This window comes from Pedobacter endophyticus (assembly GCF_015679185.1).
GTDB lineage: Bacteria > Bacteroidota > Bacteroidia > Sphingobacteriales > Sphingobacteriaceae > Pedobacter > Pedobacter endophyticus.
The window spans coordinates 5363136-5420806 of sequence record NZ_CP064939.1 but is presented as its reverse complement, the minus strand read 5'-3'; the positions used below and the strand labels follow the sequence as shown (position 1 = coordinate 5420806).

Below are 57671 nucleotides of genomic sequence, written 5' to 3'. Positions count from 1 at the left end.
TTCTTCACTTACCACTTTCATCGAGCTATTGCTATTGGTAATTAGCGTGGGTTCGTATAAATTGTGTTCGTTACTTTTTATTGAGCCACCAACGAGCACTTTGGCACCTTTGTTTTTTGCCTCGGTTACCCATTCGTGAATCCTGTTTAAATGGCCTTTATCGATTATGGGGCCTACAGATACCTCGCCATCCTGAGCATCACCCACTTTTAACTTCTTAATTGATTGAATTAAAGCCGATTGAAAGCGATCGAATACCTTTTCGTGTACAAAAATTCTTTGTGTTGAGATACAAATCTGGCCGGCATACAAATAAGCGCCCTTTGCAATGCTATCGCTAATACTTTCAACGTCTACATCTTCATCAACAATTACCGAGGCATTGCCGCCAAGTTCCAACGTCACTTTTTTCTTTCCGCATATACTTTTCAAGTGCCATCCAACTTTATCGCTGCCGGTAAAAGAAAGTTTAGCCACGCGGTCATCTTTCACCAGTTTTTCGGCCACCGGAATATCGCAAACCAGTACATTGATTACGCCTGCTGGATAGCCCACTTCTTCCATCAGTTCGGCAAATGCAAGGCAGGTCAACGGCGCTTGTGGAGCGGGTTTTATCACGGTAGTACACCCTACGGCCAATGCCGGAGCAACTTTGTGCATCACCAGATTTAACGGAAAATTAAAGGGCGTTATACAAGCGACAACACCAACGGGAAACCGCTTGGTAAAGGCCGTTTTGCCTTCGCCAGCTCCCCAATCCATCGGAACCACCTCTCCGCCAAAGCGGGTTGCTTCTTCTGCTGCCAACCGCAAGGTGGTCAAACTCCTGTCTACTTCGTTAATAGCATATGAGCGTGGCTTTCCACCTTCGTTGATGATCAAGTTGATAAAGTCCTCTTTCTTTTCCTCTAATTTAAGGTACAGACTGTTCATCATAGCTGCACGCTTTCCTGCAGACCACTTCTTTGTAATTTCAAATGCTTCAAGGGCAGAAACAATGGCCGTTTCCATCTGAGTTTCTGTTGCATTCGGCAATTTTCCAATTTCCGTTCCTAAATATTTATCCAACACAATCTGGAAGGCTCCGTTTCCTGTTGTCTCCCATTTTCCGGCTATAAAATTATTGGATTGGTATTTTTTCATTGTATAATTTGATTTTGTTATGGAAAATTGCTTTAGTTTGGGGTTGGTGCTTTCGACCCAACGGCCGCGATCATTACAAAGCTATTGAGCGCTGCTTTTATCTAAACCCATCGAATTCGACGGATTTAGAATTGAGATTAGCCCTTCCCAAACTCGCCTTTGTTTAAATTGTTGATATTAATGTACAGCCGCTCTTCGGTAAAGATCTCAAAACTTTGTTTCATACTTTTAAACGGCCAAAAATAAGTGGCAGACCGTTCGCCAATATCATATTGAACGCCGTATAACGTGGCAAAGTTCCGATATCGCTCTTGGTTGTACAAGGGAGGATAAAGGAACCTGTTCTTTACCTGATCCCTTGTAATGCCCGGCACGGCAACCAGTTCATCTAAAAACTGTTTGCGTTCTCTGGTCAGGGTCAATTCTTCGTAAGCCGACCACTCTACCTTTTGCTGATGATTGCTGGCCACGTTTTCAAAATCGACAACAGGTGTATTCCCCGGAAAGAGATATACCGTTCGGTATTCGCCATGCTTATCAATAATGGTGATATTGTAACTCATGTGCGATGGAATCCTAAGTAAACAATCCACGGCCTCGGCCGTGGTTGTACAGGTTTCTAAAATGTAGCGCATAATCAGCGGTATTCCGAATCCGTTCGCACTTCGGTTCTTTCCGCCAAACGTTAACGAGATTGCCAGTCCATCGCCATTCATACCATCAAGCAGCCCCCAATTACAATCTGATGTTCCGATTACAGGTTTAAGCCAATTCGTTTTAAACACATTGCCCTCAAACCATTTCGGATTGTAATCGTAATTTCGAATAAGAGAGAACGGCGGTTTATTCCATGCCACCTGCGTACAACCGCTCATAAATGGGGGCGGGTTGTACATACTCAGGTAACGGGCAACTAAATCGCCGCCGCCTGCCAATCGAACTACCTCTTCGTAAATGGGCAATAATTCTGGCATGTATTTTTCCAACTGCTCTACACAGGTCAAATAACCAGAACGCGCCACCAGACTCTCTTGTAAATACCAGCTTTTATAATACGGCCAGGATTTATTGAAACACTTTTGCCACTTCTCTCCTACCTGATCTTCGTTTACACTTTGAAGTGAAATAAGCATATTTACATCATTTTAAAGCCAGCAGTTTCAGCTATTTCAGCTTCAACTACTTCCAATTGTGCAGCACTGGGGTCAATTGATGCGTATTTTCCTTTCATCGCGTCAATCCAAACCTTTGCCCTGTCTTTAAGTTCAAAATCGTCAGTCATTAACCTTCCTCTAAGCACAAGTATTCCCATGTCGGCACCTTCGTACAGGTAATCACCTTTACGGGTAATCCTTAAAAAGAACGCCTCATTCTCATCTTCAATTGCACGTCTGTGTGTGTCCATACGGTCATAAATAAACCCGCCATCGGCTGTCAACCTCCAAATACCCGATTTTGGTGCATCTGTTACCAGTTTAATGTTGTCTTCGGTATATTTAATTACCAATTGGCACCAATCATCAATGTTTTCCTTTTTTGCCCAACGAGCGTTAATGGCATTGACATCAATTTTGTAAGGCTGGTCCATCCATTCCAATAAGTGGAACATAAACAATGGCATATCGGCCAGCGCAAAAACGGCATGATTGGTAATTGAGCTAGCTCCTGTTATCCTTGGGTTCAATTCGCCCAAATAAATTTCGTCGTTATCCTGATCTATCAAAAAGTCTAACTCAAAATATCCCTTGTAGCCTTCTTTTTTTAACTGATCGCCAAATAACTGTGTATATTTTCTTGCTTTATCACGAATGGCTTTGGTAAATGCATCGGCATAAATTTCGTTTCCGCACCAACCGCCTTTATATGGCGTTAGTTCTTTAAAACCTACAAGCTCCGTCATTAGTGGAGCAACAATTGTTCCATGTTGCGTAACGCAGGCCTCAATAGCGGAGCCTCTGCAATTAATGCGTTTCATTACTTTAACCTCAACTTCTTTTTCAATCTCGTCGGCATATTTTTTATAGCTTCCCTCATCATTAATAAAGAATGTTGTATGCCCCGAATCGCCAAACGGCAATTGAATAACCAGGTCCGTTCCTAGCGCCTCTGCTTTTTTACCCAAGTCTGCATACGACGAAATTTTTGTCAACACGTAAGGAACACAAGGCACACCTGCTTTTTCGGCAATGCGGTTGGTGTTCACTTTGTTATCCATAAAATTCCGCATTTTTGCGGATGGAAAACAAACTTCGAGGTTGTTCTTTTTGGCTAGTTCTTCAGTGCGCTCATCAAACATTAAGAACAGTGCTTTTCCTCCATCGCCCCTGCTTTTTATATAATCTACAACCTCTTTGTGCTCCAAAAGGTAGTTATTAATATCTTCAATACTGGTAAATTCTTCGTGTGCCAACTCCTCTTGGGGAGAAAATACGTTCGGATGATCGCCATCGAAGCATTCTATGTAACAGATGAACTTAAATTTTCTAACCCATTCATCGGCGCCCAAAAGGTTAAAATTTGTGGCACTGATAAAATAAATCGGCTTTTCGTTCCTGTAAAAAAACCTGCGGATTTCGGGCAATCCTTGTAAAACTTCCTTTTTCTCTGTTTTTGTTACTGTATTTGTTTTGGTTATTGACATTGTTGGTGTTTTATGGTATTATATTAGTTAAATTTAGTTGCCGTTCTGTTCATAGCGCCTGCGCCCATCATGGCAGTAGCGGTCTTTTTCCTGTTGAGGGCCTTTTTGGTAAAAATTCTCAGCCCCAGTTCATCTCTATATCCATGAATTTCTTTTACATCGAGATTGATAAAAAACTCGAGTATTTCGTTGCTGAGTACTTGCCCGGGAACGAGGATTGGAAATCCGGGGGGATATGGAATTACAAAAGATGCGGACACAATCTCGCGGCCGCTTTCCAAGGCCTCTCTGCAATCTTCTCGTTTGATAAACTCACACTTCGTTTCGTCGTACGATAAGAAATAGGCTTCGCGGATGTTACCACCGGGTACACCGGGTACGGCCTGAAAAGAACTGTGGAAATGACTAAAATCGGGCAGTGGCGGCAGGTCTTCGGTTAAGGATTTAATATTTTTATTTACGATCTTCAACTGTACTTCGCTCATGGCTTCTCTTTCTTCATCTAGCTGATTGGCTATTTTTAACAACACGCTGATGAGGTAGGCGACCGAACTTCGGGTTGTTCCGATATTTGTCATAAAGAGTACCGAGTTTCTGGAAGTTTTATTGATCTGAATACCAAACTGATCCATCAGAAACTTATTTTTAAAGGTATCGCCATCAACACCAGTGCGGCCAATGTACAGGTTGATTTTTGTGGGATCTAACACAAACTCATCATTCGCCCAGGCTTCCTCCATTCGCGTCCATCCATCTTTGGCGTTGTAATATTCAAATATTCCCGACGTTCGGTACTCCTCAGGAATATTATTTTCAACCGTAAGCACGTCGAAATACTTTTTCAATCGCGGGTGCGTAACTATTTTCGAGCGCAGCACCATCGCCATTTCGATACTTTTCTCTACCATTTCATATCCTTCAAACATCACTTGTCTGCGGCCTGCGTCTAACGAAGCCAGAATTTGGTACGAAGGTGATGTTGAGGTATGGGTTTTATAGGCTTCGTGAAAGGAATCTTCTACTTTGCGCTTGAAAAGTTCATCGTAAATATGGATCATAGAACCCTGGCGAAGCGAGCTTAACGTTTTGTGTGTAGATTGGGTGGCGTAAACCCGTATTTTTACCAGATCGGGATCGGGCATTGGCACCGGATTTTCGGATTTTTTGTTTTCCTCAAACTCTTTGCGATAAGCTTCACTTTTGTATCTCTTTTGCAGCATCCGGGCCGAATACATGGCTGTGCGCTGTTTATATATGGGTGTAAAACCTGCAAATGCGAACCAAGCTTCATCCCAAAGAAAAATCATATCGGGTTTGATGGCTAAAATCTCGTGCATAACCTTCTGTACGTTGTACACGATTCCGTCGAAAGTGCAATTGGTAAGCAGCAGCATTTTTACGTTGCTTAATCGCCCTGCATTTTGCAATTTCAGCAGCCTGTGTTTAATCTCACTCAAAGGAACGGCACCATACATACTGTATTCTTCAACCGGATAAGAATCTAAGTACACGGGCAGCGAGCCCGAAAGCACCATACCGTAGTGATGCGACTTATGGCAATCGCGGTCAATCAAAACCAAATCCTCGGGCCTAACCAGTGCCTGGAGCACAATTTTATTGGCCGTTGATGTTCCATTGGTTACGAAAAAAGTATTGAGTGAGCCATAGGCTTTCGATGCCAGTTCTTGCGCCTTCTTTAACGGGCCCGTTGGCTGCAATAGCGAATCCAGCCCGCCGGTGGTTGCCGAGGTTTCGGCCAAAAAGATGTTCTTTCCGTAGAAATTTCCGAAGTCTTCAAGCCACGAGGATCTGAAAATAGAATTTCCCCTCGAAATGGGCATGGCGTGGAATACACCGGTTGGTTTTTTACTGTAATCTACCAATGCCGAGAAGAAAGGCGTTTTGTACCGCTCTTTAACGGCATGCAACACGCTCAAATGAATTTCCTGCAAATCTTCTGTTCGGTAAAAAACACGATTGAAACAGTCTAAAGTGCTATCGCTCAATTGCGACACCGAGATATCGGAAATGTAAAACAAATCGATTTCGGGACGCAGCAGTTTAATAATTTTCCCGAGGTTTAAACCCAGGTCGAGATTATCTGTTTCTTCAAGTTTTATCCCTTCGAGGCCAACGATAAACGACTGTATTGAGGTTAAATCGAGCGGTGATTTTTTATTGATGCCAGAACGGATAATGGCCGTTTGTATATTTGGATTAAACAATAAAGCGATGAGCGCATCTTCCAAATTGGAAAAAAAGATCACATCGTAGGTAAACTGGTCATTATCGGCTTTGAGCTGCTCAAACTTCGAGCGCACTTTCTCACGCTCCCCGTCGCTCAGGTCGTCAACAACGATTACCTCAAAGTAATTTTGCTTTTTGGGCTTCAGCAATTTGGCATCGCCCAGCATTTTCTTCCTTTTTTCGTCAGTTTCAGTAGCACCCCTGTTCGTTCTGTAGCTTTCGCTAATCAGCGACCGCACTACCTCCGAAATGGAATGCGTAAAGGCCGCATATTGGCCCTTTTTGTACATTTCTTCTAACGATTCGATGTATTTTACACCCGGATAGGCAAAGTAGTGCTCTATTGTTTTCAGCGCTACAAAGGAACTTGCAATCCGCTCGGTAAATGTATCCGGTGCTGAAAGCTCGAAATTATTTTTAGAGAAATGATTGGCTACCAGCTTCAGGTTGTTCCATGAGTCGCTGCGATATTGGGCAATATTAAAATAGTCTTTGGCTTTATACTTTTTGTTGTATGTTACTTCTTCGATCATCTACTAGTTGTTAGAATGAAGTGCCATTTTATTTCCTTCGCTATCGATAAATAGGGCGAAATATCCGGCAGTTTCATTAATTATTTGTTTGGGCATGAGCACTCTTCCTCCAGCGGGCTCTATTCTGTTTAAAACAAGATCGAGGTCATTGCCTCCGTTTAAATAAATTAGCAGTCCTTTATCGCTTGGCACCGAGCCCTCGCCAAAAATGATGGCCCCGCTTATTTCACTTTCGCCGGGAAAAAACGCCATAGAATAGCCGTTCATGAAATTGGTTTCCATGGTAATTTGATAGATGTAATTGTAAAAGTTTACTGCTCTTTCAAAGTTTAGTGCCGGTATTTCGAACCAGCTGATAAAGCTTCCGCTTATTTTTATTTCGTTTGTTTGTGGTCGCCTCGGCGGTGATTTCATATTGTGTCTTCATTTTTTAAGGTCAAAAAAAAATACGCATTGAAACCACTTTCAAATTAATTAATCATAAAACGCTAGGAGTTAGTTAGGCATGAACATGCGAAACCATAGAATTTTAAATTTGAAAGCGTGTAGTTCAATGATTGCATATCATAATGCAAACAATAGGGAGGGATTGGAATGAATATACGATTTTTTTTCGAAAAAACCGTATAAATTCTCAAAAATCGTCAATTAGCAACGCGATTTTTGAGATTTAGGCCGTTAACTAGCTGCAATACTACTATTACTGCGTTACCTTTTAAACTACTTCAAGCTGCTGAGCAATGTGGCCAGTTCAGCGGTTAGAATAATATCATTAAAACCTTTAGCCCTTAACCCGCGACAAAGTTGCATATCACCTGTCCATAGTTTGCCTTTCAATTGCTTTGTCAATGCGACAAATACCGCATCACTGGGATCAATTGTTTTCAGCTGGGCTTCGGTTTCGATTAACGTATTCTTTAGGATAAGGCGTTCGTCGATGAATTTGATTTTGTGAGTAAAGAGCTCTTCAAGTTCAAATAACTCACTATTTGTTAACTTTGTAATTTTTAGAAGTTTATGACGATGTCTTTGAATTTCAATTTTCAAGTAATTGCATGTAAAAAATTGAAAATGATGTTTAGAGTTTAAAATAATTTTTCCGATGAGACTATTAGAATTGAGAATTGCACTAAAAACAATATTTGTATCAACGATTATTTTCATTTAATCAGTTTGCCTCTATTTTCAGCCCACCATTTAGCATTGATATCATTCGCAATTTCATCTACTTCTTTTTGATCTGTGTTAAAATTTGATGTTAATTCTTTATATCGTGCATAATTCAAAATGTCTTGCAAATCTTCGGTATCCACAGAGGCCGCTATTCTTATAATTACCTCTTTATCTGTTCTTTCAACTAACATTGGCCTAAATATTTATTTTAATATTCTAAGTTACGATTATTTATGCTGATAATTAACACCATTTCTGTTGTAAAAATTGGCCTGGTCACAAAATTGCAGCGTGTATTAGGCATGCGTCTCAAAGCTCAGAGATTTAGTAAGGAGCCGCAAAGCTAACCCAACAATTGTTTTTGGCTATCTCTTAGCTTACTTGCGACAATTCAATTGACTTCGGCTGCTAATGCTTAAATACCAGGTTGCTGCATGTTATTGCCCGGATATTGACTAGCAAGTGCTTCCTCAATCTCTTTTAATCTGGTTGGCTTTGCCAATGGGCCAAGCTTATCCAGTTCTGGGTAAGTTCGTCCTTTTTCGTAGATATCAAACGCCACTTGCCTGTCTCTGAAACTTTTAAGTGGCTGACCCAATCTCAACAATCCATCTTCCCGGCTCTTTTTAACTCTTTCTAAATCGAGTTCGATCGGGATTAACTCGGGGCCTGTACTTGCTTTATATAAAACCCTTCCATCGGGACCACAAATAATCGAACGGCCTGTGCCGCCTTCTGCCAATCCGTTAATGTCAAAAACATAGCACTGGTTTGTGGCTGCAGTTGCCTGAACCAAGGCCAACTCAATATCCCTGTCAATCGTTCCGGTTAATGTTGGGTGAATAATCACTTCAACGCCGTTAACGGCCAATGTTCGGGAAGTTTCCGGGAACCACATGTCGTAACAAATAGAAAGACCAAACTTGCCGATTCCGGGAACATCCCACATTAAGAATTGATCGCCTCCGGTTACGCCAACCTCATAAGGATAGAAAGGAAACATCTTATCGTATCGGCCTACAATTTCGCCGAGGGGATTAATTACAATTGCAGTGTTAAATATTTTTCCGTCTCGCTTGTAAAACATGCTGCCGGGGATGAGCCAGATGCCGTAACGTTTGGCAATTTCCTGAAATTCGAGCTCATCGTTATTAGGATATTCTTGTGCGTAGTAAGTGAGTGGGCCGTATGCGCTAAGTTCGCTAAATACCACCATTTGTACCCAGGGGTAAACGGAGCACATTACGTCGATTTTATGTTTCATCAACGGGATATTTCGCTCGTTAGCTGATACGTGCATTTGGATGCCTCCTATTGAAAATGGTTTCATTGTTGTTGTTTAAGTTTTTAATTGTTTCGTTTGGGCGTGTTATGCCGACTTGTACTTAGGCTGCTGGCAGCCTGTTTTCGATAACGGTAAACCGCTTGCCAATACTTTAAGCATTTGCAGGGTTATGCGGTTAGTTTGGTTAATTCGCCTTCAATAATGTCTAATCCCTTATTTAAAAGCTCTTCGGAAATAACCAAGGGAACGAGAATCCTCAAAACATTTTTGTAAAGGCCGGCCGAGATTACTATTAGTCCTTTTTCGGCACAGGCTTCAACCAATTTGGTACAAAGCTCGGTATCGGGTTGTTGAGGGTTGTTGTTTTTAACAAATTCCATCGCTAACATAGCGCCAAGCCCCCTAACTTCGCCAATTTGAGGGTATTGGGATTTTAATTTATCGAACCGCTTGCTAACAATGTTGCCCACATTTTTTGCCTTTTCGTTGAGGTTAATCTCTTCCATGTATTTTATAGTGGCCAACGATGCAGCACAGGCCAAGGGGTTGCCGATGTATGTTCCGCCGACGGTACCGGGAGCGGCCGCATCCATCACTTCTTGTCTTCCGATTACAGCGCCAATGGGCAAGCCCGATCCCATCGATTTTGCCCAGGTGGAGATATCTGGCTGAACATCGAAATGTTCTACGGCTCCCCATGCAGCTGTTCTTCCAAATCCGGTTTGCACTTCATCAAATATTAACACAATACCGTATTTATCGCAAATTTTGCGCAAACCTGTTATGTACGCTTTTGGCGCTACGGTGAAGCCACCCTCGCCTTGCACCAATTCGATAATTATGGCTGCAACATCCTGATGACTAACGTTTGTTTTGAAAAATTCCTCGAGCTTTTGCAGTTCATTGACTACAAATTCGCTTTCGGCCTTTCCGGCTCCGTTTTTGTAAAAATCGGGATAATCGATGCGGTATACTTCCGGGGCGAACGGTCCGCAACCATTAGCATACGATGTTTTGGAGGTCAGCGTCATAGCCATTAAGGTGCGGCCATGAAAAGCGCCGGTGTAACAAATAACAGCGCTACGCTTTGTTGCTTGTTTGGCAATTTTGATGGCGTTTTCTACCGCCTCTGCACCTGTACTTACCAACATGGTTTTGCCCTTTCCGCCATGCGGGAAAATGCTGTTCAGTTTTTCGCATAACGCAATGTACGGTTCGTAAGTAACCACATTAAAACTGGTATGAATATATTTTTGCGCCTGTTGAGTAATAGCGTCAATTACAGGCTGAGGGCAATGGCCTGCATTAATTACGCCGATTCCCCCGGTAAAATCGATGAGTTCGTTTCCATCTACATCAATAATAATTGCCCCTTTTGCCGATTGTACAGTGGCGGTATTAAAAACCCCTACTCCATTGGCCACCGCATTTCTTCTGCGTGCCAAAAGCGCTTCGCTTTTTGCTTTATTCATAAAATGAAATAAATTACTTTATCGTTTCGTTAGGTTCTGCATCAGTAAATTGAGCAGATAGTAGTGTAAAAAACTACTTTTATAAAGGGAAGTGCCCAAATATAACACATCTATTTTAAATAGTTAAGTTATGAGCTTCTTTTTGTATCACTTCAAGCAAAAATGATTTGAAGGGTTTGGAAAGGGGTAAAATAGCAGGACCACCTTAGCGGCCGCTAATCGAGTTAGAAAAGAAATTTCGACTGAACGATTTTATTTAATAAGCGATTTGCAGATCGATTTGATCAATCCCGGGCCTTCGTAAATAAAACCTGTGTAAAGCTGAATCAAACTGGCCCCGGCGTCGAGTTTCTGTTGTGCATCCTTTGCCGAGTGGATTCCGCCCACGCCAATAATGGGAAATGCCTTGTTTGATTTTTCTGAAAGATACCTGATTACTTCGGTTGAGCGTTCTTTTACGGGCTTGCCACTTAAACCGCCCAATTCTCCGGCCAAACTTTTATCGGTTGCAAGGTTTTCTCTGCTGATGGTTGTATTTGTGGCTATAATTCCTGCAATATTGGTTTCGGCAACAATTTCTATAATGTCATCGAGTTGCGCATCGGTTAAATCAGGAGCAATCTTTAGTAAGATCGGTCGCGAAATGTCGTTTTTTCCGTTGCGTTGCTGCAGTGTGTTCAGTATTTTTTTCAGTGGTTCTTTTTCCTGCAATTCTCGCAACCCCGGGGTATTGGGCGAGCTTACGTTTACTACAAAGTAATCTACAACATCAAATAACCTGTCGAAACATTTAATATAATCGCTAACGGCATCTTCGTTTGGGGTGGCCTTGTTTTTGCCAATATTGCCGCCAACCACAATTTCGGGGTGCTTATCTTTAAGCAAGCGCAGGCGTTCTGCCATCACATCAACACCTTTATTGTTAAAGCCCATCCGGTTAATTAGTGCCTGATCGCTCGGTAAGCGGAACATACGTGGCTTATCGTTTCCGGGTTGCGGCATCGGCGTAACGGTACCGACTTCGATAAAGCCAAATCCCAAATTACTAAGTGCCTCTACATATTCGCCATTTTTATCAAAGCCCGCGGCCAAACCAACGGGATTGCGAAACTTAATGCCAAAAACCTCTTTTTCGAGCCCTTTAATATGTACATCGAAGCTACTGCGAATGATGGTTTTTCCGAGCGGAAACTTGTCATTAAACCACTTCAGACGCTTCACTACGAAATAATGTACATTTTCGGGGTCAAACTTGAAAAATATTGGTTTAATAAGGCGATACATGGCAACGAAGATAAATAAAATATGGAAAATGTAAAGGTGGAAAATGTTTAAGCGTATTTACCGCAAGATGCTTTCACATTTTCCACCATTTTGCCGCATTTACTTTCTAGTACGCTGCTGTAAACTGCTCTTGGTGGTGGGCATTGTTTTCGAGCTCATCGGCCAATACGATTGCCAAATCTTCTACAGATAAGATCGACCGGCCTTCGTCGTTAAAAACCGGTGAAGTTTTACCTAAACGATAGTTTCCGGTGCGGCCAATGGTAATGCCCTGGTGCATTTCAATCGCCGGGCTAAAAAACAACCAGTCTAGTTCTTTCTCCTGCTTTAACGTGTTGAAATAATCTCTCACTGCGGATGCGCCAGGATAGATTTCTTTGGGAAACTGAGGCCCATCGACCAACTGGTTCCCATCGATTTGTAATGTACCGGCTCCGCCGATAAAAATGTAACGTTTTACGCCTGATGCCTTAACCGCTTTTTGAATGGCCTCCGCTCCTGCAATTGTATCATTGTACAGATTTGGATTTGTCCAGCCGGCGTTAAATGCGCTGATCACGGCATCAGCACCTTTTAAAGTTTGGGCTAATTTTTCAATATCCAGAACATCAACCGCTGCTTTGGTTACTTTTTCGTTTGTGCTTTCGATTTTTTCTGTATCGCGGGCAATGGCGATTACTTCATTTCCACGATTTACCAATTCGTTCAAAAGGGCTTTGCCTACGAATCCGGAGGCGCCAATTAATGCTACTTTCATATTCTTTTGTTTTAATTTTAATTCCCTTTGGGAGTGATTATACTGATATTTTATTAGTTCATTGGTAATTAAGTCATCCGATGAATATAGGCAACACGCAGATATTCATCGGATGACTTCAGATGATTTATCACTAAATTGTAACATATTTTATTACAGTTAATTTTAAAAAAATTTATTTAAACTTCTCAGCAAAATCCGCTAAAGTTTGCGTTGATAAGTTGTCTATTAAGGCGTTTTCTGCGTCGTTGTACAACGAATTTAAGTGCTGACTGATTTGCTTTCCAATTGGACACTTCGGGTTGGGCTCATTTTTGCTTCGCCCTAAAACGTTGTTGTTTTTTACTGCCTTGTAAACGTCGCCCAGGTTGATGTCTGCAACTTTTTTTGCCAAAAATGAACCTCCCCCCTTTCCCTCCTTGCTATCGACGAAACCATGCTTGCGCAAGTTCATAATTTCCTTGCGTACTAAAACGGGGTTTATATTAATACTGCCAGCCAAATATTCCGAACTTACCAAGGCACCTTTTGCATCATCGAGCAAGGTTAATATGTGTAAGGAAATTGGAAATCGACTGTTGTTCATTCTGTAATTATTTTTATTACAGTACAAATGTAAGGAGATTTTTATGAAATGCAAATTTATTTTAATGGGAGGCTTGTCTGTCCGTTGACTGAAGTCAACGGCAATGAATGGATGGCGCCTAACTTTCATGGCGGCCAGACAGGTAAGTTGCTTTAAATCCATACCATTGACTGAAGCCAACGGCAATAAAATCGACGGCAATGAAAGTGACTATTTTTGCTTCTCAAATCCTTTAAAAATCCAGTTACATCAAGGTTATTTCCTATTTGAACTTCAAGCGAAAAAAAGCCTTTAAAATTCGTACTTTTGCAGCCGAAATGATTTCAATAAATAATTTAACATTCCTAATAGGCTCGAGGGCCTTATACGACGAAGCGAACTGGCACATTAAACCTGGCGATCGTGCCGGACTAATTGGGGCCAACGGAACGGGAAAATCGACACTTTTAAAGTTAATTGTTGGAGACTACGCACCGAGTTCGGGCACGATTTCAATGTCGAAAGATTTAAAAATCGGCTATCTGAATCAGGATTTGCTTTCATACGATTCTCACCATAGCATTTTGCATGTGGCCATGGAGGCTTTTGAGCGCCAAAACCAGTTGCATGATGAAATTGAAGAGTTGCTTAAAAAAATCGAAACCGACTACAGCGAGGAGGTTTTGTACAAGTTAAGCGACAAGCAACAGGAATTTGAGGCTTTGGATGGTTACAACATCGAGTACAGGGCAAACGAAATTTTGGCCGGACTTGGTTTTAGCACCGCTGATCAGCAGCGTCCGCTAAACACCTTTTCAGGAGGCTGGCGTATGCGTGTGATGCTTGCGAAAATCCTTTTGCAAGATCCTGACATTTTGCTACTGGATGAGCCGACCAACCACATGGATTTACCATCGATTAAGTGGTTGGAGACTTATTTAATGGGTTTTGAAGGGGCAATTGTTATTGTATCTCACGATAGGTATTTTCTGGATAAAATCGTAAACCGTACGGTAGAATCGCGTAAAGGAAAGTTAACCGTCTATGCGGGCAATTACAGCTTCTATGTTGAGGAAAAAGCTTTGCGTGGCGAGATACAGAAAGGCGAGTTTAAAAACCAACAGGCCAAAATAAAGCAGGAGGAACGCTTAATTGAACGTTTCAAGGCCAAAGCATCGAAAGCGAAAATGGCGCAATCGCGTATGAAGGCTTTAGATAAAATGGAGCGTGTTGAGGATGTTGATGATGATAACCCAACGGTTAACTTCAGCTTTAAATTTACCAAGCCATCTGGCCGGCACGTAGTACGTTTGGAGCATGTAACCAAACATTATCCAAACGTTCATATTTTGGAAGATGCGGAGGCTGTGATTGAAAAAGGCGATAAAATTGCCTTAATCGGTGCCAATGGTAAAGGTAAATCTACCTTGCTTAGAATTATCGCGGGCACGGAAAAATTCGATGGTATGTGCGAAACCGGGCACAATGTTACGACAACCTTTTTCGCTCAACACCAGTTGGAATCGTTGCACCTTGGTAATTCGATATTGGAAGAATTACAGGCCTTTGCGCCGAAGCACTCTGATACGGAATTGCGCAGCATTTTGGGCTGTTTCTTATTTACCGGAGACGATGTGTTTAAGAAGATCAAAGTACTTTCCGGAGGCGAAAAATCGCGTGTGGCATTGGCCAAATCGTTAACAACAGATTCTAATTTCTTGATTCTGGATGAGCCCACCAACCACTTGGATATTCAATCGGTTAATATATTAATTCAGGCTTTACAGCAGTTTGAGGGAACTTTTATTGCGGTTTCTCACGATAGGTACTTCCTTGATAATGTGGCTAACAAGATCTGGTTCATTGAAAATGAAAAAATAAAACAATATCCTGGTACGTATGCAGAATACGAAGAATGGAACAGTAAACGGGTAATTCCTGCTTCGAAGCCCATTCCGGTTAAGATGCCCGAAAAAGTAAAGGAGGAGCCAAAGCCGGCAGCCCCAAATACGGCCAACCAGCTAAAAAAGCTGAACGACGAATTGAAAAAGACGGAAACACTAATTTCCGATCTGGAGGCAGCTGTAAAAAACATCGAAGCGGAACTTGCAGATGAAAATGTATATGGTAAAGCCGATAAACTGGCCGAAACAAACAAACGTTACCTTGCCACAAAGCAAGATTTAGATAACAACCAGGCAAAATGGGAAACCCTGGCCGCTGAAATTATGGAATTGGAAGGTTAAGGTATTTTGAAAACCCCATCCAATTAAAGTTGGTTTTAAGGCAAAACCTATAGCCGCCCTCTCCAAAAGAGAGGGCGCTAAGGCCAATGCTTTAAACCCATTCTGTATGCAAGCGGATTTAAACCATTTCCTATGTTTCCCTCCTTTTGGAGAGGGACCTGCAGAAAAGAACAAAACCCACAACCTTTGATAGGGAGAGGCTTAAACTTTAACAAAGAGCGTCTTTTATCTGTGGTTAATTCGCTGTATTTTTAGCCATGCAAAAAATAATCGCAATCCTTTTATTTTTCTCGTCTACCCAAATATTTGCTCAAAGCGACAAAACTTTTGTAAACGAGAATAAAATTTACCTGCCAAATATCAAAACCGTTTTATGCTACAACAGCAGCAAAGAACAAAGTTTACCCGTTATTCAGCTTAACGCGACCGAAAAAATCTTCTTTTCTTTTGATGATTTATTGGGTGGCACAAAAAACTATTGGTACACGATTGAACATTGCACGGCCGATTGGCAAACTTCTCGAATATCGACAGCCGACTATCTGCAGGGATTTGATAGCGACAGAATAATCGATTATCGCTATTCGACCAACACCGCCAGAAAGTACACACATTATGAGTTGAGCTTGCCAAATAGCCAGGTACAGCCCAAAATTGGTGGCAACTATATTTTAAAGGTTTATCTAGATGGCGATAAAAGTCAACCAGTGATTTCTCAACAGTTTTATGTTGTTGATAATCAGGTAGCCATTGCTGCCGAGATTACTAATTCTCTTCAAGTTGCCGATCGCAATGCGAAGCAGAAGATAAACTTTACCATTAACCATTCAATAGCCATCGCAAACCTGTATCAGGATTTAAAGGCGGTGGTTCTTCAAAACTTTAATCAGAAAACTGCTCAGATTAACACCAAACCGGCCTTTGTTCGACCCAACCAACTGGTTTACAACGACCTAAAAACAAATGATTTCTGGGGCAACAACGAATTTAGAAAGTTCGATACCAGGAGCCTCCGGTTTAAGGGCGATAATGTGAAGAATATTTATCGGGATAACGAGTCGGTTAATGTTGCACTTTTTCAAGATGCGCCACGGAATGCCGAGGCTTTCGCCAATCAGTACGATGAAAATGGCAACTTCTACATTCGCAATACCGACGGCAGGGATGATCAGACGGAAGCAGAATACATGGGCGTTCTTTTTACCTTAAATGCCCCGGCGCCGAATGCGAATGGCGAAGCTTACATTGTTGGCCGTTTTAACAACTTTACGCTAAGTAAAGAGAACAAAATGCTTTACGATGCCGGCCTGAAACAGTTTTATGCAAACGTAATGCTGAAGCAGGGCTTATACGATTATGAGTACGCCTGGTTTGATAATGAGACAAAAACACTGGAAAGCCTACCGTTCGAAGGTTCGTTTTTCCAAACCGAAAACAGCTATCAGATTTTTGTTTACTACCGCCGTCCGGGTGCACGATGGGAAACGCTAATCGGTTATACCAATTTGAGCAACAGACCAACCGATAGGAGATAAATCCTTTTAGTTGCTAACAAAAGCAACAAACACAACTTTATTGTTACATAATTCTTCTTTGATTTAGCGGCGGTTACTTACTTTAGTAATCAGATTACTGAGTAAACCACAAATGCTTTCTGCAAGCATGCTAACCAACTATTATGTTAAAGAAAATTTTTGCTCTTGCATTAATTACCGTTTTACATGGGCAAATGATTCACGCCCAAAGCTTAAAATCATACACTCAAACTATTAATGGAACCAACCTGGCTTTCGATATGCAAGCCATTCCCGCGGGCAGTTTTAAGATGGGCACCAAAAACGGCAAGCCCGACGAGCAACCCGTTCACGATGTAAAGCTTGATGCCTTCTGGATCGGAAAATATGAAGTGACCTGGGATATCTTTGAGCCTTTTCTGTACCGCGATTACGAAAAACAGGCGAGCACCTCTCCCATTTCGGCTGAAGTAGATGCAGTTACCCGACCTACCAAACCTTATTTGGATATGACTTTTGGCATGGGGAAAGAACACCAGCCGGCCGTTGCAATGACACAGTACAATGCCATTCAATTTTGCAAATGGCTCTACGTTCGTACAGGCGTTTTTTATCGCCTCCCAACCGAAGCCGAATGGGAATATGCCTGCAAGGCAGGGACCAACACCGCTTATTCATTCGGAAATGATGTTGCAAACTTGAAAGATTATGCCTGGTACAAGGAAAACAGCGCAAACAAAACGCATCAGGTTGGGCAAAAGAAACCGAACGCATGGGGTTTATTTGATATGCACGGAAACGTGAGCGAATGGACCTACGACCAATACATTGCCGATTTTTACAGCCAGGGTAAAGATAAAACTTTGGAAAACCCCGTAGCAATTCCCGATAAATTGTATCCGAATGTTGTTCGGGGAGGCTCTTATGATGAAACACCGAACAATTTGACTTCTACGGTAAGGCTGGCTTCTGATCCGGCCTGGAAACAGCTCGATCCACAAATTCCAAAAAGCAACTGGTGGTTTCCGGAGGCACCTTTTGTGGGCATGCGACTTGTGCGCCCCGCTAAAACGCCATCGAAAACAGAAATTGACGCTTATTATAATAAACAACCCATCAAAGATTTTTAATACAACAACCTGTATAAACCTCGAAATGAAAAAAGAACCAAACACACAAGAAAGAAGAGATTTCCTTAAAACCTCGGCGCTACTGGCGGGAGGTGCACTATTAAGTAGTATTCCACTTGCTGGCGCCTATGCATCGGGCAGCGACACGATTAAAATTGCCTTGATTGGCTGTGGCGACAGAGGCACGGGGGCCGCGTTTCAAGCATTAAGCACTAAGTTTAACTTAAAACTGGTGGCCATGGCCGATGCTTTTCAAGATCGACTGGATAGCAGCTATCAATCGCTGAGCTCGAAGTTTGCAGCTAAAATGGATGTGCCAAAAGAGCGTCAGTTTGTTGGCTTCGACGCCTATTTAAAGGCAATTCCGCTGGCTGATGTAGTTTTATTAGTAACGCCGCCGGGCTTCAGGCCCATTCACTTTGAAGAGGCTGTTAAGCAAGGCAAGCACGTTTTTATGGAAAAGCCCGTTGCGGTTGATGCGCCGGGAATTAGAAAGGTACTGGCCGCGGCAGAAGAAGCCAAAAAGAAAAAACTAAATGTGGTTGTGGGCTTGCAACGCCGTTACCAAAGCAATTATCGTGAAGCAATGAAACGCATTCAGGATGGTGCCATTGGCGATATTGTTTCTGGGCAGGTGTATTGGAATAGTGGCGGCGTTTGGGTTCGTCCGCGTACGGCCAACCAAACGGAAATGGAATATCAAATGCGCAACTGGTACTATTTCAACTGGTTATGCGGCGACCACATTGTAGAGCAGCATGTTCACAATATTGATATTGCCAATTGGATTACCGGTCAGCACCCTGCATCGGTACAAGGAACGGGTAGCAGAGCCTGGCGCACCGGGAAAGATTACGGAGAGATTTATGATAACCATGCCAACGAGTTTACTTACCCAAACGGAGTTGTAGTGTATAGCCAGTGCAGGCATTTCGAAGGAACGAGTAACCGGGTCGACGAAAGCTTTCAGGGCACAAAGGGTAAGGTTTACTTATCGGGTGGAAACCAGGCCATTCTTTGGGATGCCAATGGAAAAGAAATTTATAACCACAACACCAAAGGCAATGCCAACCCTTACCAAACTGAGCACGATGAACTTTTTGAGGCCATATCGAAAGGTGAATATAAATTTACCAATGCCGATTATGGGGCAACAACAACTTTTTCGGGTATAATGGGTCGTTATGCAACCTATTCTGGGCAAACCATTAAATGGGATGAAGCATTGGCGGCAAATAACAGTCTGCTGCCCGAACGTTTTGCATGGGATGCAAATCCTCCGTTAATGCCCGATGCCAACGGATTGTATCCTGTGCCAATGCCGGGAAAAACTAAAGTTTTATAAGCCAATATGTATCGTTTTCTGTTCCTTTGCTTACCCCTGTTTTTAACCTTTGTTAATGCTGACGAAATCAGGCAATATAAAATCAGCGGTTTGGCACAAGGAACGGATTACAATATCATGTATTATGCCAGCGATAGTGTTGCCACGAAGAAAGGAATTGATAGCCTATTGGCCGAAATAGACCAATCCATGTCGTTATACAAGCCGGGCACCTTAATTAACCAATTCAATGCTGCCCAAAAGGATATTAAAACAGATCGCTATTTAAATGACGTGTTGAAGCGGAGTTTTGAAATTAACCGCGATACGAAAGGAATTTTCGACATTACAGTTGCACCGTTGGTACAAGCCTGGGGCTTCGGCCCAAAATCGACTTCGAAAGAACCGAGTGCCGCCGAAATTAAGTCGATTTTAAACTGTGTGGGGATGAAAAATATCTCCTTAAAGAATGGAATTTTAAGCAAGATGAAACCCTGCATCCACATCGATTTGAATGGAATTGCACAAGGTTATAGTGTCGATTTACTGGCCAATTACCTGATATCAAAAGGCGTTAAGCGCTTTGTGGTAGAGTTGGGCGGAGAAATTAGGATCGCAGGGCCAAAACCGGATGGCTCACCAATGAAAATTGGCATTGAGGGACCCGATAGAAACGATGAACCAACCATTAGGCATATTGCAGCTTTAAACAGTGGTGCTATTACTACTTCGGGTAACTATCGCAAATTTCATCAAAGCGGCAAGAAAAAGATTTCGCATTTGATAAATGCACAAACGGGCTACCCTTTGGCCAATGAAATGATTAGCGTAACGGTTTATGCGAAAGATGCTATTACGGCCGATGGATATGATAATGCACTCATGAGCATGCACTTAACCGAGGCGCTTAAGTTTGTAGAAGAAAGAAAGGATCTGGAAGCCTATTTTGTGTATCACGGCAAAGATGGGTCGATTGCCGACACCCTATCTACAGGGTTTAAGAAAATGTTGAAGGATTAACGCAAAGTGGCAACAGGCAGCTAACTTCATCTTAAACAGATACGAAAACATGAATAAAGATTAACTAAATTAGTTTTTAAGCAATAAACACCAGCAAATGAAAAGAAGTGAATTTATAAGAAACAGCTTGTTAACCGCAGGCGCCATTACTACGGGCACAGGTATTGGCAGCGCCTTTGCTGCCGGAAGTAAAGACGATAAAGCGTTGGCCGACAAAGTTTTTAATTTAGACTACGCTCCTCATCAGGGCATGTTTGAAAGTCATGCCGGCAAGAATTTTCTCGATCAGATTCAGTTTATGTACGATAAAGGCTTTAGATCGATAGAAGATAATGGCTACCTGAATCGATCTATTGAGGAACAGGAAAAAATCGGCAACTTGCTTTCGAAGCTCGGAATGAGAATGGGTGTTTTTGTTGTAGACGGTGGCGACAACTGGAAAACTTCGTTGACAACAGGCAAAAAAGAATTTAAGGACAAATTTGTTGAAACCTGTAAAAAATCGGTCGAAGCGGCTAAACGTTGCCATGCCAAATGGCTAACGGTTGTGCCCGGTTTTTACGAACGCAAGCTCCCCTATGGCAACCAGTTTGCAAACGTAATTGATGCGATGCGTGCAGGCGCAGAAATTTTTGAGCCACATGGCTTGATTATGGTATTAGAAACGCTGAGCGATACACCAGAATTATTTCTTCAGCAAACGAACGAGACGTATGCCGTTTGTAAGGCTGTAAACAGTCCTTCCTGCAAAATTCTGTACGATATTTACCATATGCAACGAACTGAAGGAGATTTAATTAAAACGATGGATCGATGCTGGGATGAGATTGCTTACATTCAAATTGGTGATAACCCCGGCAGAAAGGAACCTACCACCGGCGAAATAAACTACAAAAACTTATTTAAGCACCTGTACCAAAAGGGCTACAAAGGCGTAATGGGCATGGAGCACGGAAATTCGAAAGGTGGCAAAGAGGGTGAATTGGCAGTCATTGCCGCTTACCGACAAGAGGACAATTTCTTGTAGGCGACCATTTCTGATCGAGATTTCTAATCTCGACCTAACTAGTACTGGATTTAAATCCAGAGCTAAAAACTAATATATAGTCATCGGATGAATATAATATGTTGCCTATTATTCATCCGATGACTATTGAAAGCTGCCGCCGCTGGTCGAGATTTCTAATCTCGTCCCACCAAATACTGGATTTAAAATCCAGAGCTAAAAACTAATATATAGTCATCGGATGAATATAATACGTTGCCTATTATTCAACCGATGACTATTGAAAGCTGCCGCCGCTGGTCGAGATTTCTAATCTCGGCCCACCTAATGCTGGATTTAAAATCCAGAGCAAAAAACTAATATATAGTCATCGGATGAATATAGTACGTTGCCTATTATTCATCCGATGACTATTGAAAGGTGCCGCCGCTGATCGAGATTTCTAATTTCGACCTAACTAGTACTGGATTTGTAATCCAGACCTAAAAAAGTTGTTAATCGAAATTAGCTTTTCAACACCCAAACCGATACACTTCCTGCGTCGCACTGAAACTCCGCCCATCCGTTTTCATCAATGATTACCTCTTGTTCTCTATGGCCTAAAGCATCAACAAAAGTTTTTCCGGCGAAACGCTGGCCCATTTCCATTTGTTTAAAGCCTTCCTCGCCGGTGCTTAGCAATACCGCAAGGCCGCTGTTCTCGTATTCATCATTCCCGGCCCTTGTCCATCCTACGCAGTTATTATGATCGAAATAATCGCGTTGTTCGCCGTAAGCTAAGCTCGCCCTCATCTTACTCATCACCTCTACCTCGGGCAAAATTGCCAGTTGGACGTGACAATCTTCTCCCTGATTATCTTTATCGTCATAAATTCCACCATATAAGTCGGGGAAAAACAAACAAGGAATTCCTTGCTCGCGAAGCAGGATAATGGCATAAGCAATTGGCCTAAACCAGAATTCTACATAACTTTCGAGTGCCTGAAGTGGCTGCGAATCGTGATTATCGACAAAAGTTACGGCTAACTCAGGCGAAATTGCCAGTAACGTGTTATCAAAAATGGTACGCATATCAAAACCATTTCCGTCTTTACTCGCCAGAAAGAAATTATGGTGCAGCAAGGAATCGAAAATTTGAACCTTCCCCTCCATCAACCTGATGTATTCTTCTTGCGATTCCGTATTCTCCACGTTCCAGTCTTCAGCAACAACAAAAAATTTGCGCTGGTACTTTTCTTCCAGATGGTCAATCCACTCTTTTATGAAATCAGGATTGATGTGTTTTACGGCATCTAACCTAAAACCGTCAATATTGGTGGTATCAACAAGCCACTCGCCCCAATATTTCAATTCCTCAACAACCGATCTGTTTCTGTAATCAATATCATTAAACATTAAATAGTCGTAGTTTCCCAGTTCCGTCGATGGAACCTTTTCGAAGCCCTCGTCACCGAAGTTTTGAATTACATAAATGGCAGTTTCTTTACGGTCTTCGGCCCAATCTACACCGCTAAAGCATTGCTTATCCCAGATAAACTCCGAATACTTGCCTGCACGGTTTGGAAAGGTGAATTTTGTCCAGGCTTCAATTTCAAAAACATCGCTGGTAAATTCATTTCTATCGTTTGGGTTTACCGTTCTCACCTGAATTTTCTCCAGTTCATCGCCACCAGCCTTGTGATTAAAAACGATATCGGCAATAGCGTTGATGCCTTGATCTTGCAGCGCCTTAATGGCCTTCAGGTAATCTGCTTTCGATCCGTAACGGGTATTTACACTTCCTTTTTGATCAAACTCGCCAAGGTCGAATAAGTCATAAACATCGTAACCCACCGAATATCCACCCGTGCTGGCCTTATATGCAGGCGGGAGCCATACGCCCGTTACACCAATCTCTTTTAAATGAGCTGCCTCGTTTGCAACTTTTGTCCATAAATTTTGATCTTCGTTATAGTACCAATGAAAATATTGGATAATAGTTAGGTTTTGCATTAATTCGATTTTAAGATTAGATAACAGGAGAAGGTATCAATTGTTTGAGTTGAACATAGCCTAAAGTAGATGAGCGGCTTAGCTAACCGACAACATTGGGGCCAAATTATATTTCCGATGGCATTTTGACTTACAATTTATGTACTTTTGCGCTATAATATGAGCTTGAAAAAGAAATTTGCCAGAGAGAGTTTTACCATTATGAATGAGCTGGTGTTACCAAACGATACCAATACGCTGAACAACTTAATGGGTGGGCGTTTGCTTCATTGGATGGATATTGCAGCCGCAATTTCGGCCCAAAAACACTGTAACCGCATCGTTGTAACTGCTTCGGTAGATAACGTTTCTTTTAAACATCCGATAAAACTTGGCGATGTAATTACGATTGAAGCGAAGGTAACCCGTGCTTTTAATACCTCGGTTGAGGTGAGGCTCGATGTTTGGGCCGAAAACATTCCGAGTGGAGCCCGCCAAAAAAGCAACGAAGCCTATTACACCTTTGTTGCCCTTGATCAAAGTGCCCGAACCATCCCCGTTCCAGAACTGGTACCCGAAACGCCCGAAGAGATTGAATTTTTTCAGGGTGCTTTGCGCCGCAGGCAACTGCGTTTGGTGCTAGGTGGAAAGATGCATCCTGACGAAGCCAGTGAACTTAAGGCCCTATTTTTTAAAGCATAATTTGTTAGAAACATTCGCTTTATAAATTGATTATTCTATTTTAGTAGCTTACCAATCGCTGAAAATATGACCACATACACCATACTTATTATTTTAAGCGGGCTAGTAATTTTTTCGTATCTGTTTGATTTAGTAGCAAGTAAAACCAAAATCCCTTCGGTTTTGCTGCTGTTATTGCTGGGTATAGGCTTAAGGTTTCTTGTCGATTACCTGCAAGTACAAACGTTCGATTTCTTGTCGATTTTGCCAACACTGGGTACCGTCGGACTAATTTTAATCGTGTTCGAAGGGTCGTTGGAATTAAAATACGACAGCAACAAGAACAGGGTAATCAGAACAGCATTCTTTTCTGCCTTTATCATTCTTATAGCAACAGCTGCTGTTATAACGCTCATCATTTATCAGATTACCCACAAAGATTTATACACCTGTATTGCAAACGCCATCCCTTTCAGCGTAATCAGTTCTGCCATTGCAATACCCTCGGCCGGGGCGTTAAATAACACAGATAAAGAGTTTGTAATTTACGAGTCGTCGTTTTCGGACATTTTGGGGATCATCATCTTTAATTTTGCCATTACCAACCATTCGCTTACCACTTCTGCCTTTATAGGTTTGGGCCTGAGCACGTTTTTGATCATTTTGCTATCGGCAATTGCATGTGTGGTGCTCTTATACATTATGGGAAGACTAGTACACCACATCAAATTCTTTTTGATTATTTCGATTTTGGTGTTGGTTTACGCCATTGGTCAATCCTATCACCTGTCGTCGCTTGTTTTAATTTTAAGTACCGGTTTGTTTCTGAACAATGCCGATACCATCCAAAATGCCTGGTTTCGAGGTGTATTTATATATAAGAACTTAACTGCCGACTTATCGCAATTGTACCAACTTTCGGCAGAAAGCGCATTCATTCTTCGTACTTTCTTTTTTGTTATTTTTGGCTTCACCATGAATATCCACGAGCTAAACGATCAGGTTGTGCTCGCCAACGGCATCATTATCTTAGCTACAATTTACGTTGTCCGATACCTGCTGTTAAAGGTTTTAAAGCAAGGAACTGCAATGCCTATTTTATATATTGCACCACGCGGATTGATCAGCATTTTGCTGTATTTTAGCTTACCGGAGCAATTGAAGATTGCAGAAGTTGGAACATCTTTCTTGTTTCTGGTTGTTCTCGGATCGAGCATTGTAATGACGCTGGGCATTACTTTGAGCAAAAAGAAAACAGAGGAAGTTACGGCTTAAACTGATTAGAAATTTCTTTTATCTGCTTTAGTTCTGCTAAAATATTGGGATTGGCCTGATAATAAATAGAATAATAGCTTAATTTTTCGAGCTTAATTTTATTGGATAACACGTCGCCATCAAACTTAAATTTGGCCAGGTTAGGATTTATAGCATGAATTGGAGCAGCCAGCCCGTTGGCGATGGCGGTAGCTATAATCGAAAAGAATGTTACACCCAATTCTTCTTCAGGGCTCGGCGCTTCTTTGCCCCATTTGTCAACCCGCTCGCCTCTCGAATTGATGGTGTACTCTTCTTCTGAACCAATTTTTATCAAGTCTACTCCTTCAAAGTTCTTCTTTAACGGCCGGATTTGGACTTTCTCAATGGTCGGAATGGCCACCGCGACGAGTCCGTCGCTACTTTGCAGAAAGACATTGGCTGAATCGACCTTGTGCAAAACGCCTTTTTTCTTGCCTTCAGCAGTTTTAACCACTGCAATAAAAGCCCTTACCTGCGCTTCAAGATTTACGACAGCCAGGCAAAATGCAAAAAAAAGATAAATCGCTTTCATTTTGATCGAGTGATAAATGGAGTTTAATGAACATTTGTCGAGACCTTACCTAAAGACATTAAGGCTTAAAGTTCTTCGTCAGCGCCTTAATTTTTTGTGCTTCGGCGATATAATCGGGGTTGATTTGATAGTTGGTAGAAAAGTATCTTAGCTCCAAAATCTTTTCGGGAGTTAGCGGGTTTTCTCTGGTGTTTTTAAAGGTCGCCAAGCTGGGGTTGATTTCATGGAAAGGCCTTAGTAATCCATTTGCGGCCAAATTAACAACGCTCGTCATTAACATGTTTACGAATGGTTCGGCAATAGATTCACCCAAAGATGGTGCTTCTTTACCTGGCTTTAGCACCTGTTGGCCATTGGGCAAGGTTTCATACCGATCTTCTACCCAATTTGTAGTATAAGGAACGAGCTCCTTGTATTCGAAATCCTTTTTTTGAACCCTTAACCTTATCGATTTAATTTTACTGTAAGGAATATAAACGTATTTCTTATCAACTCTTAAAATCAACTGGTCAGAATCGACGAAGCTTAAAATCCCTTTTTGTTTTCCGTTGAAAGTTTTAACTATGGCGAGATATGGCCTGACGTTTTGCGCATTAGAAAAAAGGTAAGCGCAGCAAATTAAGTACAGCGTTAAAATAATCTTCATGTTTGAAAGCGGTTTTAAATGGTACGCAAAAAGCGAGCCATTTCTAGCTAAGCCGCAGATTTACAGTCTCATTCAATCAAATGTAAACCTGCGGACCAAGGCTAGCTTCCCATTTCCAGAATTTTATCAAACTCTGATGCTTTCAATGGCATTACGGATAATCGGCCCTGACGAACGAGCGAAATATCGACCAAACTAGGCTCTGCCTTAATCTGCTCGAGCGAAACCGGGTTTTTTAACGCTTCTACCGGCGATAAATCTACCACAACCCAATTCTTATCATCGGTGGTTGGGTCTTGATACGATTCTTTAACAACTTTGGCAATACCAACTACGTTTTTACCTTCATTACTGTGATAAAACAAAACCAAATCACCCTCTTTCATGTCTCTCAGGTTATTTCTCGCCTGATAATTTCGAACACCATCCCAAAAGGTACGTCCATCCTCATTAAATTTATCCCAACTGTACTTAAATGGCTCACTTTTTACTAACCAATAATTCATTTTACCTAATTTAAAAATTCGAATTTACGATTTACACACTAAAACGAAAGCAACTAAGATAATAAACATTAAAAATTGGCTATATTGGGTTTGTTATTTAAATCGAGCACTCTATCTATGAAAAAATTACTTTTTACGATACTTATTTCTTTGCCGGCTATTTGTGTTCACAGTCAGATTAAAAATGAATCTTTTGAAATAAAGCATGAGAAATCTGCCGATTTACCTGCCAACTGGGGAATGCGATTGGTTGAGGGCTATCAGGTAAGCTTAGATAGCGGAACAAAGCATTCAGGTAAATCGTCTCTAAAGCTGGTGGGTACGGATAAAATTAAGTCTGGCGGTTTCCAAAACGTTTCTCAGACGGTGAATTATGCGCCCAACGCAATAAAAAGCGTGCGAATTTCTGGATTTGTAAAGCTAGATAGCGTTAAGGGCAGTGTTGCGTTTTGGTGTCAGATCTGGAGCAAGGATAAAATGATTGGATTTCAGAACATACAATCGCAACAAGAAACACTAGCCGGTACTAAAGACTGGAAGCAATACAGCTTGAATTTAACTGTGCCTAGCGAGACTGAAAGACTCTTGTTTGGGGTTTATTTGGCGGGAACTGGAACTGCTTGGCTTGATGACTTTAAACTCGGTGAGATAGAAACATCTAAAATACCGCCGGCCAGTGAAGTGGTAAAATACGTAGATGAGTTTAGGAATATCGTAAAAGTAAGTTCCATCTTTAAGGATTCTCTGGATTGGCCATCTATCGACCGCGATATGAAGAACCTATCGATGGGGCTTAAAACAGTTGATGAAGCAAAAGCAGTTACGGCGTATCTGCTTCAAAAGCTAAAGGAGGCTGGAGATGATCACTCAGTTTTGATGCTAAAATCGGCAGCGCAGGAATATGCCAGCAGAAATACCAACCCAGATCAGGTTGAATCAAAGCTATTGCAAAATAACATTGGCTATATCTCGGTGCCAGGGTTCCGCTCCTTAAATAAAAAGACAATGGACAGTTTCGCTAACAACATTCAGCAACGGATAAAGCGGTTGGACGTTGCGCATGATATTAAAGGTTGGATTGTTGATTTGAGAGACAATACGGGTGGAAATATGTACCCCATGATTGCGGGCCTCGGTCCTTTGCTTGGGTCGGGAAATCTCGGTTACTTTGTGTCTCCAAATGGAAATAAGAAAAAACTGACACCATGGTCTTATTCTGCAACTCCAAAAAAGCCAACCACCATGGGAATTCAATTAGACAGCCTTTATGAATTAGAAGGTAAGAACGCTAAGATTGCGGTATTGATCGGCCCACACACTGGCAGTAGTGGAGAAATGACTGCCATATCGTTTATCGGTGCGCCAAACACGAAACTATTTGGCGAGCCAACTGCTGGTTATACCTCCGCGAATTCGGGCTTTAAATTATCTAATGGAGACTATTTATATTTAGCGGTTAGCTATACCGCCGATCGAAACAAGAAAGAATATCGCAGCAAAATACAACCCGATGTTTTTTTAAAAGCTAAAAAGGGCGAAGATACTGCGATCGAATCAGCCTTACAGTGGATTAACGAAACGAGCAACTAACCGTGTTTGTAGTATGTAGACAGCCCTACCCATTTAGTGCTCAAATAGCTAGTGGCTTTGCTTAGGCATGCCAGTTTTCCCTAAACTTGTTAATGTACAATCTTAAATACCAGCTCTTTCAACAGTTCACCATCATTTACGTTGCCCGAACTGTCTAGCCCCTTTGTTTTCAAATCATATTCTCGCAGTAAACTGATTACATAAAAAACCTTGCCGGTGTTATAATTTCTGGCCGCCATTTCATAGTCTTTAATAAAAAACGGTGGAACACCGAGGGCCGAAGCCGCATCGGCTTTATTTGGAACGTAGTGGTACTTTAACAGTTTTGTAAAATAGCCACCGAGATTTGCTAAAACCATTACCGTAGGGTTTGCTTTCGGGTTGCTCGCAAAATAGTTGATAATTTTGTTGCACTTTAAAACATCGCGAATGGCCAGCGCTTTTTGCAATTCAAAAACGTTGTATTCTTTACTTATCCCGATGTTTTTCTGAACCAGATCAGTGTTGATAACGGTCTCTTTTGGCACATTGAGCATCAGTTTCTCAATCTCATTGGCAATTTTAGAGAGATCTGTGCCTAAATACTCAGCCATTAATACAGAAGCCTGCTGATCGATTTTATAGCCCTTCGATTTTATAAAATCTTCGATCCATGCCACAATCTTGTAATCGCGAACCACATCCGATTGAAAGACCAATCCGCTTTTACTAATGGCCTTGTAAATTTTTTTCCGCTTATCAAAATTGGCGTATTTATAAGCCAGCACCAAGATTGTGCTTGCCAGCGGTTTTTCGAAATAATTTAGTACAAATTCGGCTTCTTTGCTGCCAGCATCTTCCTTTCCCCATTTTAAATCCTGCGCTTCTTTAACAATTACCACCTGATATTCTGACATCATTGGAAATCGCTTTGCGGCATTCAAAATTGTCGCCATATCAGTATCCTTGCCGTATAATACCATCTGGTTAAAGCCCTTCTCTGCCTCGTTCAATAGTTTCTCTTCAATATAATCTGTTACTTCATCAATGTAGTAAGATTCTTCGCCGTGCAGCAAGTACACAGGCTTAAAGTTTCGGGCTTTAATATCTTTAATAATTTCGGCAGCAGTCATTGCCGTAAAATTACAATTTAGCTTTTAGGAATTTAGTAAATGTTTATAAACAATATTAACTTTGATTCCTTTTCGCATCGCTACCAATTTAGAACATGCTGCAACAATCTGATTTATTGAATATAGAAATGGTAGAAGTACCTAAAGGAGAAATCTTGTTGAGGGATGACCGGATAAAAGCCCAATGGTTGGTTAAAATAGAACCATTTTTATTGGGAAAATGGCTGGTTACGCAAAAAGTTTACCAAGCAGTAACGGGCGAAAGCCCCAGCAGTTTTAGAGGAGACCAATTGCCGGTTGAAACGGTTTCGTGGCGAGATGCAGTAGCATTTTGTAATGCGCTTTCTGCCCGGTATGGATTGCAAAAATGCTACGCTTTTGATGATCAGATTGATGATTTTATCTTCGATCATGAAGCAAATGGTTACCGGCTTCCTACGGAGGCCGAATGGGAATATGCGTGTAAAGCGGGAGACAAAAGCAATAGATACGGCGAATTGAACGAAATTGCGTGGTACAAGGATAATGCAGGTAAAACTCCGCACGATGTTGGTTTAAAAAAACCGAATGCCTTGGGCTTGTACGATATGTTGGGAAACGTTTGGGAATGGTGTACCGACGTTTACGACGGAACTGTGTATGGATCGTATCGGATTATTCGTGGTGGTGGCTGGTGCGATGAGGAACGGAGTTGCCTGGCAACAAATCGACGGAGAAGTCATCCACGCTCGTTTAAAATCGACGACCTTGGCTTTCGTATTGCAAGAAACTTATAAGAACCCACCCGACTCAAAAACTGAAAACTGGCAACTGAAAACTGCTATTGAAAAACGAGATAATGTTTAAGCCTACTCCACTCAACCTTCCACCCTATCCATTTAAAATTACGAAAAAGGATGATGTGGTTTTTATTTTCGACGAGCTAAGGAAAAAGCACCTGGTGTTAACTCCGGAGGAATGGGTTCGCCAGCATTTTATTCAAGATTTGATTGCCAGCAAGAAATTTCCCAAAACGCTGATTCAGATTGAGGGCGGATTGGTTTTGAACCAACTACAAAAACGAAGCGACATATTGGTTTACAACACCACAGGAGAAAAAGTGATGTTGATTGAGTGTAAAGCGCCAAAGATAAAGATTACGCCATCTGTTTTTGAACAAGCTTCGAGATATAACTCCATTCATCAGGCCAAATGGATTGTTTTAACCAATGGGTTGCAGCACGTTTACGCAAACATGGATTTAGAAAAAGGCAGTTTTACATTTGTTAAGGAAATGCCCGATTATTTGGATTTATAGACCGTCAGTTAAAACTGACGGCAATGAAACTGACGGCAATGAAACTGACGGCAATGAAACTCATGGAAATAATCCCATGGCAACATTTATTGCCGTTGACTTCAGTCAACGGTTAACGGCAATAAAACCGACGGCAATGAAACTCATGGAAATAATCGCATGGCAACATTTATTGCCGTTGAGTTCAGTCAACGGTTAACAGGCAGAATCCTAGTTGTAAGAGAACAGACAACTTGCAATTCGCCGCTGACTTTAGTCAACGCTAAAGACAACATAAAACAACGATGCAGTGCATTTAGCAACTACACACTATATTCTTCCTTCCAAACCTGTTTGGTGCCCGAGTATATGGCCTCATTACACATAGCCACACAAATTGCAGCCTGCGTTCCGGTGTTGATATTTGAAACGGGTAAGATTTTTTTCGTTATCGATTTATAAAATTCTTCGAGCGCATAATTGGTTCCATCCTTTGTAGGCTGATCTAAAATCGGGATGCCGCCATCGGTATTAACCACAATTTTTGTCGCACCTGTAACGCCATCAACAATGCCGAGCTCTTTTTTTGTACTCGCCTCCGGATAAAAAATACCCGTATTGGTAAGTAATGAAACCGAACCCTTTGTTCCTTTAATTTTAAACAGATAGCCATCGTGCGCATTGCCGCAGGTAGCACCAAAATTACCGATCATGCCTTTGTCGTTATACCTTAAAATGGCCTGAATATTGTCGTAGGTTTCTCTGCCGTCGTTAAAAATATCAATCCCTCCCGAGCCCATAATCTCATTAGGTTGAGTTTCGAAGGCCCAGTTGATAAAGTCGATTTGATGCGATAAAAGCTCGGCAGCCAATCCGCCAGAATACTCTTTGTACATCCGCCAATTGATTTTCCGCTCGAGCTCAGGACTTGGAACATGTCTGCGCCAATTGCCATTTCTATCCCAGCGGCAGTCGATTTGAGAAACCTTGCCCAAATACCCGCTTTGAATCATGTCTTTCACCTTAAAATACAGCGGCGAGTAACGGTATTGGTAACCGACCTGAAAAATTTGTCCCGAATGCTGGCTTACCAATTTTTTGAGCGCCAATGCCTCCGAAATATTGTAAGTCATTGTTTTCTCGAGGTAAACGTGCTTTCCGGCAAGTACCGCATCTTTAGCAATCTTGAAATGCTCGCTCAGTGGTGTAGCGATAAAAACCGCATCGATGGTCTTATCATCTAAAGTTTTGCGGTAATCTTTAATCGGTCTGGCATCTGCAGGCACGTGTTTTTCGGCTTCCTTAAGCCTAAAATCCAGCACATCACAATAAGCCACCGTTTTGTATTTGGTGGGCATCGACTTAATTACCGATAACACACCTTTCCCCCGATCGCCGCAACCAATCATGGCTACTTTTATGATTTGATCGGCGTATAAACCTGCAAAAACCTCATTACCAACAAACAAACTCGAACTCAACAAAGCTGATTTTTTCACAAATGAACGACGTAACATTATAATTTTTTGATTTTAATGGTTCTGAAATCTACCTTATTGCCGTGATCCTGAAGCAGAATATGCCCCTTTGGAGCCACGCCAAAGTTCTTCCAATCTTTATATTTACTCATGGCAACCAACTTTTCAAATTCTGCCGACCCTCTAACGTATTCCAGCACTTTTACACCGTTTAAGTAGTGTTCAACCTTGTTATTTGGGTACACCACTAAGCGAGCGTTATTCCAGCTGCCGATTGGGCGAAGGAACCTGGCTTCTTTTTTAGCGGTCATTAAATCGTATAACGATGCCAGGGTACGGTTCCCATCTGTGCCCAACTTCGCGTCAGGATGCAACACATCATCCAGAACCTGATATTCGAGGCCAATGGCAGAGCCTGTATTCTTTTCGCTTAGCGTTACAAAATACTTTACTCCGCTGTTTGCGCCGGGCGTAAGCTTAAATTCGAAAGACATATCAAACGCGGCAAATTCTTCTGTGGTTACAATGTCGCCACCATTTGTAGATTCGGCCCCGCCGGATGGCTCAACGCTGATCACGCCGTTTTCGATCTTCCACCCTTTTGAAGGAAAGGCACTTTTATAGGCACCAATCCATCCGGCATTGCTTTTTCCATCGAAAAGAAGTTTATATCCATCCGATTTCTCATAAGCCGATAACGAATTTGGAGTAAGATTTACAGCATAAATCCCTTTTGGAAAGGATTTAGATTTTAATCCTCCTGTTTGGATATTGATATTTTTGAAATAAACTTTTTTACCGTCGTTTTCCAAATTATTACCAATTCCATGAACTTGCAAGCCGATAAATCCCGATTTATCAAGGGTATCGATAACAAAAGCAACGGGAGTTCCGTTTACCCAGGTTTTAAGCTCATTACCAATACATTCTATTTTATAGTGATTAAATTCATTTTTCTTGTACAATGGTTTCGCCGATGGATTGAGCTCCAACGGATATAGCCATAATCGCCGGGCTTCATCGTAAATACCGCCCGTCCACGCTCGCGGTGTCGGGTCAATTTCCATTTGTCGGCCGTAAACCAAGCCTTTGCCATTATTTCCCTCTGGTTTGATGTGGCTACGGGTTTGAATGCCAGAGTTGGTGTTTTCTCCCTCCAATTTTACATCCAACTCAAGGATAAAATCGCCATATTCCTTATCGGTAATCAAGAACGAGTTTGGCGTTCCCTTAGTCATCGTTCCTACAATCATTCCATCTTCGACTTTGTAGGGTGCTGCGCCTGCAACCGCTTTCCATCCGTTTAGGGTTTTACCATCGAAAAGGGGCTTCGATTTCTGCGCCGCAGCCGAAAGGCTGATTAGCGACAGGGCTAAAACGCTATATTTTTTAATGTTATACATATTGGTTGTTTGAATTAAAGTTGTTATTTCGAGTTACTAATATTTAAAAACTTTACCGTTTGCCATTACTTCTTGTCTGTTTTCATCAAAAGTAGCTTTGGCACCCGTATGAACCGCTGCATTGGTCATGATGTTTGCCACCGAATGCGAGTAACCAGCTTCTACAGGCGCATTGGGGGTTTTGCGACTGCGTACACATTCCATCCAGTTCCGCATGTGGCCCGAAGTTAGTTCATCGCCACCCATGTTTGCGTCAGTTGCCGTTTTAACCTCTTTTTTACTCAGATCAAATTCGGGCAATAAATTCGGTTTCATATCCATCGCCGCTGCTTCGTCTTTTCTTAAGCCGCCCTTTGGCGATACTTTGTTAGTAATCAAATTTAATTCTCCACCATTTGAATAGTACACCTCGCCCACGCCGCCAACACTGTTCTGCATTCGTGATGTAAACGTAACCTGAAAACCATCTTCGGTATTCGGAAGGCCATAATCAAAAACGGCTACCATGCTATCCCAATTTCTACGCCCATCTTTCCAGGTGTAAATACCTCCGTTTGCGACCACGCTTCGCGGATGTTTTAAATTGGTAAACCAATGAACGGTATCAATTTGGTGCGACATCCACTGGCCCGGCATGCCCGATGAGTAAGGCCAGAACAAGCGGTATTCTAAATACTTTCTTGGGTCGAACGCCTCAAATGGCCTGTTCAACAAAAATCGCTTCCAATCGATATCCTGCTCTTTAAGCTTTGCAACCAGATCGGGCCTGCGCCAGCGTCCGGGCTGATTGACGTTCCAAACTAGATCTACCGCAGTAATGGGCCCAAACTTGCCGTCTTGAATATATTTGGCTGCGTTCGCATAATTTTCTCCGCTTCGGCGCTGAGAACCAATCTGAACGATTCTGTCGGTTGCTTTTACCGCTTTCAAAGCCGCTTTTGCATCGTCCATGGTTTCGGCAAAAGGTTTTTCAATATATGCGTCGCAGTTGGCTTTAACGGCCTCAATGGTATGTAACGCATGTTGAAAATCGGCAGTACTGATAATTACGGCATCAAGATCTTTGGTGGCGTAAAGTTCATCATTGTTTCTGCAAGCTTTAATATCATGACCAAACTTTTCTTTCAAATGCGCTATTCCCAAATCTCTGCGGTAGCTCCATAAATCGGAAAGCCCAACAATATCAAAATTTAATTCTTTATTGTGATTTAAGAAACAAGGCAAAAGGGTACTCTTAAAACGATCAGAAAATCCAACAACACCAACCCGCACTCTGTCGTTTGCTCCGATAATTCGACCATAACTTTTGGCGCTCATACCCATTGTACCGGCATAAGTTGCGGCAGCGAAGATTGTTGATTGCTTGATAAATTTTCTTCTTGAATTTTCCATTTTTGTTTGGTTAGATTAAAAGATGGTATTAAATGTATTAGCAACACAAAATAGTATTTAAATATGATACACTAAATCTCATTGCGTAATTTTTTTGAAACCCACTGTTTTTTCAATAAAGTACGGTACGGCTATAAACTTGGCAGGCAGTTGATTTAACCGCGTTTTTCGAGTAAATTATAGTCCAGATGATTATTTAGGAAAACGTTTGAAATATAGATGGCCTACAGAGCGTCATTAACGCCCAAAAGTAAGTGAAGGAGGCTTCGACTTCGCTCAGCCTGACAAAGCGTCCCCAAAAATCAGTTGTAGAAAAACTGAGGAGGAAGATAAAGCTTAGCATTAGGATTCCCGCCTGCGCGGGAAAGACGGCAAGAATCTAAACGGCACTCGTATTGATTTTTTTGCTAAAAATTATTCCCACCATAAAGCAAACGGCCCTTTGGAACTTAATTTCCAAAGGGCCGTTTTAAACCTGCGAGCTTTTGAAAGCCCTAAAGATCTCTATCAGTTTATCCTAACATGGCCAAACTTTCCTCAATAATCTTGATCTTCGCTTCTGCATCGGCCTTTTTGTTCTGCTCATTGGCTACCACTTCGGGCTTTGCATTTTGCACGAAACGCTCGTTACTCAGTTTGGCATCAACAGATTTTAAGAAACCCTGCAAATACACCAGGTCTGCGTTTAAACGGATTCGTTCTGCCTCCACATCAACATTTTCAGTTAAACGAATAAAAAATTCGTCCTTTCCGGCCATAAAAGCAGCTGCACCGGCAATTTTATCGACAACTATTTCGGCACCAGAAACATTGCCGAGTTTGTAGATGATGTTCATCCACTTTTCGTAGTCGATGCCGGAGTTAATTTTTAAGCTTAATGGTAAAGACTCTTTCGGCGAAATCTGCTTTTGATTACGAATGTTTCTGATTTCGGCAACAACTGTTTTTACTACCTCAGCATCTTTCAATAGTTGTTCGTCAATTGCGCCACCTTTCGGAAACTGCGCCACAATACAACAGTCCATTTCATCGCGGGTACCAAACAAATCGTCGTGCCATAATTCTTCCGTCAGGAAAGGCATATTTGGATGCAACAATCTGATAATCTGCTCAAAAAACCCAATTGTAGCTTTGTACGTTTCAGCATCAATTGGCTGTTGGTAAGCTGGCTTCACCATTTCTAGATACCAGGCACAGAAATCGTCCCAAACCAGCTTGTAAATGGTCATTAAAGCCTCCGACAAACGATATTGTTTGAAGTCATTTTCAATTTCTACTAAAGTTTGGTTAAAGCGATTTTCAAACCACGAAATGGCCTGTAAATTTGGGTTCTCCAAATTCGCGTCAACTTCCCAACCTTTCACCAGGCGAAAGGCATTCCATATTTTTGATGCAAAATTACGTCCCTGTTCACAGTAGCTTTCATCGAACATTAAATCGTTGCCTGCAGGCGACGACATGAGCATACCAACACGAACCGCATCGGCGCCATATTTTTCGATCAAACCAATTGGATCTGGCGAATTACCTAACGATTTAGACATTTTACGTCCCAGTTTATCACGAACAATACCAGTGAGGTAAACATTGGTAAATGGCTTTTTGCCCATAAACTCTCGTCCGGCCATAATCATTCGGGCCACCCAAAAGAACAAAATCTCTGGCGCCGTAACCAAATCGTTGGTTGGATAATAGTAGTTAATATCTTTGTTATCGGGGTTTTTAAATCCATCGAAAACGGAAATCGGCCACAACCACGATGAAAACCATGTGTCCATCACATCATCGTCTTGCTTTAAAAAAGGCTCTAATTGATGCTTGAATCCAGCTTTTTCAGTTTCCGAGCAGCTTTCGTCTAAATGCTTTTTCTTCCAGAACTCTTCCAACGCTTCATCTTTGGTTTTTGCAACAACCCAGTTTCCTTTGTCGTCGTACCAAGCCGGGATGCGCTGTCCCCACCAAAGCTGTCGAGAAATGTTCCAATCGCGAACGTTCTCCATCCAATGGCGGTATGTATTTTCAAATTTATTCGGAATCAGGTTAACCTCTCCTTTTACAACATCTTCCAAAGCAGGCTGCGCCAATTCTTTCATTTTCACAAACCATTGCATCGAAAGTTTGGGTTCAATTGCCGCATCGGTACGTTCAGAAAAACCAACCTGCGATTTATAATCCTCCACTTTATCTAAATGCCCGGCTTCCTCCAACATTTTGGCGATTTTTTTACGGGCCACAAACCGGTCTTCGCCCACCAAAATAACGGCAAGTTCGTTTAAGGTTCCATCGTCGTTTAAAATGTCGGTTACCGGCAAATTGTGCTTTACGCCCAGTTCATAATCATTCAGATCGTGTGCTGGCGTAACCTTTAAACAACCGGTACCGAATTCAATATCAACATATTCATCCTCAATAACCGGAATTTCGTGGTTAACGAGTGGCACAAACACTTTTTTACCCTTTAAGTGCGCAAAGCGCTCATCGTTCGGGTTGATACAAATTGCAGCATCGGCCATTATCGTTTCCGGGCGGGTGGTGGCAACAACAAGGTAGTTCGGAGTTTGGAGTTCGGAGTTTGGCGCTCCCGCATCCGCAATAGTATAGCGGATATAATACAGCTTCTGGTTAACTTCCTTACGGATAACTTCTTCGTCAGAAACGGCAGTTTTTCCGGCCGGATCCCAGTTTACCATACGAATGCCGCGATAAATCCATCCTTTTTTATACAAATGGATAAACGAATCGATCACAGCTTCAGAAAGGTCTTCTTCCATCGTAAATCGCGTACGGTCCCAATCGCAACTTGCGCCAAGTTTCTTTAACTGCTCTAAAATAATGCCGCCATATTTTTCTTTCCATTCCCAGGCATACTTTAAAAACTCCTCACGCGAAAGATCTTTTTTGTTAATGCCCTGTTCTTTCAACATGGCCACAACCTTTGCTTCGGTAGCAATTGATGCGTGATCGGTTCCGGGAACCCAGCAAGCATTTTTGCCTTCCATACGTGCCTTACGGATCAAAACATCCTGTATGGTATTGTTTAACATATGGCCCATGTGCAACACTCCGGTAACGTTGGGCGGCGGAATTACAATGGTGTAAGGCTCACGCTCATCGGGCTCTGAGTGAAAAAATTTTTTCGATAGCCAGTAGCTATACCATTTATCTTCGGTTTCTGCAGGATTGTACTTGGTGGAAATGCTCATGAATTATATTAAAAACCCAAAAATAGCTAATTAAGCTGAAAGACTAAAGCGCAGACAGCTAAAAGACAGAAGCCCGAAGCGAAAAGCTGAATTAAAGTGATTAAGCAAAAGGCTTTTCACCGGAATCAGGTTTAAAAGGTAAATGCAGCGCTCTTTTTATTAATTTACCGTATAGTTCAAATTTGGCTAAAGCCAAGGTTTGAATCTCTTAAACAACCGGCAGCTGAAGCAGCCGGCAAAAGAGAAATTTTTAAATACAAAGATGAGCGAAAACAGCTTCACCTTTGGCTAAAGCCAAGGTTTGAACCCACAACAACCGGCAGCTGAAGCAGCCGGCAATAATAATTTAAATACAAAAATGATGAAAGACAGCTTCACATTTGGCTAAAGCCAAGGTTTGAACTCACAACAACAGGCAGCTGGAGCAGCCGGCAATAATAGATTTAAATACAAAAATGAGGAAAGACAGCTTCACATTTGGCTTAAGCCAAGGTTTGAAACCCACAACAACAGGCAGCTGGAGCAGCCGGCAATAATAGATTTAAATACAAAAATGAGCGAAAATAGCTTCACATTTGGTTAAAGCCAAGGTTTGAAACCACAACAACAGGCAGCTGAAGCAGCCGGCCATAGAGAAGTAAGTATTGGGTTATGGAGGTTGAATTACCTACTCTAAATCTTTAAAAACGTCATCCAAAGCCAACTCAAAACCGGGTAGAACAGACGAAGTTATTTTTTCACTTGAAGTAAATATTTTCGAAGGTTGAAACCTGCCCATATCGTTCAGTGTGTAAATCAGAATGCTTTGGTCGCTTTGGCTAACCACCCAATATTCTTTAACGCCAAATTCTTCGTAAACCCTGTATTTGTGCAACAGCTCTTTCTTGTTGTTTCCGGGAGATAAAATTTCGACAACAAGGTCGGGAGCGCCGATGCAACCACGATCGTCTAACTTGCTTTTATCGCAAATTACACAAATATCGGGCTGTAAAACGGTAAAAACAGCGGAATCTTCCTTGCTTTCTTTCGGAAAACGAACATCAAAAGGCGCCGTGTAAACTTTGGATGGCGACTTTTCAATAAAAGTCTTCATACTTACAAAAATGTTTCCGCAAATCTCCTGATGCACTCGCGACGGCGCCGGACTCATCTTAAAAACTTTCCCCTTAATCAGTTCTACCCGATCATCGAAAAGCCAGTTCAAATAATTGGAATAGCTGTAGGTTAACGACGCATCGATATCATTGAACTGCCAAACAGGCTCATCTTCCCGTATCGGATATGGTTTCGGCTCTGGTCTCGGCTTTTCCATCATTCTAAATCTTTAAAAACGTCATCCAAAGCCAACTCAAAGCCAGGCAAAACAGATGAAGTTATCGTTTCGCTCAAGGTAAAAATTTTTGAAGGTTGGAATCTGCCCATCTCATTCAAAGTGTAAATTAAAATACTTTGATCGCTCTGGCTTACCACCCAATATTCTTTAACGCCGAATTCTTCGTAAACCCTGTATTTGTGCAACAGCTCTTTCTTGTTGTTTCCGGGAGATAGAATTTCTACAACAAGGTCGGGAGCACCAATGCAGCCACGATCATCTAACTTGCTTTTATCGCAAACTACACAAATATCGGGCTGTAAAACAGTAAAAACAGCGGAATCTTCCTTGCTTTCTTTTGGGAAACGAACATCAAAAGGGGCTGCGTAAACTTCGCATGGTTTGCCGTCCAAAAAATTGATAAAGTGCTTTAACAAAGCGATGGAAATTTTTTGATGCACTCGCGACGGCGCCGGACACATCTTAAATACTTTTCCTTTGATCAGTTCAACCCGATCATCGAAAAGCCAGTTCAAATAATTGGAATAGCTGTAGGTTAACGACGCATCGATGTCGTTGAACTGCAAGATAGGTTCATCTTCCCGTATTGGATATGGTTTTGGCTTAGGCTTTTGCATGTTAATTCAGGTCTTCAAAAACATCATCCAAAGCCAGCTCAAAACCGGGCAAAACAGATGAAGTTATCGTTTCGCTCAAAGTAAATATTTTTGATGGCTGAAACCTTCCCATCTCATTCAAAGTGTAAATTAAAATACTTTGATCGCTCTGGCTTACCACCCAATATTCTTTGACGCCGAATTCTTCGTAAACCCTGTATTTGTGCAACAGCTCTTTCTTGTTGTTTCCGGGTGATAAAATCTCGACGACAAGGTCGGGAGCACCAATGCAGCCACGATCGTCTAACTTGCTTTTATCGCAAACTACACAAATATCGGGCTGTAAAACAGTAAAAACAGCGGAATCTTCCTTGCTTTCTTTTGGGAAACGAACATCAAAAGGGGCAGCGTAAACTTCGCATGGTTTGCCTTTCAAATAGTTGGCCAATGGGTTAATTATATTGATGGATATTTTTTGATGTATTCTCGACGGCGCCGGACTCATCTTAAAAACTTTCCCCTTAATCAGTTCAACCCGATCATCGAAAAGCCAGTTCAAATAATTCGAATAGCTGTAGGTTAACGACGCATCGATATCATTGAACTGCAAGATAGGTTCATCTTCTAATATTGGATATGGTTTTGGCTTAGGCTTTTGCATGTTAGTTCAGGTCTTCAAAAACATCATCCAAAGCCAGCTCAAAGCCTGGCAAAACAGATGAAATTATCGTTTCGCTCAAGGTAAAAATTTTCGAAGGTTGGAATCTTCCCATCTCGTTCAGGGTGTAAATCAGAATACTTTGATCACTCTGGCTTACCACCCAATATTCTTTAACGCCAAATTCTTCGTAAACCCTGTATTTGTGCAACAGCTCTTTTTTGTTGTTTCCGGGAGATAAAATTTCTACAACAAGGTCGGGAGCACCGATGCAGCCACGATCGTCTAACTTGCTTTTATCGCAAACTACACAAATATCGGGCTGTAAAACGGTAAAAACCGCAGAATCTTCCTTGCTTTCTTTTGGGAACCGAACATCAAAAGGGGCTGAGTATGCTTTGCACTTTTCTTTATTAAGAAAATTAACCAACGGATTAAAAATATTTCTCGAAATCTCCTGATGCACTCTCGAAGGTGCGGGGCTCATTTTGAAAACTTTTCCCTTAATCAGTTCAACCCGATCATCAAAAAGCCAGTTCAAATAATTCGAATAACTGTAGGTTAACGACGCATCGATGTCGTTGAACTGCAAGATAGGCTCGTCTTCCCGAGTTGGATATGGTTTTGGCTCTGGTTGTGACATAATCAAATATACTAAAATTAATAGTATTTAAAGCGAATTTTCACTTAATAACCTACATAAAACCACTTTATCATTCCAACCAGCAGGCCCCTAAAATTTCATCTTCTGAATTCTTACCGCATTTAAAATCGCCAATAACGCTACACCGACATCAGCAAATACGGCTTCCCACATGGTGGCTAAACCACCCGCACCTAAAATGAGTACTAATGCTTTTACTGCAAAGGCAAGCACAATATTTTGAATGACCACTTTCTTTGTGGCCTTGCCGATTTTAATGGCGGTTGCTATTTTAGATGGCTGATCGGTTTGAATAACTACATCGGCAGTTTCGATGGCGGCATCACTGCCCATTGCACCCATAGCCATACCAATATCGCTGGCTGCCAACACAGGGGTATCGTTTATTCCATCGCCCACAAAGGCAACCACCCTGGTACTGTCTCTTTTAATTTCGTCGAGCTTGGCCACCTTATCTTCGGGCAATAAATCGCCAAAGTAAGAATCGATGCCTAAGCGCCCGGCAACCACTTTAACAATTGAGCTTTTATCGCCACTCAACATCACCACCTGCTGCACACCATTGGCGTGTAGCTGTTTTATTGCTGCTGCAGCATCTTCTTTTTCTTCGTCGGCCACCAACACGTAACCTGCATAGCTTCCACCGATTGCTACTACAACAATGCTCTCCTCTATTTCTGTTATTTTTTTGTCGAAATCGATATTAAATTTTTGCAGGAGCTTAACGTTGCCTGCTAAAACCTCCTGGCCGTTAACTTTTCCTTTAAGGCCCATGCCGGCAATTTCTTCGATATCCTCGGCAGGGTGGATTTTGCTTACCCTGATGTATTCTACAACGGCCTTGGCAATTGGGTGTGTAGATTTTGATTCAACAGCGCCCAAAAACTTCAAAAATTCGTTTTCATCGATAACGCTTTCCACTTTCTGAACACTGAAAACACCTTTGGTAAGCGTACCCGTTTTATCCATCACTACGGTATTAAGTTTAGTGATCAGATCTAAAAAGTTGGAGCCTTTAAACAGGATTCCGTTTGCAGATGCTGCCCCTATTCCGCCGAAATAGCCTAACGGAATGGAAATAACCAGGGCGCAAGGGCACGAGATTACCAAAAAAACCAGCGAACGGTACAGCCAGGTCTGAAAGTTGTAATCGTTTCCCAAAACAAAAAACGGAATGATAACCAGCGCCACTGCCAAACCGAAAACTATCGGCGTGTAAACCTTGGCAAATTTCCTGATAAATAACTCGGTTTTTGCTTTGCGCAAGGTGGCGTTTTGCACCATGTCTAAAATCCTCGCTAACGAACTATCAGAAAATATTTTCGTCGTGCGCACTTCGATAACTTTATCCAGGTTTAACATTCCTGCTAACACGCTTTCGCCTTTTTTAATACTTTTCGGTTTACTCTCTCCGGTAAGGGCGGCGGTGTTGAAACTGCTTTTTTCTGATAACATTTCGCCGTCTAAAGGTACCTTCTCGCCTACTTTAATCTGAATGGTTTCGCCAACTTCAACCTTTTCGGGGGCTACATCGCTGTATTTGTCATTCTTTAATACGTGAGCGATATCTGAACGTACATCGAGCAAGGCCGAAATACTTCTTTTTGCCCGGTTTACGGCTGCCATTTGGAAAAGCTCGCCAATGGTATAAAACAGCATCACGGCTACGCCTTCGGGGTATTCGCCGATGACAAAGGCACCAATGGTAGCGATAGACATCAGCGAGAATTCGGTAAAGAAATCTTTTGCCTTAAAAGTAGTCCAAACTTCTTTTAAAACCGGAACGCCCACTGGCAAATAAGCTACGATGTACCAATACGGGCGAATTGCTTCGAATGCCTTTAGCTTAAAAAAATTATCGAAAGCAATACCAATAAGCAACATCGCGAGTGTAACTATTGCTGGCACATAGGCTTTAAATGTGGAAGGATCGCCACCATGATCGTGATCATGCTCGTCGCCAGCTTCGTGATGATGTTGATGTTCTTTATGTTGCTGTGCATCGGTGTTGCAACAGCTATCTTCTTTATGGGTGGTGTGGTTCATTATATATTATCTGTTATGGTTTTGTTATTGGGGTTTCGCTTGGATAGATCAACGTGCCAAACTTCGTTTAATAAACCCGACAGCAGCGAAAATACTTTTTTTTCAGCAACATCGACTAAAAAAGGAAGCGATGAAACAGACGGCACAGCTCCTGCATAGCTTAGTGACAGTGTTTTACAAAAAAGATTGCAGGGTATGGCGGGACTCGAGCGGCCAATGGAGAGCTGAACGTCAGTTTCCAAATCCTGTAAAGCTAAACATGCAATAAAACAAATTTAACACTTTATTTTGATTCACTCTTAATAGCTATTTTTTTATAACCCGCACAATAATTAATGTTAAAAAATGTTAATACTGTATAAATAATTTAAAACCATGAAATCCTTAAAATTCCATTTCTCGCCTGCCGAGTTTTTTAGAAGGTTTGGGCTAAGTAAAATTTACTATTGGTTTAATAAGTAATATTCTTAGTATATTGTTTCAGTATCAATTAGTATTTCATAAATTTCGCTGTTAAAACTAACTTGTTAAAGCGAATGAAATACCAAAATTTGAAAAGATATTTTGCGGCACTTGGTATAGTGGCTGCAGGCTTTTCGGCAAATGCACAAACCACAAAAAAATTTATCGACCCTGCAAACATGGATTTATCTGTTAAACCAGGCGACGATTTCTACACCTACGCAAGCGGAACATGGGTAAAAAACAATCCTGTTCCGGCAAAAGAAACCCGCTGGGGCTCATTTAACGAACTTCGCGACTTTAACATCAATGCGGTAAAATCTCTTGTAGAAGAAGCCGCAGCCGATAAGTCGACACCTGCTGGCTCGGTAAAACGACGTGTGGGCGATTTCTATACAGCGGCAATGGACAGCGTTACGATTGAAAAATTGGGCTACACACCAATTAAGGCGGACCTTGCAAAAATTCAACAGATAAAAGATATTAAAGGGGTACTTAACGAGGTTGCTTACCTGCGTACCAATGGTTTGGCCGGCGGAATGTTTGGCATTGGCGTTGGCCAGGATCGCAAGAATGTAAACAAATACATGGTCAACATTAGCCAGGGTGGTACCACTTTGCCGGATCGTGATTATTATTTGAAAGACGATGCCCGCAGCGTAAAAATTCGTGAGGCGTACGATACTTATATGACTACGCTTTTTACGCTTACCGGCAGTTCGCCGGAGGTGGCTAAACAAAAAGCAGCAACCGTTTTTAAGATAGAGAAGCAATTGGCAGAGGCGCAAATGAGCCGTTTGGAAATGCGTGATCCTTACGCCACTTACAACAAACTTACTGTTGCGGAATTAAATAAAAAGACGCCAGACATTAACTGGGCAACTTACCTGCCGAAATTTAAGATCAATGGCCAAGACACCGTTTTGGTATCATCGCCCAAGTTTATGGCTACTTTGGATGGTATGTTAAAATCGGTTTCTGTAGCCGACTGGAAAACTTATCTGGAGTGGAACCTGATCAAAAGCTCTGCATCGAGCTTAAGCTCACCGTTTGTTAAGGCGAGTTTTGCGTTTACGCAGGCACAAACAGGCCAAAAGATTCAAACGCCGCGTTGGCAGCGCATGTCGTCGCTAACAGATGGCACAATTGGCGAACTGCTGGGTCAGCTTTACGTTGCCAAGTATTTTAAGCCGGAGGCTAAAGCACGGATGAACCAAATGATTGTGAATCTGCGCAAGGCTTTTGAGATCAGAATTAACGGCCTTGAATGGATGAGTGCAGAAACGAAGCAGAAAGCGCTGGCAAAATTAAATGCATTTACACCGAAAGTTGGCTATCCTGAGAAGTGGAAAAACTACGATGGTTTGGTGATAAACAAAGGCACTTACTTTCAAAACTTGCGCAATGCAAGTGTTTGGGGCTACAACGAATCGGTTGAGCGGTTGGGGAAGCCTGTTGATCGTACGCGTTTCGGGATGACGCCGCCAACGGTAAATGCTTATTACTCGCCTACGTTAAATGAAATTGTTTTCCCTGCGGGAATATTGCAGTTCCCTTTCTTTGATCCTAATGCTGATGACGCAGTGAACTATGGCGGTATTGGTGCAGTAATTGGTCATGAAATGAGCCACGGTTTTGACGATAGCGGAAGCCAGTATGATGCGGCAGGAAACCTAAAAAACTGGTGGACTGCTGAGGACAAGGCCAAATTTGATGCAAAAACAAAGGCTTTAGGTGAACAATTTGACGCCTACACGGTTCTAGATACGGTTCACGTGATTGGTAAATTGACAATGGGCGAAAATATTGGTGATTTGGGCGGCTTGAATGCAGCTTACACCGCGTTTAAGATGACTAAACAGGGTCAGAGCAATGAAAAAATCGACGGTTTTACTCCTGATCAGCGTTTCTTTTTAGCCTGGGCACAAGTTTGGAGAGGCAACATTTTGCCTGAAAGCGCAGCTCAGCTGATTAAAACCGATCCGCACTCGCCAGGCCCATACCGTACCATTGGTGCGCCAGTAAATATGGATGCATGGTATGAGGCTTTCGACGTTAAACCAGGCGATAAATTGTATAAAAAACCGGAAGATAGAATTAGAATGTGGTAACACTAAATTAGAAACTGGTAAAGACTTTTGGGAAATACATCCCTGCCCAAATCCGTTGGATTCATCCCAGAGAGGAACATCTAACCTATAGTGCGAACGTCCCGATTTATTCGGGACGTTTTGTTTTTGCAGGTTTTAAACGAGGCCTTTAATGGCTTAAGTCAATTTTTAATTACTGATTATCATCCTATCTTTGAGCAACCTAAATACCGTTAAATGAAAAGCATCTTCAACATCGCAATTGCCCTCTGTTTGTGTCTACTGTCTGCACAACTGAAGGCACAAAACGAGCTGATCGGTTTAGATAAACTGATCAACAAAACAGATCCGGCATGGCCGTTGGTACAAAAGTGGATAGAATCGGCAAAGAACAAGGTTGAGGTTTTACCTGTTGACACTGCAAAGGCGAACGAAGTTTTGTACAATTCGCAAATGACTACTTATGCAACGCTGGGATCTGTAATTTACAACACAGGCGGCATCATGGTTGATAATGGATGGATCAGGATTTTAGGCTCTGGAAGCGAAAAGCTGAACCGTAATATTGCGGAATGGAACAAGGGCAAAACGATAAAGGAGTACGGCGACAACGTTCCATATTTATTAATAGCGGATGATGCTGTTGGTGGTTTCTTCGCGATTAATTACGGTGGCTTGGGGCCAGACGTAAAAAATGTTTACTACCTGGAACCGAATACACTTACCTGGCAGCCGCTCGGGGCGGGTTACGGCGAATTTTTGGTGTTTTGCTTTGATAGCGATTTGTCTAAATTTTATAAGGGCCTGCGCTGGACGAACTGGAACCAGTTTATCGGCAATTTAGATGGAACGAAAACCTACAGCTTTAGACCTTACTTGTGGCAGGAAGGCACGGATATAGAGAAATGTACGCGTAAACTGGTTGGGATTGAGGAAATGTATCGTTTCAATATTATGAAATCGAAAGAGATTAATGCGGATAAGGGAATTAAGAAAGATGAGGTTAAGCAGTAAAGTTATTGTGGTTTCAGATAACTACTTATTATCGTGCTTGTTTAGGGATGTTCTGGTTGATTTAGGGATTGCACATGTGCTTGTTTAGTCAGCGCATGGTCTAGTTTAATCAGCGCACGGTCTAGTTTAATCAGCGCACGGTCTAGTTTAACTCGGACAGGGCTTACTTTAACTTGGACATGGTCTAGTTTAACTCGGACAGGGTCTAGTTTAACTTGGACAAGGCTTACTTTAACTTGGACAGGGTCTGGTTTACCGATCCCCGATACGAATATACTATACTACCCGTATTTAGCCTGCGTTTTTTTCGGCAGCTTGGCCAAAACCATTGCTCTCGAATCGGCAACACGGCTTTTAAGTTCCTTATCATTTAATACATCCAAACTGGCAATTTGAATCCACTGGCGTTTTGCCATGTGGTAGGCCTGCTGTATGCCGGCTCTTGCGGTAAGCGCATCGAAATCATCCGGGTTACACTTTATCGAGAAACTGCCATCAGAATCAATGGCTATAATGACATAGATTTTTTCCTCAATCATAAAACAAAGGTGGTCCCACTTCATGCCCTCGGTTGTTCCGGGCAAGCTTAAACAGTATTCTCTAAAAGATTCGATATCCATAAATTTGAGCTGAAAGAGTAAAGCTGAAAACCCAAAGGTAAAAGAAAAAGTCGGGAGTCAGAAAGTCGGGAGTCTTGAGTCGTGAGTCGGGAGTCTTGAGTCCGAAGTCTAAGCGCATTACAATTTATTCTGTCAGTCTGAGCGGAGTCGAAGCCCCTTGCACTTACCCTTCGACTCCGCTCAGGGTGACAACCGGAGGTTAGGAAGTTGGAAAGTTGGGAGTTTGGAGCTTGGAGTTCTGAGTCAGAAGGCTAAGCGCATTACAATTTATTCTGTCAGTCTGAGCGGAGTCGAAGACCCTTGCATTTACCCTTCGACTCCGCTCAGGGTGACAACCGGAGGTTAAGAAGTTGGGAGTTTTGAGTCGTGAGTCTGGAGTCTTGAGTCCGAAGGCTAAGCGCATTACAATTTATTCTGTCAGTCTGAGCGGAGTCGAAGACCCTTGCATTTACCCTTCGACTCCGCTCAGGGTGACAACCGGAGGTTAGGAAGTCGGAAAGTTGGGAGTTTGGAGTTTGGAGTTCTGAGTCCGAAGTCTAAGCGCATTACAATTTATTCTGTCAGTCTGAGCGTAGTCGAAGACCCTTGCACTTACCCTTCGACTCCGCTCAGGGTGACAACCGGAGGTTAGGAAGTCGGAAAGTTGGGAGTTTGGAGTTTGGAGTTCTGAGTCAGAAGGCTAAGCGCATTACAATTTATTCTGTCAGTCTGAGCGGAGTCGAAGACCCTTGCATTTACCCTTCGACTCCGCTCAGGGTGACAACCGGAGGTTAGGAAGTTGGGAGTTTTGAGTCGGGAGTCTGGAGTCAGAAGGCTAAGCGCATTACAATTTATTCTGTCAGTCTGAGCGGAGTCGAAGACCCTTGCATTTACCCTTCGACTCCGCTCAGGGTGACAACCGGAGGTTAGGAAAACGGAAAGTTGGGAGTTTGGAGTTCTGAGTCAGAAGGCTAAAGCCCAAAGACTAACGACTACAGACTAAAGTCCGAACTCCAAAGTCTTCGATCGGAAAATGGCTATATTTGCAGCGTTATCTTCAAAACTGTAAATACCAATTATGAACATTATTACGGCCACCGCGGATGGATCGAATACGCTCTACAACGAAACCATTGGCGAACATTACCACAGCAAACACGGTGCTTTACAAGAGAGCAAACACGTTTTTATTGAGGCGGGCCTAAAATTTGCCACGCAGCACAAAAATGAAGTTTCGATTTTAGAAGTGGGATTTGGAACGGGCCTGAACTTTGTTTTAAGCCTTGATTATTGCACCAATCGCCAAATTAAACTCGATTACACCAGCATCGAAGCTTTCCCGCTAACAACGGATGTAATTAACCAAACAGGTTACGCCGAATACGTTTCACCTGAAACATGGACCAGTTTTATAACAAATTATGAATCGAGTTTACGCTCGGCGCAAGCGCTTACATCGCTTTGCCACCTTGAAATCGCGGCCAAACCGCTGGCTGAGTTTGCCACCGATAAAAAGTTCGATTTGATTTATTACGACGCCTTCTCGGTTCAGCACCAGCCCGAAATGTGGAGTGATGAAATTATTGCCCATGTTTGTAGCTTCTTAAATCCCGGAGGAATTTTTGTAACCTATGCCATTACCGGAAAACTGAAACGAGCGGTAAAGGCTTGTGGGTTTACCATCGAAAAGCTTCCCGGAGCGCCCGGAAAAAGAGAAATGTTGAGGGCTGGAAGAAGCTGTGCCAAGGACATCCCTTTGGGAAAAGCTTAAAGCTTAAAGACTAAAGCTTAAAGCTGAAAGGCTAAAGCTAACAGACAAAAGCAGAAAGACATTGTCACCCTGAGCGGAGTCGAAGGGCAGGTATGGATAGATTTATCCTATAACAAAAATCTTCGACTGAGTTAATTTTGAGCGAGCTGAAAGACTAAAGCTTAAAGATTAAAGCGGCGATCTGATTGATTCAGCAATTCCATCTTTCAACAACATTCTGACACAATTCGGCCGGCTGGCAAAAACCGCAGCCTCAATATTTTGTTAAGAGAAAACCAACATCTCATATCATGGAAAAAAGGACTTTAGGAAAAACAGATTTAAGTATTGCACCGATCGTATTTGGAGGAAACGTTTTTGGCTGGACTATCGACGAACGAAAATCGTTTGAAATATTAAACCGTTTTGTAGAAAGCGGCTTCAATTTTATCGACACAGCGGATGTGTATTCGCGGTGGGCGCCCGGAAACAATGGCGGCGAATCGGAAACCATTATCGGTAACTGGTTAAAGGAGCACAACAAGCGCCACGACGTAATTATTGCAACAAAGGTTGGTTCTGACATGGGTCAGGGCAAATCGCTTAAAAAAGATTACATCATTAACGAAGTTGAACACTCGCTTAGCCGTTTGCAAACCGATTATATCGATTTATATTTTTCGCATTTCGATGATGAAACTACCCCTGTCGAAGAAACCCTTGGCGCCTACGAAACGCTGATTAAGGAAGGTAAGGTACGGTGGATAGGTGCATCTAATTTCTCTGCCGATAGATTGAAAGAATCGCTGCATTATTCGGCAAACCATAACCTACCCCGGTACGAGGTTTACCAACCGGGTTATAATTTATACGACAGGCAGGAATTTGAACAAGAGCATGAAAAAATTTGTTTAGACCACGGTTTAGGCGTAATAACTTATTATTCGCTGGCAAGCGGCTTCTTAACCGGAAAATACCGCAATGAAGATGATTTAAATAAAAGTCAACGCGGTGGCGGTGTTAAAAAATTCCTTAACGAAAGAGGCTACAGAATTTTGGAAGCGCTCGATCAGGTTTCCGCTGCGCACAGTGTCGAGCCTGCATCCGTTGCCCTGGCCTGGCTAATTTACCGCCCGTCGGTAACGGCGCCAATTGCAAGTGTAACTGATCTCGATCAGCTGAAATCGTTCGAAAATGCGGCCAGCTTAAAACTCACTGCCGAAGATATCTCCATTTTGGATAAGGCAAGCAGTTACTAAAAATAATCTGTTATCTTTAAATGCCCGATTGATGAAACAATTAGTCGGGCATTTTGTATTAAACAGGATTTAAAATCTCTAATGAAAGAAAAATTATCTTTTTTGCCGAAACTGGCGCTTGTACTCTTCTGCTTAATCAGCCTTACTTATATCGCAATTCTCGGTCAATCGTTGCTCGCTCCGTTACTTTTTTCGTTTTTAATGGCCATTTTGCTGCTGCCAGTAGGCAATTTTTTAGAAACGCGGCTTAAGTTTAAACGAAGCTTATCAACAATTATCGCTGTAATACTGATGATTGCAGTAATCAGCGGAATTGTGTATTTCTTCGGTAAGCAACTTAGCGATCTTTGGGCAGACTGGCCGTTGCTAAAGCAGAAAGCGAATGTATCTTACCACGAACTGCAACACTGGATTTCAAAAACGTTTAAAATTAATACGCAAAAACAACTCGCCTACCTTAACGATAGTACCGAAAAAGCTTTGGCTACCAGTGCTGCCATTGTGGCAACCACCTTAGCTACGCTTTCCTCTACCCTTTTGTTTTTAGGATTTACGCTCTTGTTTACCTTTTTCATCCTCAATTACCGGAGGGTGTTGTTTACCTTTTTAACTTCAGTGTTTAAGCAGGAGCATAAAGAAAAGGTAACGGAGATTGTAAATCAGATTCAATACATCATTAAGAAATATATTATTGGCCTGTTTTTGCAAATGCTCATTGTTACCGTTTTAATGATTACGGTGCTGAGTTTACTTGGCGTAAAATATGCTGTATTACTGGGTTTGGTAGCCGGTATTTTTAATGTTGTACCCTATCTGGGCATTTTTTTCGCACTGCTTGTAAGTTGCCTGATTACTTTTGCCACTGCCGGTGCCGCAAAGGTACTACTGGTTTTAGTGGCATTTATTGGTGTACACGCCCTTGATGGAAACGTATTGATGCCGCTGGTTGTGGGCTCGAAAGTTAAAATAAACGCCCTATTCGCTTTTATCGGCATTGTTGTTGGCGAAATGATTTGGGGCATTTCGGGCATGTTCCTTTGCATTCCGTATCTGGCCATTTTAAAGATCATTTTCGATCGCGTAGATAACCTGAAACCCTGGGGCCTTTTAATGGGCGAAGACCATAAGCCCGAAAAAAAGAAACGCGTTTATCGCATCACCAAGCGCATCAAGTTTGAGGAAAAAGATTAATAAACGTAATTTGGGCTAATGAAACCTTTATTCGTTTTACTGATCGTTTACGTTGCACTGCTTGCTTTCGGCAGCCACACTTCTTTTGATAAAGGCAACATTTTTGCCGGAAACATGGCCATGTCTGTCATGTTACTGTTTACCGCCATTGGCCATTTCAAGTTCAAAACCTCAATGGCTGCCATGGTTCCGCTTTTTATTCCGAAAAAGGTTGAGATTGTAGTATTTACCGGCGTACTCGAAATTGTTTTTGCAATTGGTTTGAGCATCGAAGCCACACGTTTTTATACGGGCGTGGCCTTGATTACTTTTTTACTGGCCATCCTTCCGGCTAATATTTATGCGGCAAAACACCGCATTAATTACGAAGATTTATATAAACCGGGCCCCGGCCCAAAGTATTTATGGTTCAGGATTCCGTTTCAACTTTTCTTAATCGGCTGGACGTGGTACTTTAGCATTCGATAAAGTAGCTACAATAAAACCATCAATGTAGCAGAACAGGGGAATCGCTTTTAACTTTTCTTTGCTAGTTTTTTTCTCTGTTTTGTGTATGCCAACGGCCAAAAAACCATGCATTGTTTTGCCACGGAAGCACGAAAAACACGGAAAAATTTTAATTCTACTCCCTGCCCGTTCGATGACCCTACTTTTGGGTCTAGCAAAAGCATCAAGGTTACAAACACTTTTACCTTTTAAATCCTACCTTTGTGTTCTCTGCGCTTTTGCGCTAAAATAAACAAAACTAATATGCCGAATAACCCTATACCTGCCGCTGCCCATACGCCAGCTGATGCCTTTAATCGGTTGCTTACCGTTTTAGATACCTTGCGCACGCAATGCCCCTGGGATAAAAAACAAACCATGGAAACGCTGCGCCATTTAACCATTGAAGAAACTTATGAGCTGAGCGATGCGATTTTGGAGGGCGATTTGGATGAAATAAAAAAGGAACTGGGGGATGTAATGATGCATTTGGTTTTTTATTCGAGAATTGCATCGGAAACTGATGCTTTTAATATTGTTGATGTTTTGAACGGTGTTTGTGATAAGCTGGTGAACCGACATCCGCACATTTACGGTGATATTGAGGTGCAAAATGAGGACGATGTGAAGCGAAACTGGGAGCAGATAAAGCTAAAGGAAGGCAACAAATCGGTATTAGCGGGTGTGCCGAGCTCATTACCGGCGTTGGTGAAGGCGGCCCGGATTCAGGAAAAGGCCCGCGGTGTGGGTTTTGATTGGGAAGATAAAAGCCAGGTTTGGGAAAAGGTGGAGGAAGAATTACAAGAATTTAAGGCAGAGTTTAATGTGAGTGGCGACACGGTTATTGATGCAGAGAAAGCAGAATCGGAATTTGGCGATGTACTTTTCTCGCTGATCAATTATGCTCGTTTTATCAATATCAACCCAGAGAATGCGCTCGAAAAAACGAATAAAAAGTTCATTAAACGCTTTCAATACCTCGAAAACAAGGCAAAAGAAAACGGCAAGGCGCTTTCTGATATGACGCTTGCGGAAATGGACATTTATTGGAACGAAGCAAAGAAACTTTAGCGATGGATTCAGCATTAAACCACAATCAGGCGACGAATAACCTGATCGGCATTGTTACCTTCAATGTAACTGCGACTCAATCTGCCGACGGTGGAATTGTGCCCTGGATTAATATCGGAAGAGCGAACGAGGAGATTTTAAATCTGATTGATGCGGATGAAATTGTGATTGCCGAACATGGAATTACGGTGTTGATAGATTATCCGCTAATCAGCCCGAAATCTTTTGACCTTTACTCTTCGATTGGGTTTTCGAGAAAATTGTTGCTTATCGAAATTAGAGAAAGGTTTCTTGAGCTTGCCAAAGAAGAAAATTTTGATTTGGCAGCACTCGATTTAGTGGCTTTGGATGTATATAAAACCAATGCTGGGAAGATCGAGATTGTGCTCGACATTGATGTATAATTGGTGAACATAAGTCATAAATCGCAAAATAGGTGTGAATATTGCGATTGTATACATGATAACATACGGCTTGGTATTAATGCTTGCAGTACAAATCTTCGACCATATAGGCACATAGAAAACATAGATTTTACGGCTAAGCTCGGGTTCTATGTTTCTATGTGGTCACAATAGAAATGCTGACTGGAATGGGCCCCGGTTCAAACTAACCATAAAGGCATAGAGATCTTAGAGAACGCTTGTCGTTAAAAAAGCTATGCGCTCTATGTTTCTATGTGGTCAAAATAGAAATGCTGCTGACTGGAATAGCCCCCGGTTCAAACTAACCATAAAGGCATAAAGATCTTAGAGAATGCTTGTCGTTAAAAAAGCTATGCGCTCTATGTTTCTATGTGGTCAAAATAGAAATGCTGCTGACTGGAATGGGCCCCGGTTCAAACTAACCATAAAGGCATAAAGATCATAGAGAACGCTTGTCGTTAAAAAAGCTATGTGTTCTATGTTTCTATGTGGTCACAAAAGAAATGCTGCTGATTGTAATGGGCCCCCGTTCAAACTAACGATAAAGGCATAGAGATCATAGAGAACGCTTGTCGTTAAAAAAGCTATGTGCTGTATGTTTCTATGTGGTCAATTTTAGGCTTACATGTATAAACATTACGATTGGCTAGTAAAACACTCCATCTACATAATACCACTGTCCATTTTCCAGTTTGAAACTAGATTTTTCGTGAAGCACGTCTGTTTGAAAACTTTTATCGAGGTAATACGCTTTAAACTCAACAGTATCAAAACCCGCAGAAACGATTTCGAGCTTAAGCCATTTGGTATTTTTTGCGCTCTTTAAATAAGCATCTTTCGAGTTTCCTTTGCGTTTTGTAACGTGTGTGGTTTCGTACAGATATTCTGCATTGGCCATAACAAAGGCCGAATATCTCGAACGCATCAATGCTTCGGCCGTTGGGGCAGTTCTGGCTTTTAAATGATAAGGCTGGCAACAGTTTTGATACTGCAAGCTACTTCCGCAAGGACAATCAAATATATTCATCTCATTAATTAGCAACCAAAAGTAATATTTAATACTTCTCCGCTAAAATTTATGTAAAATTGCACTTGAAATAATGAGATACTTCTTTCACATCGCCTATCAAGGTCAGTATTTTAGTGGGTGGCAAAGGCAGCCAAATGTTAAAAGCGTACAGGAGGTTATAGAGCAAACCCTTTCAAAAATCTTAAAATTGCCAATTTCAATTATCGGTTGCGGAAGAACGGATGCCCATGTACATGCCAGTCAGTTTTTTTTTCATGCTGATATAGAAAACGCAGTCGATTTTGATTTGCTGTACATTTTGAACAAGGCCCTGCCTCACAACATTGCAGTTTTTGATATTATAAAAATGGAGGGTAGGCCACACGCCCGTTTCGACGCGGTACAGCGAAAGTACGATTACTTTGTTCATACCTACAAAGACCCATTTTTAAGTAAACAAAGCTCATTTTATCAGTTGAAAAATCTTGATTTTGATAAGATGGGTGCCGTGGTTAAACTTTTACCAAAATACAACGATTACAGGGCCTTTTGCACCCACCCTGATAAATACGAACACACCATTTGCAATGTAATGGAAGCCGATTTATTCGTCAATCAAACAGGCGATCGGTTCAGATTCCATATTGCAAGCAATCGTTTTTTGGGTAAAATGATCCGCATTACCATGGGTAAAATTTTAATGGTTGGCCAAGGGGAACTGAGCATCGACGAATTTGAAAGCGAACTGATCAACCTGAAGGCCACAAAACTTTCGTTGCCAGCGCATCCAACGGGCCTGTACTTATCTAAAGTTACTTACCCCTATTTGGATTTAGCGCCAAAAAGTGAAATTGTTGCTGCTTTACAGGGTGGAGATTGGAAAAGCGTCTCCGTTTGAAAGGAAGAAGTAAGGCAAATTTGTAACGGCTCTCTCCCGGAGAGGGACTTGCATTGCCAGACCAACAATCGCTTTCTTTAATAGGGAGAGGCTCCTTATTTAAAGCGAATTGCTTTAAGCGGCGATACTTTGCTAATTAATAATGAAGGAATTATAAGTACAGTTAAGCAAACAACAATAGTAATTACGTTAAGGCCGATGATATCGACGGCGTGAAATTCTATCGGCGCATAGGTTAAAAAATACGACGATTGGTCGAGCTTAAATAGATGTGTAGATTGTTGAAACAGGCCCAGCCCAATGCCCAAAATGTTTCCTAACAATAACCCGATTCCGATTAAATAAGCGGCGTTGTACAGAAAAATTTTCATGATGCTGAGGTTACTGGCACCGAACGATTTTAACATGCCGATCATATTTGTTCGCTCCAAAATCATGATCAACAGCGCCGTTACCATATTGATTACGCCAACAATTAACATCAAAATGAGGATTACCCGCGTATTTACATCCAACAGGCCGAGCCAGGTAAAAATATTGGGAAAGTTCTCTTCAATGGAATACGAGCGGAGGTTGCGCGGCAACTGTTCGTAAATCTGGTCGGCAATTGGTCGCAACTTCTTGAAGTTTTTAATCCGAAGTTCCACTCCGCCAATCTCATTCGTTTTCCAGTTATTAAGGCGTTTAATAATATTGAAATTGCCCAAAACAAAACCTTTGTCAATATCTTCTACCCCGATATCATAAATACCAACAATTTTAAATTTCCGCGGGCGAAGCTGATTTTGAACAAAATACATGATAAAATCGTCGCCTGTTTTTAGTTTTAGTCGGTTGGCCGTATATTTCGAAATTAGCAGTTCCTGCATCGCCGCCGTACTATCAGAAAAATCGATGATCGTACCGCTGATAATGTGCTGTTTGATATAATCCCACTTATAGGTTTTATCAATCCCCTTAAAATTTATCCCTTCAATTTCGTTATTGGCCGAAAGAATGGCCGGTTTGGTAGCAAAGGGATAATAATATTCTATTTCGGGATTGTTTTTGAGTTGCTTTTCTGTTTCAGCATCGAGCACAAACGGTGTATGTTCAAACGAGTTGTTTAAATCGTAGCGCGTAATCTGAACATCGCCTAAATAGCCACGTACCTTATCCTGAATTTCGGTTTTAAACCCTTTAATAATGGCGATAGATAAGATCATAACAGCCAGGCTGAGCATTACGCCTGCGATGGCGATGCGAACGATCAGCTTTGAAAAAGTCCGTTCAGATTTGATGGCAATTCGGCCCGCTATGAAATATTCGAAATTCAATGTATAAAATTTGTTATGGCAAAAATGCTTAAATCCTTTTTAAAAATGGCATTTTTGACATAAATAACCCATGGTAAATAATCGTTCGCTAATTATAATTAAAAAAGCGCTAAATTGTTTGCTGCTTAACCTAAAAACCAAAGATTAAAAGCGTACAAATTATGAAAAGATACATCAGCTTTGCATTTACAAGTTTAATAGCCCTGAGCGCATGCGGCCAACCCAAGCCCGTGGGCGATGATATAAAGCCAAAGCGCAGTGGAAAAACGCAATTGCGATCAATTGATGCCATTAAACCAGAAAGCGCACTGAAAACAGGTGCTGAACAGACTGAAAAGTACCTACCGTTGTTGAAGGGAAAACGTGTGGGCATGGTGG

The 57671-nt window shown here is 41.9% G+C and carries 50 protein-coding genes (2 of these 50 cut by a window edge); 21 read left to right on the top strand and 29 right to left on the bottom strand.

The window, feature by feature from the left end:
* The 12 genes from IZT61_RS22130 to IZT61_RS22075 all read right to left on the bottom strand — a co-directional run.
* Nucleotides 1–1143, bottom strand: the 5' portion of a protein-coding gene (locus IZT61_RS22130; RefSeq protein ID WP_196099165.1) for an aldehyde dehydrogenase family protein. 288 nt of this gene lie to the left of the window's left edge; only the first 1143 of its 1431 coding nucleotides appear in the window; the start codon lies at nucleotides 1141–1143; the stop codon falls past the left edge of the window.
* 137 nt (nucleotides 1144–1280) lie between these two features.
* Nucleotides 1281–2276: a C45 family autoproteolytic acyltransferase/hydolase gene (locus IZT61_RS22125; RefSeq protein WP_196099164.1), complete on the bottom strand. Its 996-nt coding sequence runs from the start codon at nucleotides 2274–2276 to the stop codon at nucleotides 1281–1283.
* A 2-nt stretch (nucleotides 2277–2278) separates the two neighbouring features.
* Nucleotides 2279–3784, bottom strand: coding sequence for a biotin carboxylase (locus IZT61_RS22120; protein ID WP_196099163.1), 1506 nt, complete (start codon nucleotides 3782–3784; stop codon nucleotides 2279–2281).
* A 23-nt stretch (nucleotides 3785–3807) separates the two neighbouring features.
* Complete coding sequence (locus IZT61_RS22115) at nucleotides 3808–6564, bottom strand: aminotransferase class I/II-fold pyridoxal phosphate-dependent enzyme (protein ID WP_196099162.1); 2757 nt, start codon at nucleotides 6562–6564, stop codon at nucleotides 3808–3810.
* A 3-nt stretch (nucleotides 6565–6567) separates the two neighbouring features.
* The gene (locus IZT61_RS22110) at nucleotides 6568–6978 is read right to left on the bottom strand and encodes a VOC family protein (RefSeq protein ID WP_196099161.1); all 411 of its coding nucleotides are present in this window, start codon (nucleotides 6976–6978) and stop codon (nucleotides 6568–6570) included.
* Between the two features lie 306 nt (nucleotides 6979–7284).
* Nucleotides 7285–7728: a PIN domain-containing protein gene (locus IZT61_RS22105; RefSeq protein ID WP_196099160.1), complete on the bottom strand. Its 444-nt coding sequence runs from the start codon at nucleotides 7726–7728 to the stop codon at nucleotides 7285–7287.
* Nucleotides 7725–7928: a hypothetical protein gene (locus IZT61_RS22100; protein WP_196099159.1), complete on the bottom strand. Its 204-nt coding sequence runs from the start codon at nucleotides 7926–7928 to the stop codon at nucleotides 7725–7727. Before IZT61_RS22100 ends, IZT61_RS22105 begins: the two co-directional genes overlap by 4 nt.
* A gap of 224 nt (nucleotides 7929–8152) precedes the next feature.
* A complete protein-coding gene (locus tag IZT61_RS22095; protein WP_196099158.1) occupies nucleotides 8153–9067 on the bottom strand; it encodes a carbon-nitrogen hydrolase family protein in 915 nt (304 codons plus the stop codon).
* Between the two features lie 122 nt (nucleotides 9068–9189).
* Complete coding sequence (locus IZT61_RS22090; RefSeq protein WP_196099157.1) at nucleotides 9190–10494, bottom strand: aspartate aminotransferase family protein; 1305 nt, start codon at nucleotides 10492–10494, stop codon at nucleotides 9190–9192.
* A 252-nt stretch (nucleotides 10495–10746) separates the two neighbouring features.
* Nucleotides 10747–11778, bottom strand: a complete 1032-nt coding sequence (locus tag IZT61_RS22085; protein WP_196099156.1) for a quinone-dependent dihydroorotate dehydrogenase — start codon at nucleotides 11776–11778, stop codon at nucleotides 10747–10749.
* Nucleotides 11779–11884: 106 nt separating this feature from the next.
* Nucleotides 11885–12535 carry an NAD(P)-dependent oxidoreductase gene (locus IZT61_RS22080; protein WP_196099155.1) on the bottom strand — a complete coding sequence of 217 codons (651 nt, stop codon included), beginning with the start codon at nucleotides 12533–12535 and terminating at the stop codon, nucleotides 11885–11887.
* A gap of 175 nt (nucleotides 12536–12710) precedes the next feature.
* On the bottom strand, nucleotides 12711–13121 hold the full coding sequence (locus IZT61_RS22075) for an Rrf2 family transcriptional regulator (RefSeq protein WP_196099154.1): 411 nt from the start codon (nucleotides 13119–13121) through the stop codon (nucleotides 12711–12713).
* A 317-nt stretch (nucleotides 13122–13438) separates the two neighbouring features.
* Here IZT61_RS22075 and IZT61_RS22070 point away from each other — a divergent pair, with 317 nt between their 5' ends.
* The 6 genes from IZT61_RS22070 to IZT61_RS22045 all read left to right on the top strand — a co-directional run bounded on the left by IZT61_RS22070 (nucleotide 13439) and on the right by IZT61_RS22045 (nucleotide 21361).
* Complete coding sequence (locus tag IZT61_RS22070; RefSeq protein WP_196099153.1) at nucleotides 13439–15346, top strand: ABC-F family ATP-binding cassette domain-containing protein; 1908 nt, start codon at nucleotides 13439–13441, stop codon at nucleotides 15344–15346.
* A 257-nt stretch (nucleotides 15347–15603) separates the two neighbouring features.
* Nucleotides 15604–16881 carry a type IX secretion system plug protein gene (locus tag IZT61_RS22065; RefSeq protein ID WP_196099152.1) on the top strand — a complete coding sequence of 426 codons (1278 nt, stop codon included), beginning with the start codon at nucleotides 15604–15606 and terminating at the stop codon, nucleotides 16879–16881.
* A gap of 143 nt (nucleotides 16882–17024) precedes the next feature.
* A complete protein-coding gene (locus IZT61_RS22060; RefSeq protein ID WP_196099151.1) occupies nucleotides 17025–17990 on the top strand; it encodes a formylglycine-generating enzyme family protein in 966 nt (321 codons plus the stop codon).
* A 25-nt stretch (nucleotides 17991–18015) separates the two neighbouring features.
* Entirely contained in the window at nucleotides 18016–19335 is a 1320-nt protein-coding gene (locus tag IZT61_RS22055; protein ID WP_196099150.1) for a Gfo/Idh/MocA family oxidoreductase, read from the top strand.
* 6 nt (nucleotides 19336–19341) lie between these two features.
* Entirely contained in the window at nucleotides 19342–20334 is a 993-nt protein-coding gene (locus IZT61_RS22050) for an FAD:protein FMN transferase (protein ID WP_196099149.1), read from the top strand.
* Between the two features lie 97 nt (nucleotides 20335–20431).
* Nucleotides 20432–21361 (top strand): hydroxypyruvate isomerase family protein, encoded by a 930-nt coding sequence (locus IZT61_RS22045; protein ID WP_196099148.1) that lies wholly within the window; start codon nucleotides 20432–20434, stop codon nucleotides 21359–21361.
* A 483-nt stretch (nucleotides 21362–21844) separates the two neighbouring features.
* Here the strand turns inward: IZT61_RS22045 and IZT61_RS22040 are convergent, their stop codons facing one another.
* Nucleotides 21845–23332, bottom strand: coding sequence for an alpha-amylase (locus tag IZT61_RS22040; protein WP_196099147.1), 1488 nt, complete (start codon nucleotides 23330–23332; stop codon nucleotides 21845–21847).
* A gap of 159 nt (nucleotides 23333–23491) precedes the next feature.
* On the opposite strand from IZT61_RS22040, the gene IZT61_RS22035 reads away from it, so the two are divergent.
* Entirely contained in the window at nucleotides 23492–24013 is a 522-nt protein-coding gene (locus tag IZT61_RS22035; RefSeq protein ID WP_196099146.1) for an acyl-CoA thioesterase, read from the top strand.
* 66 nt (nucleotides 24014–24079) lie between these two features.
* Complete coding sequence (locus tag IZT61_RS22030; RefSeq protein ID WP_196099145.1) at nucleotides 24080–25267, top strand: cation:proton antiporter; 1188 nt, start codon at nucleotides 24080–24082, stop codon at nucleotides 25265–25267.
* Here IZT61_RS22030 and IZT61_RS22025 read toward each other — a convergent pair.
* From IZT61_RS22025 to IZT61_RS22015, 3 genes are all read right to left on the bottom strand, one after another.
* Complete coding sequence (locus IZT61_RS22025; protein WP_196099144.1) at nucleotides 25257–25820, bottom strand: hypothetical protein; 564 nt, start codon at nucleotides 25818–25820, stop codon at nucleotides 25257–25259. The two genes, IZT61_RS22030 and IZT61_RS22025, sit on opposite strands and share 11 nt — an antisense overlap.
* Nucleotides 25821–25878: 58 nt before the next feature.
* Nucleotides 25879–26466, bottom strand: coding sequence for an LSm family protein (locus tag IZT61_RS22020; protein WP_196099143.1), 588 nt, complete (start codon nucleotides 26464–26466; stop codon nucleotides 25879–25881).
* A gap of 101 nt (nucleotides 26467–26567) precedes the next feature.
* A complete protein-coding gene (locus IZT61_RS22015; RefSeq protein WP_196099142.1) occupies nucleotides 26568–26972 on the bottom strand; it encodes an EVE domain-containing protein in 405 nt (134 codons plus the stop codon).
* 117 nt (nucleotides 26973–27089) lie between these two features.
* Here IZT61_RS22015 and IZT61_RS22010 point away from each other — a divergent pair, with 117 nt between their 5' ends.
* A complete protein-coding gene (locus tag IZT61_RS22010; RefSeq protein ID WP_196099141.1) occupies nucleotides 27090–28562 on the top strand; it encodes a S41 family peptidase in 1473 nt (490 codons plus the stop codon).
* Between the two features lie 89 nt (nucleotides 28563–28651).
* On the opposite strand, the gene holA is transcribed toward IZT61_RS22010, so the two are convergent.
* The gene (holA, locus tag IZT61_RS22005) at nucleotides 28652–29674 is read right to left on the bottom strand and encodes a DNA polymerase III subunit delta (protein WP_196099140.1); all 1023 of its coding nucleotides are present in this window, start codon (nucleotides 29672–29674) and stop codon (nucleotides 28652–28654) included.
* Between the two features lie 95 nt (nucleotides 29675–29769).
* On the opposite strand from holA, the gene IZT61_RS22000 reads away from it, so the two are divergent.
* Nucleotides 29770–30450, top strand: a complete 681-nt coding sequence (locus IZT61_RS22000; RefSeq protein ID WP_196099139.1) for a formylglycine-generating enzyme family protein — start codon at nucleotides 29770–29772, stop codon at nucleotides 30448–30450.
* 62 nt (nucleotides 30451–30512) lie between these two features.
* The gene (locus tag IZT61_RS21995; RefSeq protein WP_196101391.1) at nucleotides 30513–30971 is read left to right on the top strand and encodes a type I restriction enzyme HsdR N-terminal domain-containing protein; all 459 of its coding nucleotides are present in this window, start codon (nucleotides 30513–30515) and stop codon (nucleotides 30969–30971) included.
* Between the two features lie 302 nt (nucleotides 30972–31273).
* Here the strand turns inward: IZT61_RS21995 and IZT61_RS21990 are convergent, their stop codons facing one another.
* From IZT61_RS21990 to IZT61_RS21950, 9 genes are all read right to left on the bottom strand, one after another.
* Nucleotides 31274–32467, bottom strand: coding sequence for a Gfo/Idh/MocA family protein (locus tag IZT61_RS21990; protein ID WP_196099138.1), 1194 nt, complete (start codon nucleotides 32465–32467; stop codon nucleotides 31274–31276).
* Nucleotides 32467–33831 carry a 3-keto-disaccharide hydrolase gene (locus tag IZT61_RS21985; protein ID WP_196099137.1) on the bottom strand — a complete coding sequence of 455 codons (1365 nt, stop codon included), beginning with the start codon at nucleotides 33829–33831 and terminating at the stop codon, nucleotides 32467–32469. Before IZT61_RS21985 ends, IZT61_RS21990 begins: the two co-directional genes overlap by 1 nt.
* A 36-nt stretch (nucleotides 33832–33867) precedes the next feature.
* The gene (locus IZT61_RS21980; RefSeq protein ID WP_196099136.1) at nucleotides 33868–35223 is read right to left on the bottom strand and encodes a Gfo/Idh/MocA family protein; all 1356 of its coding nucleotides are present in this window, start codon (nucleotides 35221–35223) and stop codon (nucleotides 33868–33870) included.
* Between the two features lie 512 nt (nucleotides 35224–35735).
* On the bottom strand, nucleotides 35736–38426 hold the full coding sequence (locus IZT61_RS21975; protein WP_196099135.1) for a valine--tRNA ligase: 2691 nt from the start codon (nucleotides 38424–38426) through the stop codon (nucleotides 35736–35738).
* Between the two features lie 667 nt (nucleotides 38427–39093).
* The gene (locus IZT61_RS21970) at nucleotides 39094–39741 is read right to left on the bottom strand and encodes a Uma2 family endonuclease (protein ID WP_230383798.1); all 648 of its coding nucleotides are present in this window, start codon (nucleotides 39739–39741) and stop codon (nucleotides 39094–39096) included.
* Complete coding sequence (locus IZT61_RS21965) at nucleotides 39738–40376, bottom strand: Uma2 family endonuclease (RefSeq protein WP_196099134.1); 639 nt, start codon at nucleotides 40374–40376, stop codon at nucleotides 39738–39740. Before IZT61_RS21965 ends, IZT61_RS21970 begins: the two co-directional genes overlap by 4 nt.
* A gap of 1 nt (nucleotide 40377) precedes the next feature.
* On the bottom strand, nucleotides 40378–41016 hold the full coding sequence (locus tag IZT61_RS21960) for a Uma2 family endonuclease (RefSeq protein WP_196099133.1): 639 nt from the start codon (nucleotides 41014–41016) through the stop codon (nucleotides 40378–40380).
* Nucleotide 41017: 1 nt separating this feature from the next.
* Nucleotides 41018–41656 carry a Uma2 family endonuclease gene (locus tag IZT61_RS21955; RefSeq protein WP_196099132.1) on the bottom strand — a complete coding sequence of 213 codons (639 nt, stop codon included), beginning with the start codon at nucleotides 41654–41656 and terminating at the stop codon, nucleotides 41018–41020.
* Between the two features lie 90 nt (nucleotides 41657–41746).
* Nucleotides 41747–43723, bottom strand: a complete 1977-nt coding sequence (locus IZT61_RS21950) for a heavy metal translocating P-type ATPase (RefSeq protein WP_196099131.1) — start codon at nucleotides 43721–43723, stop codon at nucleotides 41747–41749.
* Between the two features lie 536 nt (nucleotides 43724–44259).
* Here IZT61_RS21950 and IZT61_RS21945 point away from each other — a divergent pair.
* Both IZT61_RS21945 and IZT61_RS21940 read left to right on the top strand, forming a co-directional pair.
* Nucleotides 44260–46296, top strand: a complete 2037-nt coding sequence (locus IZT61_RS21945) for a M13 family metallopeptidase (RefSeq protein WP_196099130.1) — start codon at nucleotides 44260–44262, stop codon at nucleotides 46294–46296.
* A 216-nt stretch (nucleotides 46297–46512) separates the two neighbouring features.
* Complete coding sequence (locus IZT61_RS21940; RefSeq protein WP_196099129.1) at nucleotides 46513–47289, top strand: DUF2625 domain-containing protein; 777 nt, start codon at nucleotides 46513–46515, stop codon at nucleotides 47287–47289.
* Nucleotides 47290–47570: 281 nt separating this feature from the next.
* Here the strand turns inward: IZT61_RS21940 and IZT61_RS21935 are convergent, their stop codons facing one another.
* Complete coding sequence (locus IZT61_RS21935; RefSeq protein WP_196099128.1) at nucleotides 47571–47909, bottom strand: MmcQ/YjbR family DNA-binding protein; 339 nt, start codon at nucleotides 47907–47909, stop codon at nucleotides 47571–47573.
* Nucleotides 47910–48966: 1057 nt separating this feature from the next.
* Between IZT61_RS21935 and mnmD the strand changes: the two genes are divergently transcribed.
* The 6 genes from mnmD (at nucleotide 48967) to IZT61_RS21905 (ending at nucleotide 54049) form a co-directional block, all read left to right on the top strand.
* Nucleotides 48967–49659, top strand: a complete 693-nt coding sequence (gene mnmD, locus IZT61_RS21930) for a tRNA (5-methylaminomethyl-2-thiouridine)(34)-methyltransferase MnmD (protein WP_196099127.1) — start codon at nucleotides 48967–48969, stop codon at nucleotides 49657–49659.
* A gap of 290 nt (nucleotides 49660–49949) precedes the next feature.
* On the top strand, nucleotides 49950–50897 hold the full coding sequence (locus tag IZT61_RS21925; RefSeq protein ID WP_196099126.1) for an aldo/keto reductase: 948 nt from the start codon (nucleotides 49950–49952) through the stop codon (nucleotides 50895–50897).
* Between the two features lie 81 nt (nucleotides 50898–50978).
* The gene (locus IZT61_RS21920; protein WP_196099125.1) at nucleotides 50979–52088 is read left to right on the top strand and encodes an AI-2E family transporter; all 1110 of its coding nucleotides are present in this window, start codon (nucleotides 50979–50981) and stop codon (nucleotides 52086–52088) included.
* Between the two features lie 18 nt (nucleotides 52089–52106).
* Nucleotides 52107–52556, top strand: a complete 450-nt coding sequence (locus IZT61_RS21915; protein ID WP_196099124.1) for a DoxX family protein — start codon at nucleotides 52107–52109, stop codon at nucleotides 52554–52556.
* A gap of 282 nt (nucleotides 52557–52838) precedes the next feature.
* Nucleotides 52839–53645 (top strand): nucleoside triphosphate pyrophosphohydrolase, encoded by an 807-nt coding sequence (gene mazG, locus IZT61_RS21910; protein WP_196099123.1) that lies wholly within the window; start codon nucleotides 52839–52841, stop codon nucleotides 53643–53645.
* A gap of 2 nt (nucleotides 53646–53647) precedes the next feature.
* Entirely contained in the window at nucleotides 53648–54049 is a 402-nt protein-coding gene (locus IZT61_RS21905; RefSeq protein ID WP_196099122.1) for a hypothetical protein, read from the top strand.
* A 667-nt stretch (nucleotides 54050–54716) separates the two neighbouring features.
* On the opposite strand, the gene IZT61_RS21900 is transcribed toward IZT61_RS21905, so the two are convergent.
* Complete coding sequence (locus tag IZT61_RS21900) at nucleotides 54717–55097, bottom strand: YchJ family protein (RefSeq protein ID WP_196099121.1); 381 nt, start codon at nucleotides 55095–55097, stop codon at nucleotides 54717–54719.
* 73 nt (nucleotides 55098–55170) lie between these two features.
* On the opposite strand from IZT61_RS21900, the gene IZT61_RS21895 reads away from it, so the two are divergent.
* Nucleotides 55171–55977 carry a tRNA pseudouridine synthase A gene (locus tag IZT61_RS21895; RefSeq protein WP_196099120.1) on the top strand — a complete coding sequence of 269 codons (807 nt, stop codon included), beginning with the start codon at nucleotides 55171–55173 and terminating at the stop codon, nucleotides 55975–55977.
* A 95-nt stretch (nucleotides 55978–56072) separates the two neighbouring features.
* On the opposite strand, the gene IZT61_RS21890 is transcribed toward IZT61_RS21895, so the two are convergent.
* On the bottom strand, nucleotides 56073–57293 hold the full coding sequence (locus IZT61_RS21890; protein ID WP_196099119.1) for an ABC transporter permease: 1221 nt from the start codon (nucleotides 57291–57293) through the stop codon (nucleotides 56073–56075).
* Nucleotides 57294–57454: 161 nt separating this feature from the next.
* Between IZT61_RS21890 and IZT61_RS21885 the strand changes: the two genes are divergently transcribed.
* Nucleotides 57455–57671 carry the beginning of an exo-beta-N-acetylmuramidase NamZ family protein gene (locus tag IZT61_RS21885; protein ID WP_196099118.1) on the top strand. Its footprint extends 1052 nt past the window's final position, so the window shows 217 of its 1269 coding nt (coding positions 1–217); the start codon lies at nucleotides 57455–57457; its stop codon lies beyond the right edge, outside the window.

What these genes read in the sequence shown, in the direction of transcription:
- IZT61_RS22125 (WP_196099164.1), bottom strand. Translation starts at nt 2,276, where the DNA reads ATGCTTATTTCACTTCAAAGTGTAAACGAAGATCAGGTAGGAGAGAAG.
- IZT61_RS22095 (WP_196099158.1), bottom strand. Translation starts at nt 9,067, where the DNA reads ATGAAACCATTTTCAATAGGAGGCATCCAAATGCACGTATCAGCTAAC.
- IZT61_RS21950 (WP_196099131.1), bottom strand. Translation starts at nt 43,723, where the DNA reads ATGAACCACACCACCCATAAAGAAGATAGCTGTTGCAACACCGATGCA.
- IZT61_RS21900 (WP_196099121.1), bottom strand. Translation starts at nt 55,097, where the DNA reads ATGAATATATTTGATTGTCCTTGCGGAAGTAGCTTGCAGTATCAAAAC.
- IZT61_RS22110 (WP_196099161.1), bottom strand. Translation starts at nt 6,978, where the DNA reads ATGAAATCACCGCCGAGGCGACCACAAACAAACGAAATAAAAATAAGC.
- IZT61_RS22020 (WP_196099143.1), bottom strand. Translation starts at nt 26,466, where the DNA reads ATGAAGATTATTTTAACGCTGTACTTAATTTGCTGCGCTTACCTTTTT.
- IZT61_RS21935 (WP_196099128.1), bottom strand. Translation starts at nt 47,909, where the DNA reads ATGGATATCGAATCTTTTAGAGAATACTGTTTAAGCTTGCCCGGAACA.
- IZT61_RS22105 (WP_196099160.1), bottom strand. Translation starts at nt 7,728, where the DNA reads ATGAAAATAATCGTTGATACAAATATTGTTTTTAGTGCAATTCTCAAT.
- IZT61_RS22015 (WP_196099142.1), bottom strand. Translation starts at nt 26,972, where the DNA reads ATGAATTATTGGTTAGTAAAAAGTGAGCCATTTAAGTACAGTTGGGAT.
- IZT61_RS22050 (WP_196099149.1), top strand. Translation starts at nt 19,342, where the DNA reads ATGTATCGTTTTCTGTTCCTTTGCTTACCCCTGTTTTTAACCTTTGTT.
- IZT61_RS21990 (WP_196099138.1), bottom strand. Translation starts at nt 32,467, where the DNA reads ATGTTACGTCGTTCATTTGTGAAAAAATCAGCTTTGTTGAGTTCGAGT.
- holA (WP_196099140.1), bottom strand. Translation starts at nt 29,674, where the DNA reads ATGACTGCTGCCGAAATTATTAAAGATATTAAAGCCCGAAACTTTAAG.
- IZT61_RS21955 (WP_196099132.1), bottom strand. Translation starts at nt 41,656, where the DNA reads ATGTCACAACCAGAGCCAAAACCATATCCAACTCGGGAAGACGAGCCT.
- IZT61_RS22030 (WP_196099145.1), top strand. Translation starts at nt 24,080, where the DNA reads ATGACCACATACACCATACTTATTATTTTAAGCGGGCTAGTAATTTTT.
- IZT61_RS21995 (WP_196101391.1), top strand. Translation starts at nt 30,513, where the DNA reads ATGTTTAAGCCTACTCCACTCAACCTTCCACCCTATCCATTTAAAATT.
- IZT61_RS22070 (WP_196099153.1), top strand. Translation starts at nt 13,439, where the DNA reads ATGATTTCAATAAATAATTTAACATTCCTAATAGGCTCGAGGGCCTTA.
- IZT61_RS21915 (WP_196099124.1), top strand. Translation starts at nt 52,107, where the DNA reads ATGAAACCTTTATTCGTTTTACTGATCGTTTACGTTGCACTGCTTGCT.
- IZT61_RS22075 (WP_196099154.1), bottom strand. Translation starts at nt 13,121, where the DNA reads ATGAACAACAGTCGATTTCCAATTTCCTTACACATATTAACCTTGCTC.
- IZT61_RS22010 (WP_196099141.1), top strand. Translation starts at nt 27,090, where the DNA reads ATGAAAAAATTACTTTTTACGATACTTATTTCTTTGCCGGCTATTTGT.
- IZT61_RS22085 (WP_196099156.1), bottom strand. Translation starts at nt 11,778, where the DNA reads ATGTATCGCCTTATTAAACCAATATTTTTCAAGTTTGACCCCGAAAAT.
- IZT61_RS22055 (WP_196099150.1), top strand. Translation starts at nt 18,016, where the DNA reads ATGAAAAAAGAACCAAACACACAAGAAAGAAGAGATTTCCTTAAAACC.
- IZT61_RS21905 (WP_196099122.1), top strand. Translation starts at nt 53,648, where the DNA reads ATGGATTCAGCATTAAACCACAATCAGGCGACGAATAACCTGATCGGC.
- IZT61_RS22100 (WP_196099159.1), bottom strand. Translation starts at nt 7,928, where the DNA reads ATGTTAGTTGAAAGAACAGATAAAGAGGTAATTATAAGAATAGCGGCC.
- IZT61_RS22065 (WP_196099152.1), top strand. Translation starts at nt 15,604, where the DNA reads ATGCAAAAAATAATCGCAATCCTTTTATTTTTCTCGTCTACCCAAATA.
- IZT61_RS22115 (WP_196099162.1), bottom strand. Translation starts at nt 6,564, where the DNA reads ATGATCGAAGAAGTAACATACAACAAAAAGTATAAAGCCAAAGACTAT.
- IZT61_RS22000 (WP_196099139.1), top strand. Translation starts at nt 29,770, where the DNA reads ATGCTGCAACAATCTGATTTATTGAATATAGAAATGGTAGAAGTACCT.
- IZT61_RS22025 (WP_196099144.1), bottom strand. Translation starts at nt 25,820, where the DNA reads ATGAAAGCGATTTATCTTTTTTTTGCATTTTGCCTGGCTGTCGTAAAT.
- IZT61_RS21925 (WP_196099126.1), top strand. Translation starts at nt 49,950, where the DNA reads ATGGAAAAAAGGACTTTAGGAAAAACAGATTTAAGTATTGCACCGATC.
- IZT61_RS21920 (WP_196099125.1), top strand. Translation starts at nt 50,979, where the DNA reads ATGAAAGAAAAATTATCTTTTTTGCCGAAACTGGCGCTTGTACTCTTC.
- IZT61_RS21895 (WP_196099120.1), top strand. Translation starts at nt 55,171, where the DNA reads ATGAGATACTTCTTTCACATCGCCTATCAAGGTCAGTATTTTAGTGGG.
- IZT61_RS22090 (WP_196099157.1), bottom strand. Translation starts at nt 10,494, where the DNA reads ATGAATAAAGCAAAAAGCGAAGCGCTTTTGGCACGCAGAAGAAATGCG.
- IZT61_RS21945 (WP_196099130.1), top strand. Translation starts at nt 44,260, where the DNA reads ATGAAATACCAAAATTTGAAAAGATATTTTGCGGCACTTGGTATAGTG.
- mnmD (WP_196099127.1), top strand. Translation starts at nt 48,967, where the DNA reads ATGAACATTATTACGGCCACCGCGGATGGATCGAATACGCTCTACAAC.
- IZT61_RS21960 (WP_196099133.1), bottom strand. Translation starts at nt 41,016, where the DNA reads ATGCAAAAGCCTAAGCCAAAACCATATCCAATATTAGAAGATGAACCT.
- IZT61_RS22080 (WP_196099155.1), bottom strand. Translation starts at nt 12,535, where the DNA reads ATGAAAGTAGCATTAATTGGCGCCTCCGGATTCGTAGGCAAAGCCCTT.
- IZT61_RS21975 (WP_196099135.1), bottom strand. Translation starts at nt 38,426, where the DNA reads ATGAGCATTTCCACCAAGTACAATCCTGCAGAAACCGAAGATAAATGG.
- IZT61_RS21965 (WP_196099134.1), bottom strand. Translation starts at nt 40,376, where the DNA reads ATGCAAAAGCCTAAGCCAAAACCATATCCAATACGGGAAGATGAACCT.
- mazG (WP_196099123.1), top strand. Translation starts at nt 52,839, where the DNA reads ATGCCGAATAACCCTATACCTGCCGCTGCCCATACGCCAGCTGATGCC.
- IZT61_RS22035 (WP_196099146.1), top strand. Translation starts at nt 23,492, where the DNA reads ATGAGCTTGAAAAAGAAATTTGCCAGAGAGAGTTTTACCATTATGAAT.
- IZT61_RS21980 (WP_196099136.1), bottom strand. Translation starts at nt 35,223, where the DNA reads ATGGAAAATTCAAGAAGAAAATTTATCAAGCAATCAACAATCTTCGCT.
- IZT61_RS22045 (WP_196099148.1), top strand. Translation starts at nt 20,432, where the DNA reads ATGAAAAGAAGTGAATTTATAAGAAACAGCTTGTTAACCGCAGGCGCC.
- IZT61_RS21970 (WP_230383798.1), bottom strand. Translation starts at nt 39,741, where the DNA reads ATGATGGAAAAGCCGAGACCAGAGCCGAAACCATATCCGATACGGGAA.
- IZT61_RS22120 (WP_196099163.1), bottom strand. Translation starts at nt 3,784, where the DNA reads ATGTCAATAACCAAAACAAATACAGTAACAAAAACAGAGAAAAAGGAA.
- IZT61_RS22060 (WP_196099151.1), top strand. Translation starts at nt 17,025, where the DNA reads ATGTTAAAGAAAATTTTTGCTCTTGCATTAATTACCGTTTTACATGGG.
- IZT61_RS21940 (WP_196099129.1), top strand. Translation starts at nt 46,513, where the DNA reads ATGAAAAGCATCTTCAACATCGCAATTGCCCTCTGTTTGTGTCTACTG.
- IZT61_RS21985 (WP_196099137.1), bottom strand. Translation starts at nt 33,831, where the DNA reads ATGTATAACATTAAAAAATATAGCGTTTTAGCCCTGTCGCTAATCAGC.
- IZT61_RS22040 (WP_196099147.1), bottom strand. Translation starts at nt 23,332, where the DNA reads ATGCAAAACCTAACTATTATCCAATATTTTCATTGGTACTATAACGAA.